This window comes from Mycoplana sp. ABR4_002 (assembly GCF_056159645.1).
The window spans coordinates 4,235,001-4,291,501 of record NZ_JBSWVO010000001.1 but is presented as its reverse complement, the minus strand read 5'-3'; the positions used below and the strand labels follow the sequence as shown (position 1 = coordinate 4,291,501).

Sequence of the window (56,501 nt, the reverse complement as noted above, 5' to 3'; positions counted from 1 at the left end):
GCGGTGGCGAGCTTGGTGCCGGTCGCGGTCCACAGGTCGACGACGTTCTGGCCGGTGTCACTGCCACTGCGGTAGAACTTGATCGCGGTGATTTCGCCGGCCACGTTCGACTGGAACTTGACGCCGACCTCGAGCTGGGAGCCGTCGTTGTAGCTCGTCGGCGTCGGCGTGCTGGCGGGATTGAACAGGCTGTAGGTGGTCGGCGTCGACGTCACGGCGATGCTGAAGGTCTCGGTGGCGGCAAGGCCGCCGAGATCGGTCGCCGTCACCCGCACGCTGTGCGTGGCCGCCGCCGTCGGCGTGCCGCTGAAGGTGCGCGTGCTGGCGTTGAAGCTCAGCCAGCCGGGCAGCGGCGAGCCGTCGGCCAGCGTCGCGCTGTAGGTCAGCGTGTCGCCGCTGTCGACGTCGGTGAAGGTGTTGGCCGGCAGCACCAGCGAGAAGGCCGAGCCGACGCTGGCGTTCTGGTTGGCGGTCTGGGTCGTCAGAACCGGCGCGTCGTTGGCGCCGTGGATGGTGACGGTCAGCGTCGCCGAGGCGGTGGCGCCGGCGGTGTCGCGCATGGTGTAGCTGAAGCTGTCGGTCAGCGTGTTGGTCGACAGCCGCAGCGCCTGAACGGCGGCACTGTTCTCGTTGATGGTGTAGGTGTAGGTGCCCGAGGCGTTCAGCACCAGGCTGCCATAGCTCCCGGCAAGGGCCGTGCCGAGCGTGCCGGCCGTCGCCCCGAAGCTGACCGCGGTGACGGTCTTGGTGTCGCCGGCATCCGGATCGGTGTCGTTGGTGAGCACGTTGCCGCTGGCGACAGACCCGCCAGAGCCGTTCGCCACCCCGCCCCTCTCGGTGGCGTCGCCGCTATCGGCCACCGCCGTCGGCGGCGTGTTGCCCGGCGTCGACGTCACGGCGATGCTGAAGGTCTCGGTGGCGGCAAGGCCGCCGAGATCGGTCGCCGTCACCCGCACGCTGTGCGTGGCCGCCGCCGTCGGCGTGCCGCTGAAGGTGCGCGTGCTGGCGTTGAAGCTCAGCCAGCCGGGCAGCGGCGAGCCGTCGGCCAGCGTCGCGCTGTAGGTCAGCGTGTCGCCGCTGTCGACGTCGGTGAAGGTGTTGGCCGGCAGCACCAGCGAGAAGGCCGAGCCGACGCTGGCGTTCTGGTTGGCGGTCTGGGTCGTCAGAACCGGCGCGTCGTTGGCGCCGTGGATGGTGACGGTCAGCGTCGCCGAGGCGGTGGCGCCGGCGGTGTCGCGCATGGTGTAGCTGAAGCTGTCGGTCAGCGTGTTGGTCGACAGCCGCAGCGCCTGAACGGCGGCACTGTTCTCGTTGATGGTGTAGGTGTAGGTGCCCGAGGCGTTCAGCACCAGGCTGCCATAGCTCCCGGCAAGGGCCGTGCCGAGCGTGCCGGCCGTCGCCCCGAAGCTGACCGCGGTGACGGTCTTGGTGTCGCCGGCATCCGGATCGGTGTCGTTGGTGAGCACGTTGCCGCTGGCGACAGACCCGCCAGAGCCGTTCGCCACCCCGCCCCTCTCGGTGGCGTCGCCGCTGTCGGCCACCGCCGTCGGCGGCGTATTGCCCGACGACCCCGGACTGAAGATCACGTCAACCCAGTAGTTGGCCGCCTGGTAGGTGGCATTCGGGAAAATGCCCGTGCTGGCGTTGCCGCCATAGGCATAGACACCGTTGCCGCCGGAACTGCCGCTCGACAGCGCGGTCAGCGGGCCGTTGGTGACGGCGCCGGTGAAGAAGTTGTTGCTTGCCGTATAGCCACCGGTCGAATGGTACGAGGCGACGTAGGTGGTGTTGGCCGCGATCGCGACGGGTGCGGCAAAGGACACCGTCTGCCAGCCGCTGGCCGAGGTGTTGGTGAAGGTGGCGGTGGCGAGCTTGGTGCCGGTCGCGGTCCACAGGTCGACGACGTTCTGGCCGGTGTCACTGCCACTGCGGTAGAACTTGATCGCGGTGATTTCGCCGGCCACGTTCGACTGGAACTTGACGCCGACCTCGAGCTGGGAGCCGTCGTTGTAGCTCGTCGGCGTCGGCGTGCTGGCGGGATTGAACAGGCTGTAGGTGGTCGGCGTCGACGTCACGGCGATGCTGAAGGTCTCGGTGGCGGCAAGGCCGCCGAGATCGGTCGCCGTCACCCGCACGCTGTGCGTGGCCGCCGCCGTCGGCGTGCCGCTGAAGGTGCGCGTGCTGGCGTTGAAGCTCAGCCAGCCGGGCAGCGGCGAGCCGTCGGCCAGCGTCGCGCTGTAGGTCAGCGTGTCGCCGCTGTCGACGTCGGTGAAGGTGTTGGCCGGCAGCACCAGCGAGAAGGCCGAGCCGACGCTGGCGTTCTGGTTGGCGGTCTGGGTCGTCAGAACCGGCGCGTCGTTGGCGCCGTGGATGGTGACGGTCAGCGTCGCCGAGGCGGTGGCGCCGGCGGTGTCGCGCATGGTGTAGCTGAAGCTGTCGGTCAGCGTGTTGGTCGACAGCCGCAGCGCCTGAACGGCGGCACTGTTCTCGTTGATGGTGTAGGTGTAGGTGCCGGAGGCGTTCAGCACCAGGCTGCCATAGCTCCCGGCAAGGGCCGTGCCGAGCGTGCCGGCCGCCGCCCCGAAGCTGACCGCGGTGACGGTCTTGGTGTCGCCGGCATCCGGATCGGTGTCGTTGGTGAGCACGTTGCCGCTGGCGACAGACCCGCCGGAACCGTTCGCCACCCCGCCCTTCTCGGTGGCGTCGCCGCTATCGGCCACCGCCGTCGGCGGCGTGTTGCCCGGCGTCGACGTCACGGCGATGCTGAAGGTCTCGGTGGCGGTAAGGCCGCCGAGATCGGTCGCCGTCACCCGCACGCTGTGCGTGGCCGCCGCCGTCGGCGTGCCGCTGAAGGTGCGCGTGCTGGCGTTGAAGCTCAGCCAGCCGGGCAGCGGCGAGCCGTCGGCCAGCGTCGCGCTGTAGGTCAGCGTGTCGCCGCTGTCGACGTCGGTGAAGGTGTTGGCCGGCAGCACCAGCGAGAAGGCCGAGCCGACGCTGGCGTTCTGGTTGGCGGTCTGGGTCGTCAGAACCGGCGCGTCGTTGGCGCCGTGGATGGTGACGGTCAGCGTCGCCGAGGCGGTGGCGCCGGCGGTGTCGCGCATGGTGTAGCTGAAGCTGTCGGTCAGCGTGTTGGTCGACAGCCGCAGCGCCTGAACGGCGGCACTGTTCTCGTTGATGGTGTAGGTGTAGGTGCCCGAGGCGTTCAGCACTAGGCTGCCATAGCTCCCGGCAAGGGCCGTGCCGAGCGTGCCGGCCGTCGCCCCGAAGCTGACCGCGGTGACGGTCTTGGTGTCGCCGGCATCCGGATCGGTGTCGTTGGTGAGCACGTTGCCGCTGGCGACAGACCCGCCAGAGCCGTTCGCCACCCCGCCCCTCTCGGTGGCGTCGCCGCTGTCGGCCACCGCCGTCGGCGGCGTGTTGCCCGACGACCCCGGATTGAAGATCACGTCAACCCAGTAGTTGGTCGCCTGGTAGGTGCTGGTCGGGAACTGGCTGGTCCCGCCATAGGCATAGACGCCGTTGCCGCTGGCGGTCGCGGTCAGGGGACCGCTGGTGACATTCGTGGTGAAGTAATTGGCGGTGGTCGAGTAGCGGCCGCCGCTGGTGTGATAGGAGGCCGTGTAGGTCGCGCCAGGCGTCAGCGCCACGGGGCTGGAGAAGTAGGCCGTCTGCCAGCCGCTGGCCGTCTCGTTGGTGAACGTGACCGTCGCCAGCCGGGTGCCGGTGCTCGACCACAGCGAGCCGGTATGGGTGCCCGTGTTCTGGTTGCCCTTGTAGAAGCGGATGCCGCTGACGGTGCCCGCCACCGAGCTCTGGAACCGGACGCCGAGCTCGACGGCGGCGGTGTCGTTGGTGTTGGCCACCGCCGGCGTCGCGGCGCCCGGAAACAGCGAAACATAGCTCGTGCCTCCGACTGTGACCGTGCGCCCTGCGGACGGCGATTCGAGATTGATGCTGTCGTCGACGGCGCGCGAGCGGATCGTATAGGTGCCCGCAACCTGCGGCGACCAGGTATAGGTCCAGTTTTCGTCGCCGATCGCCGGATGCCAGCTCGCGCCGTTGTCGGTCGAGACCTCGACGCCGGCGATCACCCCACCGCCGGCATCGACGGCGGTTCCGGTGATCGTTACGGTCTGCCCGGTGGAAACCGTCCCGGGCACCGTGATGGTGGAGGTCGGCGCGGTCTGGTCGGTCGAGGCGGTGGCGGCGACAAGTCCCGCCTGCAGCGTGCCCGGCTGGATGCCCATATCGGCAAGCAGATTGACCATGGCCTGCTGCACGCGCGGATCGGTCGGGGTGGCCTGAAGGTCGTGATTGTCGCTCAGGCCCCAGGCCCAGTAGACCGTGCCGGCGCCGAACACGAGCGCCCCGCTCGGCGCACGGTAGAGCGTCAGGTTGTGGGTCGACACGCCGTTGCCGGTGGTGTTGCCGTAGTCGAGCAGATAGGTGCTGACGGGGATCGTCGTCGACGACAGCCGCACCAGGCCGGCGGGATCGAAGCCGTTGTCGACCGCCTCGTCCCATTCATAGCCGAGATAGTTTCTGGTCAGCGTCGCCGTCTGCCCGGGCTGGAGGTTGGCGACGCTGGTGTTGCGCCAGAAACGGAGGTTGGCATCGTCGTAGGGAACCGTAATCGACTGCAGGTTGTTGCCAACGTCGTCGACCATGAACAACTGCCCGGTCAGCGAGTTTTCCGGATTTCCGCCGCCGATCGCCGGCGGGCTCAGGCGCGGGTCACGGAAGGTCCCGGTCCACTCGTTCGACGGATCGATGCTGCTGCTGGGCGACCAGGTTTCCTTGTAGGAGATCAGCGTTCGGTAGGGCGTCGCGTCGCTGCTGTAGCTGTTGCCCCAGCGGGTACGCCAGTAGACCTCGTTGCCGCTCCAGAACTGCAGGTTGACGCCGGCGTCGCGCGCGGCCTCGACATTGGCGCGCTGCTGGCCCGACCAGTACTCGTCATGCCCCACGTCCAGGTACATCTTGTGGTTCAGCAACAGATGACCATAACGGTCGACATCGACGCCCGACAGGTAGGAGACGTCGTAGCCGTTCTGTTCGAGCCAATAGATCCCGGCATACTCGGCGCCGAAGAGGTAGTCCTGGGGCCCGGCAAAGGTCCCGACATTGCCGCGCGTCGCGATCGGCCGGTTGTAGCTGACGGCATAGGCGCGCCCGGCGCCCTGCCCCGTCGCCGGGCCGTTGCCGCCGTAGAAGTTCGCCCCGCCCCAGCCGTTATAGGCCTGCCATGTCTGGTCGGCGGTCTGGAAGACAATGTCGCTTGTGCTGTCGTCATCGCGGACGATAAACGGAATGTGGTTTTCCCCGGCCGTCCCGTCCTGGCGCACGAGCTTGGCGATGTAGACGCCGGAGACGGCATCCTCCGGCACGTCCCAGGACGCCGAGACGGCCCAGTTGCCGGCGTCGACCGTGCCGGTCGCCGCGTTGCGCAGGGGCGCGGGCTGCGTCTGTAGGCCGGTGCGCTGCAGCGTGGCCACCTTTCGTGCCCCCATGCCGCCGTAGTAGCCGAGCCGGTAGATATCGATGCGGTAGTTCGTGGAGTTGGTGTTGATCTTGAAGCTGATTGTGTTGCCGTTGTCGACGCTGATGTCGGTAGCAAAGCCTTCGATGTTAGACGATCCGGCGCCGACGATTCCCCACTCGCTCTCCGGATTGCCCTGCTTCTGGTTCTCCAGAACGATCGGATTGATGGCCGTGGCGGCGGCCGCCAGTTCCTGCGACAGCGCCCGCTGCAGCGGGGCCGTCTGCGTGGTGACCGAACCCGAGAGGATGCCGATCCCCTTGGAGGTCGAACCGGTTCCGGTCTCGCCGCCGCCGGGCAACGTCCCGGTCCATACCTCCGATTGACGCCAACTCGCCGTGCCCGTCCAGTCCTCGAGGGGCGATACGTCCCGATCCAGCAGCGGATCGCTGACCGAGGCACCGATGGTCGCTCCGGTCACGACATGGTCCGGTCCCTCGACCGGTCGCGTCCCCGGCAGTTGCCCGTCCGCCCCGATGAGGCCGACGCCTGGCGCCAAATCCAGGATCCGGGTCGGATTGTTGAAGTAACCGCAGCCGCAAACCCCGAACGGCAACCCCAATGCCAGGAAGGAATGGGGCCCGCCCTGGTCCATCGCCGTCTTTGCCGACGGCGTGGCGGCATGGATGACCTTCACGCGCGAGCCGGCCGTCTCCGATGTCGGGAGCGCCTCCAGCGCTTCCGGCCCGCCCGAGGACTTTCCGTCCTCCGGCGCAGCCGGGGCGATATGCGGCGAGTGCCACCTTGGACGATCGGCACCAACCGGCCCAATGTCGCCCGCCAAGGCCGACAGATGCTGTGCCCTCGTCCGAAGCAGTTCCGCAGCCTGCTCCGTCGCGGCGTGCGCGGTGGCGACCAGTTGTGCCAGTGGTGCCCTGACCTGGCCGATGGACTCGATCTGCCGGCGCGCCTCCGCGGTCAGATCCCCGATCTCGGCGTGGTAATGCTGATGGCCGCGGGCCCGATCGACAAAGGGGCCATGCCCAAGCCGGTGGGTGAAATGCCGCGCCGGCGCCGGATGCGGGCTCCCGTCGCGGTCCTGAATGCCGGCGCGTGACCAAGCCTTGCCACCCACGGCCAGCCAGTTGAGTACTGACGAGTCGACCAGAATTGCGCGGAAATCCCACCAACGATCATCGCCATGCATGAGATGACCCTCTGCGAAACTAAAGTGGAGCACGCAGGGCAAACGTCCGATGAGGACCATCCGTACGGATGGTCTCGTGACGGCCTGAGACAGAATAGCGGAAATGGCCGCCAATATAATCTAGCTATTTCGATTGAGACCGAAAGATTGATAGCCGGGCGGTGCCGATCGAAGCCCATCTGCGCTACGGGCAGGATCCGTGCGGAAGCCACTTCTTCTGCAACCGAAACAACAAAATCGGCACGGCCGGACATTTGCCAGCGGACAACGAACCGGGCATTCCCCATATGGGGAATGCTTCCAGCGCCGCTTCGTTGCAAGAAGCCGGCATGGAAGCCATGACCATCGAAATTCCGGTACCGACCGCACCGCCAAAGATCTCTGCGATCGGATCGCCGGGGGCTGTTGCCATCCGGCCATGGACTCCGCAGATGACCTCCCATCGAACTCGCTCACCTTACGTTAATCACTGGGGACAATATGATGAAACTAGCTGCCATCGCAGCGGCAATGCTGCTGTCATCCACCGCGGCATTTGCGGCCGACCTTTCCGCGCCGGAGCAGGCCATCCCGACGGCCTTTGACTGGTCGGGCTTCTATATCGGTGGCCAGCTCGGATATGGTTCCGGCGATATTTCCACCGACCTTGACGACCTGGTCGGCCTTCCGATCGACGTCGGGGTGGACGTGGATGGCTTCGTCGGCGGCGCCTATGCCGGATGGAATTTCCAGCATGACCAGTTCGTCTACGGCGTTGAGACGGACTTCAACTTCTCGGACGTCAACGAAGACTTCGACGTCGAGGCGCTCGGGGCCCCCGCCGGGTCCAGCGCGAGCATCGAATACGACTGGTTCGGCTCGACCCGCGCCCGCTTCGGCATCGCCGCCGACAGGTTCCTCGCCTTTGCAACGGCCGGTGTTTCCTATGCGAAGGCAAAAGCCGAGGCCGAGGATCCGGCGGTCGGCAGCTTCAGCGAGAGCGAAACCTATGTCGGCTGGACCGCCGGTGCCGGCCTCGAATACGCCTTCACCAACAACCTGGTCGGTCGTGCGGAATACCGCTACTACGATTTCGGCTCGAAGGACTGGGGAACCGAAGACGCCTTCGGCACTGCGATCGATTTCGATGCCACGCTGCACACGGGCACCATCGGCATCGCCTACAAGTTCTGATCCTCCCACCGCCAAGGGAGCTCCGCTTCGGCGGGGCTCCCGCGACAGCCAATGTCCACGGTCGACCTGCGCGATCGTGCAGAATTTCCGCCCCTGCGAGCCGGCCTGTTGACCCCATCCGACGGTCAAGGTCGCGCAAGGCCTTTCGCGTCGCAATGGCCTGCCCCGCCGAAGACTGCCAGTCCGGCACGCCAGCCCTACCCCTGATCAGCGAGCAGGCCGGCGACCGCGCGGCGCCACCGCAGCTGGCAACAGGCGCTTGACCCTCAGATCCCGGTCAGGAAGCAGAACCGCTCAAGACGGGAGACCAGGGCCTTCTGGCTCGAAACACCGCATTTCGCCATCGCCGCCTTGAGCTGCTTGCGCGCCGTGTCGACGGCGATGCCACTGTCGCGGGCGTGCTCTTCCAAAGAGCGCCCGGTGGCGACGGCGGCAACCGCGGCGCATTCGGCGCCGGTGATGCCGAACAATACGCCAAAGCGCCGCACCTCCTGCGCACCGATGATCAGGTCTTGCGAGAGCGGCGCGATCATCATCACCACAGTCGGGTTGCCGTGAACCGCCACCGCCGACAGAACCGGGTCTGCCGTCGTCAGACGAACCCCGTATTGGTCAAGGGTCAGCGGGTCGACGGCAAGAAACTCGGCCGACCGCCCCTCCTCGCGCGACATCAGCCGATGGTGGGCCTCCTGCCAGGCGGTCTCGGACGCCCGGTCAACAAAGGACAGCTGTCCATGGCGCAGGCGGAGGAGGCCGCTGCGGACTTGCTCCTCGACAGTGCTGTTGGCGAACAGCAGCCTCCGCCCCTCACCCAGGATCACGACGCCCTTGCCGGAACGGGCCCAAAGCTCGCCAAGCGCCGTACGGTGCATCTGAACTTCCATATTGGCGGTATGGAAGCGCACTGCGTGACGCAACTGCGGCAGCAGCCTGCCGAGCCTGCCGAGCTGTTCCGGATCGAACGGCCTGGAGTCGTCTCGGGGCGCGACACCGAACCCGGCGAAGATCGAATCGGCAGACAGCAACGCAATCGCCTGGTTGCGCATGCCGCTGACGGCAAGAAGTTCGTTGTAGATGGCGCCCGATCGCTTCTCCTCTTCGGTGAGCACATGGTGCTCCAGAAGCAGGGTGTTCACCGGCGTCTTCAAGATGCGCGGGATCCGCGGATCGACGGTGATGTAATCATTGGCGTAGCGGGCGTAGGCGCCTTCATCGACACGCTCGAAATGCATGTCGACCGGTGATGCCCCGGGCTTCTCGATCAGGACCAGATTGACGGCAGCGCCATTGATGTGGTCCGAGAGGCGTCCCAGGCACTCGGCCCACTGCCCGGGATCAAGTGCGGCCTCGAAGAACCCGTCGATGATGGCTTGCTCGTCAGACACGCTTTGCTTCATGAATGAACTATAAATTAGCGAATTAACGCAACGTAAGGCAGGGCGCGGTCTCCGTCCAGCCCAAGACCGTTCGGCTTTCGCAAGAAAGGTCATTGACGCGCCAGTCGTGGTTGAGCATGCCGGCTTGGCCGCAGGTCACGGCCATCTTCATCGTGATGCGCGCGACCATCGTCGTGTCTGACCGGGCGGCGGCAGAGGAAGTCTGCCGCCTGTGGCCGGGCCGGGCTCAGCCGGGACAAGCGCGTGAAGGCGGGCGGCAAGGCCGCCCGCCAACTGGCTCACGCCGACCGATACTCCTTCGACTTGAAGGTGAGATGCGCGACGTTGCGCGGCGCATCCGCGATCTTGCGGATATCGCCCCAGGTCTGCTTGTAGTTCGGCAGGATCAGTTCGTTGGTCCCGGCGTTGACCACATTACCCTGCACGCCGGTCGGATAACCGAACAGCATGAAGGTTTCGCCGCGCCGCGCCGTCGGCGTCGGGTAGACCATGGCCTGGGTGGCGCCGGAGTCGTTGTAGACCTCCACCAGATCGCCCTCCTTGATGCCCGCTTCGGCCATGTCCTCCGGGTTCATCTCGATGAAGGGATAGGGCCAACGATCCATGACGAAATCGTTCTCCTGATCGAGATAGGCGGACTGCCAGACGGTGTTCGCCCGCCCATTGTTGATCAGGAACTTGAACTTCTCCTTCTGTTCCTGCTTGCCGGGGGCCTCGAGGCCGCGCCACTGCGACGCCATGAACTTCGCCTTGCCGTCATCGGTGCCGAACCTGCCGTCTTCGTAGAGGCGCTTGGTGCCGATCAGCTTGCCGTTCTCGTAGCCGACGGGCGGCTCCTGCACGCCGTTGTTGCCCGCTTCGCGCAGCCGCTCATAGGTGACAAACTCGCCGCCCTTGGCCACCTTGTGGAAGCCGTCCAGGAAGGCATCCTCCTCGGTCTGCCAGTCGAAACCCTTGAACTGGTCCGCCAGGGCGGCGTCGCCCATCTCTCGCAGCACGCGCTCCATGTTGTTGGCGATGCGCGCGGCAATCAGGCAGTCCGGCATCGCCTGGCCGGGCGGGTCCATGTACCGTTCGGTCAGCCGCATCCGGCGCTCGCCGTTCATCGACGTCAGGTTCATCTCGCCTGAAGTCGCGGCCGGCAGGACGACGTGGCAGGCCTGGCCGATCTTCGTCGGGATGATGTCGACGTTGACGGCAAAGAGGCCGCCGGCATTGATGGCGTCGACAATCGCCTTGACCATGGCCTCGCGGTCACCGTAGGGCACCGCGCTCATCGCGTCCTTCACCATGTCGGTGCGCTTCTTGTAGACCTGCTTGAACTGGCTTGCGTTCAGCGTGGTCTTGTAGTGGTCGCAGCCCCAGATGTGATGCACACCGCCTCCGCCGTTGATCAGCAACTGGTCGACATAGGGCGCCGGCCGGCCGATGAAGGCGTCGGAGGGCCGGGCATAGCCCTCCTGGTGGCCGCCGAGCCGGACACAGCCACCACCGGGACGGCCGATGTTGCCGGTGGCGAGCGCGATGTTCACCAGCGCGGCGTTGGTGCGATAGTTGTCGTTGCCCCAGATCAGCCCCTTTTCGTAGGGCAGCATGGTGCGCCGGCGTTTGCCATCGGCCTTCGGCTCGGCGATCCATTGCGCCGCCTTCTCGATGTCCGCGGCCGACACGCCGCAGATCTCCGCGGCCTGGTCCAGCGTTGTCCTGTTGGCCGCGACGGCGTCCTCGAAGCCCGTCGTACTGGCATCGACAAAGGCCTGGTCGACCCAGCCCTTGTCGACGATATAGGTGAAGAGCGCGTTGAAGAGCGCAAGATCGGTGCCGGAATTGATCGCGAGATGCAGGACGTTGTCCTTGCCGGCCTCCGCCTCCGCCGCATTGACGGTGACGGTGCGGCGCGGATCGACGAAGACGATGCGTGCCGGCGGATGCTCCTCGCCCGGCAACTGCTCTTCTTTCTTGGCCGCCGAGGTCCCTCGGAGGTTCGGCACCCAGTGGTTGAGGAAGTAATTTGTCTGGGTTTCGAGCGGATTGGCGCCGACGCAGAAGATTGTATCGGCAAGTTCGGCATCCTCGTAGCAGTTGTTGAGTTCGCCCACCCCCATGTCACGGGTGGCGTGGACCTCGGAGTTATACGCCGGGCGGTTGTGGATGCGGATGTTCTTGATCTTCATCGCCTCGAAGTAGAGCTTGCCCGTACCCCAGGTGTTCTCGTAACCGCCGCCGGCGCCGCCGTGGTCATAGGCCGAGACGAACAGCGCATCCTCGCCCTTTTCCTTGACAATCGCCGCCGTGACGCGCGCGACGAGATCGAGCGCATCGTCCCAGCTCGTTGGCTGCATCTGGCCGTAGCGCCAGACGAGAGGGTCCGTGAGCCGCTGCTGCTGCGTGTTGCGCGCCTCCGAGAAGCTCATTTCCGCCATGCGCGCGCCGCGCACCGAGCCGAGGCCGGAATTGACGGCACATTCGTGGTCCGGCTTGATGACGATGTGCACGTCCTGGCCGTCCTGCTTCACCATGTTGTACATGGAGGGCGAATACCATGCGTCGGTTTGCGCAGGCTGCTGTCTCGAGAGGTCGACGCCGAAGACGTTGCCGTCCGGGGCAGAGCCGCCCTGTTTGTTAGCCGGCCAAGTATAGGCGTGGTAGCCACAGCCGACGATGCAGTAGTGGCAGGTGACGTTGTGTTTCGTGGCGTCCGCGGGAATGATCGGCAGACGGTCGATGCGACGCTTGTAAGCCATGATATCGTCCCCTCAGAGCACGTTGGACAGGCGGCCATAGATCAGTTCATCGACGCCCTCGGCGAAGATGTCCCCGTTCTCGGCGACGCGCAGCACATATTGCGGAAGGTTCTCGGTCGACTGCCCCCAGACCTGCTGGCCGCCGCGCTCGGGATCGAACACCGAGTAGTGCCCTGGACAGTTGAAGGTCCTCTCGTCCGCCGAGTAGCTGAGCGGAAAGCCTTGATGCGGACAGACGGTCGAGAAGCCAACGATATCGCCGTCGGGTCCGACCCCGCCCTCGACGCGGGTCCCCAGCTTCAGCAGCACACCGGTCGCCTCGTCGTCCGGATAGGCGACGTCGAGCGGCTCGTTTACCTTCAGGTCGGCGACGTTGGCGAGGCGGTTCGACGGATACAGGACACCGGCAGACGGCAGGGCCGCCTTGGCCTGCGGTGCCGAGCCGGTCGCCGCGACGGTGACGCTGGCGGCGGCCAACGCTCCTCCGCGCAGGAATTGACGACGGCCGACGTCGATGATGGTGCGACAGCTCTTCATTGCAACCCTCCCAGATCTTAAAAGTGCCTGAGAAGGCGGGCGCAAGTGTCATGCCAACCGGTCAACCAACTGAACAAGCGTCACTTTTTTCGGGAGATCAGCAAGAGTCGAACCTGGACGTTCGGGAAGGCGAACATCATCGCACCCGCCGTGTTCGGCTTTCCGAACGTGAGCCGCCCCCGACACCGTAGCGCGTCATTTTTTCCCAGAGCGTCGTTCGCGATATCCCGAGGCTCTTGGCCGCCAGTGCGATCTGCCCGCCGGTGGCCGACAACGCCCTCAGAATCTGGCGCTTCTCCGCGGCGTCGCGCGCATCCGAAAGGGTCTCCGTTTCATCTATCGCCGTCTCGCCCGGAACCTCCGGGAAGATGTCGGCCGGCATCAGCAGCGGGCTGTCCGAAAGGGCCACGGCCCGTTCCAGCCGGTTTCGCAGCTCGCGGGCATTGCCCGGCCAGGCGTGCCCCAGCATCGCCTGCTCGGCGAGTGCGCTGATTCCGCGGACCGGCGTCTCCCTGGCATCGACGATGCCCTCGACGAACATCTGCGCCAGCCACAGGATATCCTGCGGCCGCTCCCTTAGCGGCAACAGGACCAGCGGCAGCGCGGCAAGCCGATGATAAAGGTCCTGGCGGAAGCCGCCCCTGGACGTCGTGGCGATGTCCTGGTGAGTCGCGCAGACGACGCGAGCCTTGAACGGAATAGGGCTTTCGCTCCCGAGGCGGTAAAAGGTGCCGTCCTCCAGAAGACGCAGCAATTTCGCCTGCAGCGGGGTCGGCATGTCGCCGATCTCGTCGAGGAACAGAATTCCCTCGCCCGCCCGTTCGGCATAGCCGCGATGCCGTTGATGGGCGCCGGTGAAGGCCCCCTTTTCGTGACCGAACAGCTCGCTCTCCAGAAGCTCGGCCGGTATCGCCGCGCAGTTCACCGCCATGAACGGGGCAGCGCTGCGCCCGGAGACGCGGTGCAGGAAGCGGGCGCACACTTCCTTGCCCGTGCCGGTATCGCCCTGTATGAGAACGGGCAGGCGGTGATCTGCATATCGGCGCAGGATCGACTCGGCCTGCTGCATCGACGGCGACACGCCGAGCACCGGCTCGCCCGTGGCCGTGCCCGTCAGCCTCGCGCTCGACGAAATGCGGTCGAGAAGCCTGGTCATGTCGAACGGCTTTGTGATGAAATCGACGGCCCCGCTTCGCATCAGGCGCACGGCCTGGTCGATGTCGGCATAGCCGGACATGAACAGAAAGGGCGTCGATCGCATCTGCGCGCTCTTTTCGAAAACGGCTTCGCCACTCATGTCGGGCAGCCTGATGTCGCAGATGACGAGGTCGACCCCGTCGATGCCGCTCGCAAGCTCCCGCAGCGCCTCTTCGCCACGCGTCCACCACTTCACCTTGTGCCCTTCGAGCGAAAGGCTCCGAACCAGCGATTCGCCCATGATTGGGTCATCTTCGAGCAGGCCGATCCGCACTGCGTCATGCTGCATCGTTGATTTCCTCCCTCTTGCCTAGCGGCAGGTGAAGCTCGATCAGGGTGTCGCCGCCGCCTCCCGATTGCACGACGATCTTGCCCTGCGCCTCCTCGACCATCTGCCGCACCATCCACAGCCCAAGGCCGCGCCCGGCCGCGCCGGCCGGGCCGGGATCGGGAGAGGTCAGGATTTTCATCGCCGGGTCCGACAACCCCGGCCCGGTGTCGCTGACCGCCAGCACCAACGTGCCGCCCTTGCCGTCCAGCCGGGCCGACACGGCGATCTTCCCCCCCTCGCCGGCGGCGGCGCTGGCATTCAGCACAAGGTTCAGCATGGCTTGGCGGACGGCCGCCCCCGAAAGCGAGGCGAGCGACGGCGCCTCGGGACATCGCGACCAGTGGAGCTGCTGGCGCCGGCGCGAAATCTCGGGCCCGACCAGCAGGCAGACGTCGTCCAGGTCCTGCAGGCACAGGGGGCCGGACCGCTCCGGACGGTAGGTCGCGAGCGCCGCGCGCACGACATCGCGAATTCCGGTCAGGCCGCGCTCCAGCAGCGAGAGGGTGCTGTCACGAACCGCAGGGTCAGCACCGTGGCGCCGCAGCGTGTCGATGGAATTGAAAAGGCCACCCAGTGGATTGTTGATTTCGTGCGCCATGCCGGAGGCGAGCCGTCCGAGGCTCGCCATCTTCTCCTCCTCGGCAAGGCGCCGGGTCAGCGCGCCACGCTCACGCTCGGCCTCGACCAGCGCGTTGAAGCCGTGAAAGAGGTTGGCGAACTCCCCCTCGCGTCGGGGAAAATCGGCAATCGCGATCGTCTGCGGCGCGCCCCTGGCGCCCGAACGCATGTGGTCGGCCAGCGTCTTGACCGGCTGCACCATGCGCCTTGCGAGCAGATAGCCGATTGCGGCAAAGCTCAACGCCAGGCCCGCGTTCGTCGCCAGCAGCGTGTTCAGGACCTCGCGACGCTCGGCGGTGAGATGTGCTATCTCGAAGGAGGAGTGAATCGCGCCGATGCTCCGGCCCTGATAGACCAGTGGCCGGCGGGCGAAGCCGGTTTTCAAGGCCCAGTCGACCTCGACCCGGCCATTGCCAACATCCCTCTGTACGTATTCCGCCGGCAGGTTCGATAGCGGCGCGACCCGCCCGGGGTCGGTGGAAGCGAGTACGCGGCCGTCCCGACCCGTCACCACCGTCTCGATCGGGGCGACGGCGCCGTACATTGCGCGGGTCCGGTCCAGCACGTCATAGGCTTCCCAGATGTCATCCCTCAGCACGGCCGGAACGAGCGCCGTCGACAGTCCGTCGAGATAGGTGTCGACGACGCTGCGCAGCGCATGCTCCTGCGTCGCATAGAGCCGCGTGAGGACCCGCTCGGAGAGAACGACGCTGATGATGATCATCAGCGTTGCCACCAGTGCCGGCACGCGAATCGTCAGGGGAATGCTGCGCAGCCGGTGAAAAGCGCTCATCCGAGCCTCCGAACCAGCTTCATGTTCTCAGCAATGCTGTCAAAGATCGCATCCGGCGCATCGACGAAGCCGTCGAGCCGCAATCGCTTCAGCACACGGCTCCCCGTGGCGTGCAGGTGCATCTCAAGAAGCGCCTTGCGCAACAACGGCTGAACACCCGGATATTGCGGACGCGCGGGTGCGGCGATCGGCGGAAACCCGTGCCAATCGCTCTTCGTGATGACCTTTGTCTGCGACACGAGGTCCGGCTCGAGCTCGCCCATCACCTCCCAGACATAGCCGTCGACGCTGCCGGAGTTGGCCAGCCCCGAGGCGACGGCGCGGATGACGTTGCGGTGGCCATAGGTATAGAAGAACCGCCGGAAGAAGCTTTCTTCGCTCTCGCCGCGCGCCGCGAGTCCGGCCTTCGTCACCAGATAGCCGGAGTTGGAATCCGGGTCGGAGAACGCATGAATGTCGCCGCGGCAATCCAACAGGCTGCGGGCACCACGATCGGCGCCGACGATCAGATAGGCCTGGTAGAGGGGTTGGCCCCGCCAAAGCGGCACGCCAACGAGCGACAGCTCGTCGTGAAACTTCTTGTAGGGATAACCGCAGATCCATGCAGCGTCGAGACTGCCGGACACCAGCAGGGCGGTCACCTCCTGATAGGTCCGCTGCGTCACCAGCTCGACCGTGTGGCCTGTCGCCGTCGCCAAGTAGATCTGGAGCTCGTCGAGCACCTCGAGGTCGTTCAGCAGGAAGACCGGCGTCAAGCCGAAACGGATCGGCGGCCGATCTGCCCCCCGAGCTGCCACGGCCGGAGCTGCGGTGGACATGAGGCCGGCACCCAGCGCACCGACGAAGGCCCGCCGCGTCAGTGCGTCGATGTCCGTGCGAGCGTGTTCGTCGAGCTTGTCCGTTGTCATGAAACCCTCCCGGTCCGTCTCCCCACGGACCGCGCCCCTCCGACAACACTAGGCCGCACTTTAGGCCGAAGATTTTCAAAGTAAAATGGCAAGGACAAAGAGGCGCGTCTCGTAAGACCGGGCAACACCGCCTTCCTGCCCGTATCGGCCTTCGGGCGACGGGTGGCAGACGCGGCAGGCGGCCGATGGGACTGAGGGTGCGAAAACGATGCTGCTCTCATCGACCATCGAACCTGCCGACGCAGAGGTTAGCGCCAGGCTTCCCTGTGCCCGCAACTCGACCGGCCGCGGCCGGCTCAAAGAAGTCTCGATCACCAAGAGGCTGCCATGCGTCGCCATTCCGCCCCTCCCGGGACTGCCAGTCTAATGGCATCTGGCACGCCGCTGTTGCGCCACCGGCGGTCAGCCCAATGTGCCCGCAAATCGCTCTGGCCATTTCTCGCGTTGAAAGACGGTGCTGATGAAATCGATGAACACACGCGTCTTTGATGGAAGCAGGGTCCGGCTGGCATAGTAAATCGAGATCGGACCGGCATCCGCGTACCAAGCAGGTATCAGGCGGACAAGCTTGCCACTCTCCAGGTAGGGCAAGGCATCCGGCTTCGCGACCAAGGCCACGCCAAGTCCCAGGACCGCTGCCGAGCGCATCGCGGCCGGGTCGTTGACGACGATCCTTTCCTTCAACGCCGCTGGGTGCTCGTCACCTGCAACGTCTCGCATCTGCCATTGTCGAATTCGGCCTGTCCGCATCGAGCGCATGACGATCCCGTCCAGCTCTATCAGGCCGGACGGGTCATGCGGCGGAACGCGGTCCCGCATATAGGACGGCGAGGCAACCGCAATGATGTGGGCCGAGGCGAGTGTCTTCGCAATGATGCCCGGCGTCAGCTCGAAGCCGCCACCGATCGCCGCGTCGTACCCCTCGGCGATCAGGTCCACCTGCCGATTCTCGAAGTTCCATTCCGGTCTGACCAAGGGATAGCGGTGCATGAATTCGGGTAAGGTTGGAAGAATGTACTCAACGCCGAATGTGGGGCTCATGCTGAGTCTGAGCACGCCTGCCGGTTCGACCTGTTCATTGGACGTCTCGGCAATCGCGCCCTGAAGGTTCTCCAGATGGTCACGGATCGAAAGAAGAAAGCGCTCGCCCGCCTCCGTCAGTGTCAGGCTCCGCGTACTGCGCTGGAAGAGCCGGAGCTTCAGGTTGGCTTCGAGCGTGGCGACGTTTCTGCTGACCGCCGCGGGAGTCAAACCCAGTCTGCGTGCCGCCGAAGAAAAGCTGCCAAGTTCCGCGCTGCGGACGAAGGATTCCAGGTTAGCCAGCGTTTCCATGCGCTTCTTTCAATGAACGCTTGAAATTAATAACAGCCCATTACGGCTAATCATAGCAAAATAGGAAGGCGATATTCACTCCATCGAAACCGAGCAATGGAGTCATCGCAATGCCCAGCCATCTGAAGCTCACCGGGAAGACCGCTCTCATCACGGGAGGTTCCCGCTCCATCGGCGCCGCCATCGCAAAGCGCCTGGCGACAGACGGAGCCGCCGTCGCCATCACCTACAGCTCATCGCCGGGAAAGGCCGCCGCGGTCGTGAAGGAAATCGAAAGCGCAGGCGGTCGCGCCATCGCCATCCATGCCGATTCCGGGAACCCAGAAGCCGTGCGCGCTGCGGTGGCCAAGACCGAGGAGACCTTCGGCTCGCTCGACATCCTCGTCAACAATGCCGGGATCGCACTTGGTGGTCCGATCGAGGACATCAGCTTCGAAGACTACCAGCGCATGATCGCGGTCAACGTCACCGGTGTGTTCGTCGGCACGCAGGAAGCCGCACGCCGCATGAAATCGGGCGGGCGCATCATTCAAATCGGTTCTTCGATGATCCGCTATGCAGCCTTTCCAACCGCGTCTCTCTACACGCTGACCAAGGGGGCCGTTGCCGGCTTCAATCGCAGCTTGGTCCGCGATCTCGGCCCCAAGGGCATCACCGTGAATACCGTGCACCCCGGCCCGACCGACACCGACATGAACCCGGACGGGGGTCCCGTCTCGAAGATCGTCGGCCCCGGCATGGCGATCGGCCGCTACGGCAAGGACTACGAGGTTGCCAGTGTCGTGGCTTATCTCGCCAGCCCCGAGGCTGCGTTCGTAACCGGTGCTGACATCGTCGCCGATGGCGGCTTTACCGCCTAGGCATCAATCCAGACTGGAGACCCCCATGTCTATCGGCATCATTGGAGCCGGCGAGATCGGCTCCGCGTTCGCCCGCGCGCTTGCGCGAGCCGGGATCGCCGCAACGATCGCGAACAGCCGTCGTCCAGACACGCTTCGCGACCTTGCACGGGAACTGGCGCCACACCTCACCGCAGCCACCATCCAGGAAGCGGCCGGGGCCGATCTCGTGCTGGTTGCTGTACCGTGGTCGAAGCTGCCGCAGGCGCTCAGGAGCCTCCCCGATTGGGCGGGCCGAATCGTGATCGACGCCAACAATCCGATCGAGCGTCCACTCTTCAAGCCGGCGGAACTCAATGGCCGCCTGTCGACGGAAGTCTTCACCGGCCTGGTGCCGGGCGCACGTGTCGTCAAGGCGTTCAATCATCTCCCGCCGCATCTGCTCTCGGGTGATCCGCACGCTGAGGGTGGAAGCCGCGTCCTCTTCTACTCGGGGGACGACGCGAAGTCGAAGGCCGAAGTAGGCGCGCTGATCGCCAGGCTGGGCTTCGCCGGCATCGATCTCGGACCGGTCGCGGTCGGTGGAAAGCTCGTGCAGTTTCCGGGTGGTCCGCTTCCGGGGCTCGACCTCGTGAAGTTCTGACGCGCGGAGTTTTGCCGGGAAGAACCCCTGCTTCGGCCATCGGCGCATCCGCGCCGGCCTGGGGACCAAGGTCCGCCACCGGGACATTGTCCTGTTCCTGACCGGAAAAGGTACTCTTCTGCAGTGTATTTTGCGTTCCGTGGCGGTTATTGTTCCTCTCGATGCGGCCCTGTCGGAGTTCCGGTCGTGCGTTGCTATTCCTTCGGGCCATTCGTGCTGTTTCCGGAGCGCCAGTCGCTGATGCGGGCGGACAGGGTCGTTCGTATCGGCAGCCGCGCCCTGGAGATCCTCGCCGCTCTGGTCGAACGCCCCGGCGACGTGTTGAGCAAGACGGAACTGGTGTCGCGCGCCTGGCCCGACACCTTCGTCGAGGAAAGCAATCTGCGGGTGACCATTGCAGCGCTTCGCCGGGCCCTTGGCGACACTCTGGGCGATACGCGGTTCATAGCAACGGTGAGCGGACGGGGCTATCGGTTCGTCGCGCCCGTGCAAGCGACGTGGGAGGGCAAGGCCCCGGCCGCAGCGAGCGCGCACGGTGCCCGCCCGCACAATCTGCCGGCTTCGTCGACCCGCCTGCTGGGAAGGCGCACTTCAAGGGATGTGGTCCTGCGCGCCCTCGAGGTTTCGCCTCTTGTGACAATCGTCGGTCCCGGCGGCATCGGCAAAACCAGGTTGGCCCTTGCTGTCGCCGGCCAGCTCGCATCCGCCTACGACGACGGTGTCTGGTTCGTGGATCTCGCGACGGTGAACGATGCCGGCCTCGTCTCGACGTCAATAGCCGCCGCGATCGGTCTGAGGGTGCATTCGGCGGATGTCGCCACCGCGTTGGCCGCCTTTGCGGCCGACAGAGAGTTCATGCTCGTCCTCGACAACTGCGAGCATCTCATCGACGCGGTGGCCGCTTGCGCCGAAGCGCTGCTGGCTGCGGCGCCAAGGATGCGGATCCTCGCCACAAGCCGAGAACCGACCCGGGTTCCGGCGGAAAAGGTCTATCGCCTGCCGCCCCTCAGGACACCGCCGAGGACGGCCGGACTTTCCCCGGCTCGGGCGCTGGCCTTTCCGGCCGTCCAACTCTTCGTCGAGCGCGCCGCCGGTCGTTTGGGCGAGTTCGTGCTGACCGAAGAGAACGCCCCGGTCGTGGCGGAAATCTGTCGCAGACTGGACGGTCTGGCCCTTGCGATCGAGCTTGCCGCGCCTCGACTGGAATCCTTCAACGCATCCGAACTCCTTGTACTTCTCAGCGATCAATCTCAGGTGTTGTGCGGCAGCCGGTCCGGTGACAGCCGCCACCGGACCCTGGCCGCGACGCTGGACTGGAGCTACCGACTTCTCGCCGAGCCCGAGCGCGCACTGTTGCGCTGCCTGTCGGTGTTCGCCGGTGCCTTCACCCTGGAATCGGCCTGCGCCATTGCAGTTCAGAAAGGACAGGCCCGCGGCGAATGCATTCGCGCTGTCGCGGACCTCGTTGCCAAGTCGCTTGTCGCGACCGAAAGGGGCGTGCTCGGAACGCATTACAGGCTGCTCGATACCACCCGCAGATACGCCCTGCAAAAGCTCGCCGAAAGCGGAGAAGCCGAGCGTCTGCGCCAACGTCATGCCGAGCATCTGCTCGAACTGTCCGAGCGCGCCGAGACCGAATGGAAAACCCGCCCGACGGCCCAGTGGTTGGCGGAGTACGGCGGCAAGATCGACGACGTCCGCGGCGCCTTGGCCTGGGCGCTTTCCAGCGACCGCAGCAGAACCGTCGGCGTCGCGCTTACCGTTGCCGCGATCCCGTTCTGGGAGCATCTCTCGCTCGTGGAGGAATGCCGCGCCCGGGTCGAATGCGCCCTCGTCGACAGCCTTGCCCCGTTTCGCGACATGCGCGACGACATGAAGCTGAACTTTGCGCTTGGCACTGCCCTGCTCCACACGCGCGGCCCGCTCCCGGACGTCCAGGATGCCTGGCAGACGGCCCTGAACTGCGCCGAAACGCTCAACGACACCGACTACCAGCTTCGGTGCCTCTGGGGCTTGTGCGACTACTTCACCTGGACCGGCGAGCATCAGTCGGCGCTGGCGATGGCGGGCAGGATAGCGAAGCTGGCCACCGAGCGCGGCGATCTCGCCGCACGCACCAATGTCGGTCGGCAGACGGGCACCGCCCTGCGCTATCTGGGCGAACTGGCCGAGGCTCGGCACCACCTCGAATGCATGATCGTCCGCTACGACCCGCCCGTTGCGCGTTCGGACATTGCGCGGTTCCAGCTGGACCCGCGATCGGCCGCGCGGGGAACCCTTGCCAACGTCCTCTGGCTGCAGGGGCAGCCCGACACCGCGCTCGCTATGGCGCAACGGCAGCTGGAGGAGGCGCGGGCGGCGGAACACGCGCTGGCACTCTGCAACGCTCTGGTCCACACGACCTGCCCGCTCGCGCTGCTGACCGGCGACCTTGCAGCCGCAGAGCGCATGCTGGCCGCAATCGACGCTCATGTGGCTGCCCATGCCATGACGATCTGGAACGCCATGGTCCGTTGTCTGCGCGGGGACTGGCTCCTGCAGAACGGCGATGCATCGGGGCTGACCTTGTTGCGCGGCGCTCTCGACGAGCTTCTGGCGGCCGGCTTCCGCATGCGCTCTCCATTCTATGCCGGCGTCTATGCCGAGGGGCTGGGAGATCAGGGGGACGTCGGCGCGGGGCTGGCGGCGATCGAGGAGGCCGTCACGCTTTCGACCTCGACCGGCGAGATGTGGTGCATGCCGGAACTGCTGCGCATCAAGGCGGACCTGCTGTGCAAGGAAGAGGCGGGCCGGAGGACGGAGGCCATCGAGGGGCTTTTCTCCGAGGCCCTCGCCATGGCGCGCCGCCAGGGCGCTCTGTCATGGGAGTTGCGCGCTGCAACGGCATTGGCCGGGCATTGGCATCGGTCCGGCCAAGAGGCGCGGGCCGGCGAAATTCTGGCGCCGATTTACCGTCGCTTCGGCGAAGGCTTTGCCACCCGTGATCTGGTGAAGGCCCGCTCGTTGCTTGATGCCGTGGCAGGCCGGGGCGACCGATCGGCGCACCAGGCGCGTCGCTAGCGCGTCAGGGACCGGGTGCGGCCGTCGAGCATGAGCAGGATCGGGGCGATCGCTGCCACCCCGGCAAAGATCACGAAGGTCTCGGCATAGCGTGTTCCCCCGGCGGCCATGACATGGAGGGACGCCGGCCCGAGGCCGGCGCCGATCGTCAAGGCCATGTAGTTGATACCGTAGAGCTTGCCGAAGCTGCGCATTCCGAAGCGTTTCGACAGAAGGTAGCCGATCGCGTCGCCTTCCGCCCCCGTGGCGAGGCCGAAGAAGACGGCGCTGACATAGACCGGAACCTGGCCTTCGGTATTCGACAGGATCAGGTGGCCGACAACGGGCGACAGGAAGGCGAGGCTGGTCAAGGGAACCGCGGGAAACCTGTCGAGCAAGGCCCCGAAACCGAGGCGCATGACAATGAAGGTCAACCCTACGAGGCTCATGACAAAGGCGGCATTGGCCGGATCGGCCCCCCGGTCCGCCAGCACCACGGGGAGGGAAATGGATCCGGCCGCCGCTGCGAAGTAATTGAGCAGGAAGGCGCCCAGCAGCAGCCAGAAGCTTGTGGTCGCCGCCGCCTCGCGGACGGTCTGACCGGCAATCCCGACGCGGTCGCGCCCCTGCAGCATCGGCGGATCGCGGATAGCCAAGAGCGCGACTGGAAGCGTGACCGCCATCGCCGCCAGCCCGGCCGCCACGAAGGCGAAGCGCCAGCCCCACCCGGATATCAGGAATGCCAACGCCGGAGGAACGGTTGCAATCCCCACCCCCACGAAGGAGAGCATGGTGCCGAGGGCAAGGCCGCGCCGTGCGGAGAACCATCCGACGACCACATGCGTATACGGCACGCCGGTCTGGGCAGCCCCCAGCAGGCTCGCCACGACGACCGCCACGGCGAAGCTTGGCAAACTCCACGACAGGGCCCCGACGCCGATCAGGCCGATCGCCATGGACACGGACGATACGATCAGCACACGGCGCGGACCGAAACGATCCGTGAGCGCGCCCACGACAGGCGACATCAAGCCGTTTACGACCGCTATCGGCGCGACGACGGCGGCCACCAGGGTGCGATCCCATCGGGTGTCCTCGGCAATGGGCACAATGAAGACGCTGAAGCCGTAGATCAGCACGATGCCGATGCTGAAATACATCCCCGCACCCGAACCGAGCACGATTGCAATCCGTCTGGTCCGACCCACCGTCGCGTCCATGGCCAAGCAATGCCCTTGTTGGCGCCACGCACAGAGGCGGGCGGCGTGCCGGGGATCTCACTGCGCATCCCCGCCGCATCAAGTCGCGCGGGTTCACCATATTTCACCGATCTTAACGACGCTCACAACCGCGGACGCGGTAGAATCTCGCCAGTCACCACGCGATCGACAGGATGAAACGATGTCCCATCAGCAAAAGACAGGCATCCCGCCGGAAGACCCGGATCGCCGCACCGTTCTGCGCGCCGCCGGCGGCGTTGCGGTCGGCGGACTTGCCGCCGCTCTTGCAGGCAGGGCGCCGGCCTCGGCCCAGGAAACGCCGACGGCGGCGCGCAATCAAAATTCGCTGGCTGCGCGGCTCCAAGGGGTACAGCATTTCGGCCTCACCGTACAGAACATGGAGCGCGCGTATGAATTCTACACGGACGTTCTCGGCGGGACCGAGGTATTCCGACACGGCGACTTCCAGGGCGATTCCGTTCAGAACACGCTGCTTGCCGACCAGGAAATCCTGGCCATCCAGCTCGGCGTCAACCCGCGGACAATCGGCGTGCCCGACCTGCGGGGCGGCGCCCAGCGCCTCGACGTTCGGTTCATCCAGTTCGACAATGTCGTGATCGAACTCCTGCAATACCGCGACGCCGACCAGCCGATGGGCGGCCCCAACGCCTTCGCGGAGCCGCTCGAGCACATGAGCCCCGCATTCCCGCGCATGATGCACATCTGCTTCCACGTGCGCGACGATGTCGATTTCAACCAGTTCATCGCCGATCTCGAAGCGGAGTCCCTGCGACGCGGCATGACGCAGGTGCGGGCAAATCGCATCATCCGCGTTTCCACCGAGGAGGAGCGCAGGGCGGCGCCCCTGAGCGCGAACACCAACAAGGTGACGGTTTCGCCATCGGACGGGTGGGAACTGATCTACTGCAAGGGGCCGGAGGGCGAACAGCTCGAATTCGTCAAGGCGCTAGGCCCCGTCAAGAAGCGCTTTGCCGATGCTCGGGAGGCCCACTTGCGCCTTGCCGGCGCCGGATAGCCGAGAGCCGGTCAACGGCGAGCGGACGCCGGCGGACGGTCCGGGCGCCCCCTTTTTGCGGACAAGGAGAACCGACATGATCACCAAGCTGCGGCTGCAAACGTCAGCCATCCTGCTCGCGGGGTTGATCTTTCCTGCTGGCGCGACGGAAGCGCAGGACGGCCCGGGCCACGGCTACGCGAACGTCCCCGGCGGCGCCTACTCCATCGTTGCCGAGGTGCGAGCCAAACCGGGCAGGGAGGCCGAGCTCCGTGCGATCACGCTTCCCCTCGTCGATCTGGTTCGCGGCGATCCCGCGAACCTCGTCTACTTTCTACAGGAGAACCGAGCGGTTCCCGGTCACTTTGTCTTCTACGAGATCTTCGCCAATGAGGCGGACTTCGAAGCGCACAACGCCATGCCCTATGTGCAGGAGTGGTTTGCCAAGTTGCCGGATCTCGCCGATGGCGGCGTGAAGGTGACGCGAATGGAAATTCTCGTACCACCCGGAAACTAGTTGCACCTTGGAACGTGAACGACGACAGCGCTGCGCTTGCGGGGCGCTCCGCTGGGCGCGCTAGACCAACGTCGGAAAAGGATCTCTGCGATGAGACTGAAGGGAAAGACTGCATTGGTCACGGGTGCGGCCGGCGGAATCGGCCATGCCGTCGCGAACCTGTTCGACAAGGAGGGCGCCGCCGTCGTCGCCGCCGACATCAGGCAGCCCGACAGGCCCTATCCCGGGGCCATCGAGGCCATGCCGCTCGATGTCACCAACGAGGAGCAATGGGCAGCGGTCGTCGCAGCCATCGTCGGCAAGCACGGCCGTCTTGACGTGCTGGTCAACAATGCCGGCATCATTGCCTACGAACCGCTGGACAAGCTGGAGATGAAGAACTGGCTGAAGATGATCGCGGTCGACCAGACCGGCGTCTTCCTCGGGATGCGGGAGGCGGTGCGCGTCATGCGGAAGCAGCAGGCAGGCACGATCGTCAACATCTCGTCGATCTGGGGCAGCGCGGCGGTCGCGGGGGCCCATGCCTACCATGCCGCCAAGGGCGCGGTCCGCAACATGTCGAAGAATGCGGCAATGACCTATGTGGCCGACGGTATTCGCGTCAACTCGGTTCATCCCGGCTTCATCGCAACGCCGCTGACCGATGCCCAGGCGCCGGATCTGAACGCCGCCGTGATCGATTCCACGCCGATGAAGCGCGCCGGCCTGCCGGACGAGGTGGCCTATGGCTGCCTGTATCTTGCGTCCGACGAGGCCAGCTACGTCACCGGCATCGAGCTGAACATCGACGGCGGCTACCTCGCCCGCTAGGTGGCCCGGCTCACGTCGGCATGGCGAGCAGGACCGAGGCGGGCATGTTCGTTCGGTTGACGAGCGCCCGCGCTTCGCCGGGCGCCAGCCGGCAGCTGTCGAGCGGACGGAGCGTGACGGCCTCGGTCGGCGTCTCGACCGTCACCTCGCCCGAAACGACGATATAGATTTTCTCGACCGGCGCGGATGCGAGCGAGGTATGACCGCCCGGCAGGAGATGCGACAGGCCGATCCAGATCGCATCGGTGTTCGTCGCCTCCTTGCCCTGCAGCCGCAGGCAATGCATGTCGTAATGCTCCGCCGCCTGGTAGGGCCTCGCCTCGTTGTAGCGCGTAATCTGCATGTCAAGGCCTCAGCAGCACGCGGTCGGATGTGCCGCGCAGAACCGAGGCATAGGCCTTGGCCGCATCGGCAAGCCCGTAGACCGTGGCCGGGTTGATCGGGAACGGCTTCAGCTTGCCCTCCTCGAACTTCGGCTTGAGCTTGTCGAAAATCCGCGCGCCCTCGACCGAGGACAGCGCCAGCGTGTCTATGCCGATATACTTGTGGCGGCCTCGGAAGAAGTTGAAGATGTCGAAGGGCACCGCCCGGTCGAAGGTGGAGATGAAGATCTGCCGGGCTTGCTTGGCCATGGCGTTGTTGGCGATTTCGAAGTAGGGGCTGCCGACCGTGTTGAAGACGATGTCGGCGCCGTGCCCGCCAGTCTTCTCCCTGACGATCGCGGCGACGTCGTCGCTCGCGCTGTTGAGCATCTCGACGGGGGCGTTGGCGTGCGCCATCAGCGGCTGCTCGTTGTATTCCACGGCGAAGACGCGGGCGCCGGCCATGGTGGCAAGCTGGATCGCCGCCTGGCCGACCTTGCCATTGCCGCCGCAGACGAGCACGACGTCGGTCGGCTGCACGCCGCCCGCTTCGCGAAGGCCCTCATAGGCGGTGATGAACGGAACGCCGATCGATCCCGCCTCCTCCATGGAGAAGTTGGCGGGCTTGGCCCGCACCGCCTTCTGGTCGAGCACCATCCATTTCGCATGGCTGCCGTCCTGGGTGATGCCGAGCTCGCCGCCGCCGCCCCAGATCTCGAGGCCGACCATCGCCGACGGCCCCTCGCGCACGACGCCGCCGAAGTCGCGCCCCGGCGTGCGTGGCCAGACGGCATGCGGCATGTGCCCGAGCGAGGCCTTGACGTCGCTCGGGTTGACGCCCGCCGCGACGATTTCGACCAGCACCTGGCCCGGTCCGGGCTTGGGGATCGCCACATCGACGAGATCGATCTTCAAGTTGTCGAGATCCGGCGATGTCTCGCTGACCCGGAGCGCCTTGGCCAGCTTGCTGTCGACTTGGATGTTCATGTCTGCTCTCCCGTGGAGTTGAAGGGAATGTCAGCTGGGTAGGTCCAGCATCGCGCGGGCCTGCGAGGGCCCGGCAATCCGGCCACCCAGCTTTTCGATGAGGTCGCGTGCGCGCTCGACGAGTTCGCCGTTGCCTTTGGCGAGTACGCCCTTGGCGATGTAGGAGTTGTCCTCCAGGCCCACGCGCACATGGCCGCCGAGCAGGTAGGACTGCACGGCCATGGGGAAGGACATCCGGCCGACGCCGAAGCCGGTCCAGACCGCGTCGGAAGGCAGCATGCGCACGGCCGTCGCCATGACGTCGGTGGTCGAAGGAAAGCCGTACCTGACGCCGGTAACGATGGTGAACAGCGGCGGCGACCGCAACACGCCAGCCTTCAGCAGATCCTGCGCCAGCTGGATATGGCCGGTGTCGAACACCTCGAGTTCCGGTTTCGACCCGGCCTCGTAGATCATCTCGGCCATGATCCTGACGTTGGCGGGTGTGTTGATGACCACCTCCGCGCCGAAGGTCATGGTGTTGAGGTCGAGCGTCGCGATGTCGGGCTTCAACGCGGTAATGTGCTCGACGCGTCTCTCCGGCCGCATCAGGGTCGTGCGCGGGCCGGCGACCGCCGGGTCGTCGTCGCTGGGATGATAACGCCCGCCTGGCCCGGTGGTGAGGTTGAGGATCAGCGCGTCGTTCTTTGCGCGGATACGCTCGACCACCTCCCGATAGTAGCCAAGCTCCATCGAGGGGCTTCCCGTCTCGGGGTCGCGCACATGGATGTGGGCGATTGCCGCGCCCGCCTCCGCCGCCTCCAGGCAGGACTCGGCGATCTCCTCCGGGGTGACCGGCAGGCCGGGGTGGTTTTCCCGGGTCGTCAGGTTGCCGGTGACCGCGCAGGTGATGATGACGTCCTGCTGCATCAAAGATGCCTCCCCCCGTCGACGACGATCCGGTCGCCGGTCGAAAATTTCAGATGTGTCGCGCAGGCGAGAATCGCCTGGGCAACATCGACTGGTGCGGTGATGCGCTTCAGGGGCGTCGTCACCGCAACCTTGTCGTTGAACTCCTTGCCGCGGCCCGGCACGAACTGCGTGTCGACCGCGCCGGGCGAGACCGACAGCACGCGGACCTGCGGCGCCAGCGCCCGTGCCAGCGCCTTGGTCATGACGTCGAGCCCCGCCTTGGCGCCGCAATAGGCGACATTGGAGCCGACGCCGGTGAAGGCCGCGATCGAGGAGACGCTGACGATGAGGCCGTCCCCGCTCGCCCGTAGCGCCGGCGCGAAGGCGCGGATCGTCGAGAAGACTCCGCGCCAGTTGTTGACGAAGATCTGGTCGATCAACTCGTCGGTGAGCGCATCGAGGTCCTGGTGCGGAACCGGTCGAGTGACGCCGGCGCTGTTGACGAGCATGTCGACCCCGCCCATGGCGCCGAGCACCCGGTCGCGGAAGGCCAGGATGCTGGCGCTGTCTTCGATCGAGAGACCGGCAACGATGTGGCCGTCGCCGGCGAGCGTGTCGAGAACCGCCCGCGCCTCCGCCTCGGACGAGCGGTATCCGACCACGACACGCGCCCCCTCCGCTGCAAGCAGCCGGCAGGTTTCGCGGCCGATGCCGCCCGAGCCGCCCGTCACCACGGCCACCTTGCCGGCAAGCGGCAGGCCCTTCGCCTGCATCGCCGTCATGACTTCGACCCCGAGATGGGCGGCGCCGGATAGGTCGGATCACCGACCGTCAGCCGGAACTGGTAGGCGCAGGTGTAGAAGGGGGCCGCAACGCCCGGATAGTCCGGATGTGGTTCGCGGTGTTCGATGAAGTCGCCGACGATCTGTTGCTTGGCACCGAAGACGACGTCGTCGGCGAGCGCCTCGGGCGTGTCGGAGAAGATCTGGGTGATCAGTGTCTTGTGGCCGGGCGCCGAGACGATGAAATGAATGTGGGCCGGGCGCATCGGCCGCCGGCGCTGGGCGCGCAACAGTTCGCCCACCGGTCCGTCGGTCGGCACTGGATAGCCTGCCGGCTTGACCGAGACGAAGTGAAAGCTGCCGTCCGCATCCGTGTGGAAGACACCGCGCAGGTTGAAATCGTCCTGGCCGGGATCCTGGTTCTCGTACAGGCCTACGGGCGACGCCTGCCAGACGTCGAGCTTGGCGCCGGCGATCGGCGTGCCGTCGACCTCCGTCACGGTGCCGTTGAAGAAGAGCTTGGGACCCGGTGTCTCGGAACGAGCGATGCAGTCGCCGCAGGCGCAGTCCGGCGCCTTGCCACGATAGAACGGGCCGAGCAGCGCGGACAGGGTCTCGCCCTGCATGCCGTCATTGTTGATGAGGTCAATCAGGGTCGAGGCGCCGAGAACGTCGGCGGCGAGCACGACCTCGTTGTTGATCTCGTTCGTGTGATGACCGAGGGCGGCGACCCATTGCAGCGCCGCTTCGAACTCGGCTTCGGTTGGCCGGGTCTCGAGGATGAAGGCGTGGAGATGGCGCGTCGCCGAAGCCATGATGGTCTTGAGGCGGGCATTGTCCGTGCCTTCCATCGCCCGCAGAACCATGGGTGTCACGTCTTCGACGGTGGATATCAGCACGGGTTCGACCTTGGAGTGTTGCATGATCTTCCTCCTTTCCTCAGGCCGCCGGCGCCCGTTCGGCGGCGAGATGAGAGTACTTCTCCGTCAGAAGGGAGCCGTGATAGTAGGTCTGGGCGAAGGCTTCGGTCTCGCGCATGCGGTCGAGCCAGCGGGCGATGGCGGGCGCCGCGGTCCACATCCGGCCGAGATTGATGTCGTCCATGCGCACAATGACCGGCAGGATGGCGATGTCGGCAAGCGACAGCGCGGAGCCGAGGATGAAGGGGCCGCCGCCGTCGTCGAGCCAGGTGGCCAGGCGATCGACGCCACGCTGCAGCCGCGCCAGCGCCTCGTCCATCTCGGCCTTCGGAAAGCCGGTCCGGCCCATCTTCAGCAGGAACTCACGCCGCAGCGGCTTGCTGTCGCAGACCGCCAGGAACTCCGCCTCGCTCATGGCCTGGTAATGCGGCAGGAATGCGAGGTTGTAGGACGGCACGCGCACCGCTGGTGTCGGGACCTCGTCGATGTAGCGCATGCAGGCCCGCATCGCGGCGATCCTCAGCGGATCGGCCGGTCGAAGCGGTGCAACCTCGGGATGGATGTCCTCCAGATATTCCAGGATGACGGAGGAATCGACCACAGCATGGCCGTCGTGGACGAGCGCGGGCACGAGCCCGTTCGGGTTGATCGCCAGATATTCCGGGTGCAGTTGGTCGCCCTTGAACAGGTCGAGCTTGTGCTCGGTGAAGGCGATTCCCTTGGCATGCAGCGTATAGCGCACGCGCTGGCTGCAGGTCGATTGCGGAGCGTTGTACAGCACGTATTCGGACATGGCTTCCTCCTCCTGCGGCATTCGCAGGCCAGTGTCGGGATCGGGTTCGGTACGGATGGTCAGTCCCAGTTCAACACGCGCGGCAGCCTGCCGCTTCGCGCGAGCGAGCCGACTATTCCGAGCGGAAAGAAGAACAGTCCCAGCGCCATCACCAGGCCTGTGCCCAGAAGGTTGAGTTCCGACGCCCCCATGGTGGCGACAAACAATTCGTTGAGCGCGACGATCAGCACGGCACCGATGACGGGGCCGGCGATGGTGCCCTTGCCGCCGAGGATGGACATCAGCACAAGGTTGGCGGACACGAGGATGATCAGGAAGATGTTCGGGCGCAGGTAGGTCAGGTACTCGCCCCAGACCGCGCCGGTCATGCCGACGAAGAAGGCCGACAGGGCGAAGGCCATCACCTTGTAGAAGCGGGTGTCGATGCCGGCGCTTTCCGCCTTGATTTCGTCCTTTGAAATGGCGCGCAAGCCAAGGCCGAATTTCGAATGCTTGATGCGATAGCTGGCCCAGACGGTGAGCGCGGCGATGGCCAGCATGGCGTAGTAGTACGGCACCTTCGACCATTGCGCCGAAAGACCGTTGGCCGGCAACGTCACGCCATTGGCGCCGCCGACGAAGTGCCAGTTGTCGAACAGAATGCGCGCGATCATCAAGAGCGCGATCGAGGAAATGATGAAGCTCGGGCCGCGCACGGTCAGCGTAATCCGTCCGACCAGATAGCCGAAGAGCGCTGCGACGAGGCCGGCGAGCGGCGCGGTCACGATCGTCGAGACGCCGTAGCGGGCCAGGATCATGCCGGAGAAATAGCCGCCGATCGCAAAGAAGACCGCATGGCCGAGCGAGACGTAGCCGGTGAACCCGCCAAGGATGTTCCAGCCTGATGCCATCGCGACGTAGGAGGCGGTGAAGAGCACCAAATGAAGAACGTAGTTGTAGTTGCCGGTGAACTGGAGCAGCGGCAGCGCGCACAGCGCCGCCAGGAGCGCCAGCGGAAGCCAGGTCGCCCGTCTCGGATCCGCCTTGCGGGCCAGCTTTTCGTTGTGCAGGCGTCGTGCTTCGAGGACGGCGCCGGCATCGGCTTGCTGAAGGGTCACGGCCATCATGCCATCTCCGGTTTTTCGCCGAACAGCCCTTGGGGCCGGATCAGCAGAATGATGAAAAGAGCGAGAAAGAAGGTCATCGTCGACCAGGTCGCGCCGACCCATGTGCCGACGAAGGCGGCAATGACGGAGAGCAGCAATGCGGCAATGACCGTGCCGAGGATGCTGCCCATGCCGCCAAGAACGACGACGGACATCAGCATGGCGATCCATTCCCAATGCTTGGCGGGGAAGAAGGAGAAGACGAAGCTGATGAGCGAGCCCGCCGCCCCCGCCAGGCCAATGCCGATGGCAAAGGCGACGAGGCCGACGAGGTTGACGTTGACGCCGAGCAGCTCCGCCGCTTCGCGGTTCTGTGCCGTGGCGCGAATGGCATATCCGAGCCGCGAATACTTCAGGAACAGCGCCAGCGCGCCGATGATGAGGATCGAGATCAGTCCGGCATAGAGCTGGCCCTTCGGCAGAAAGATGTCGCCGAGGAAGAAGGCTTCGGTTGCATAGTCGGGCGAGGTGACGCGCTGAGTATTGGTGAACAGGGCGCCCAGAACGCCTTCGACGATCATTGCCAGCGCGAAGGTGAGCAGCACCGTCATCTCGGAATACCGAGCGCTGCGTGCCTCGCGGGCGAACAGCAGGCGGTAGAGCAGGATGCCGATTGCGGCCATGATCGCCGTCGCGACCGGAAGCAGTGCGATCGGATCGGCGCCGGTCAGCTTGAAGCCCCAATAGGCGACATAGGCGCCGGCGATGATCAGCGAGGGATGCGCCAGGTTAACGATCCGCATGACGCCGAAGACAAGCGCCAGGCCGGAGCCCATGAGCGCAATGACGCCGCCGAGCGCGAGGCCAAGGATGAGGACTTGAATGATCTCTGCCATCGTCGCTCCTTCAGGCGGCCTTTCTGCCGCCGAGATAGAGTTCCTGAATACGCGGGTCGGAAAGGACCTCCGAAGCCGGGCCTTCGAACAGCGTTCGTCCGAGGTCGAGCACGACGCCCCAGTCGGAATTTCGAAGCCCCATCAGCGCGTTCTGCTCGACCAGCAGCACGGTGACGCCCTCGGCAGACATCATCTTCATGATGTCGAACATCTCCTGGACCACCTTCGGCGCGAGGCCGAGCGAGGGCTCGTCGAGCATGACGATCGCGGGCTTGATGATGAGGGTACGAGCCATGGCGAGCGTCTGCTGCTGGCCACCCGACATGGTGCCGGCGTGCTGGCCGGCCCGTTCCTTCAGTATCGGAAAGCGCTCTAGGATGCCGTCGATGCGGCGCTCCAGTTCTTTCTGATCGTCGAGGATGAAACCGCCCATGCGCAGGTTTTCGCGCACGCTCATCTTGGGAAAGAGTGCCCGCTCCTGCGGCACGAAGCAGATGCCTTCCCGCAGGATCTGGTCCGGGCGCAGGCCGTTGAGGCGCTTGCCCTTGAAGACGACGTCGCCCTTGCGGATCTTCAGCATGCCGCAGATCGCCTTGAGCAAGGTCGACTTTCCGGCGCCGTTCGGACCGATGATGCAGTGGACCTTGCCGGGCTCGACCGTGAGGTGCGCGCCGTCAAGGATGGCGGGGCCATCGCCATAGCCGGCGGTGATGTTGGCAACCTGGAGAAGCTCGCTCATCAGGCCGCCTCCGCTTCCAGGACGCCGCCGAGATAGGCGTCGAGAACCTGAGGATCGCGGCGCACGACATCGGGCGTGTCCGAACAGATTACCCGTCCCTGCGCCATGACGACGACCTTGTGCGACAGGCGCATGATGAGATCCATGTTGTGCTCGACGATCAGCACGGTGAGGCCCTTCTCGTTGAGTGCGCGGATGTGACCGACGATCTCTTCCATCAGCGACGGATTGACCCCGCCGGCGGGCTCGTCGAGAAGGATGATCTTGGGGTCGGACATCAGCAGGGCCGCCAGGTCCATCAGCTTCTTCTGGCCGTAGGAAAGATTGTGTCCGTCCTCGTAGGCGATGCGGGTGATGCCGAGGAAATCGAGGATGGCCATGGCCTTGTCCTTTTCCTCGGCACTCATCGCCGGACGCAGGAGATCGCGCCAGCCCGAGACGCGCGATTGAACGATGACGTTCTCGATGACCGTCATCTCGGCGAGGTTGCGAGAGACCTGAAAGGTGCGGCTGAGCCCGCGCGCGGTCACCTTGTGTGGTCTGAACTGGTCGATGCGCTCGCCGTCCAGCCAGACCTCGCCGGAGGTCAGCGAAAGGGTGCGGCTGATGCAGTTGAACGCGGTCGTCTTCCCCGCGCCGTTCGGGCCAATCAAGGCTGTGATCGAACCCTTCTCGACCGAAAAGCTCGCTCCGTCGACGGCCCTGATGCCACCGAAGTGCTTGCAAAGATTCCTGACTTCGAGCATGCGCCCGGCCTCCGCTTGTTGATGCCATGAGCAGGGGCAGGCGGCGCCGGCCGCCTGTCCGTCGTCACCCGGACTAGAAGCCTGCCTTCGGGTATCTGAGCGTGGAGACGCCTTCGAACTCGTCCTTGGGGTAGACGAACTTGAGGGTGCCGTCCTGCCACTGGGTCATGATGTGCGACTTGTCCTGAGCAAGTCCGCGCTGGTCCCAGCTGAAACGGCCGAGCACGGTGCGCACCGGATCGTCCTTGGTGCGGGCATGCAGCCACTCGCCCATCTTCGCATTGTCGGTCGTGCCGGACCCCGCGATCGCCTGCTCGATACCCTGGCAGACGGCGAAGGGAATGGCGCTGTCCTCGTCCGGCTCCACGCCGTATTCGGCCGCAAAGGCCTTGACGAAATCGTCGTTGCTGAACGGCTTGCCACCGATCGTGCTCGCGAAAGGCGCGTCCTTGTGCCAGTTGGTGTGGATCATCACGCCGTCGGCCGCGGACTGACCGACCCCCTCGACGAACTCGCTCTGCGCGCCCTGGCTCAGATAGACGAATTTCGGGTTGGCGCCGACAGTCTTCAGGCTGCGGGTCAGTTGCACGGCCTCTTCCGCAGAGGCGGTCAGGCCGATGACCATCTCCGCGCCGGAGCGCTTGATGGAGTTGGCGAGGTTGAGCCAGTCGTTGAAGCCCTCCTCGGGCCACTTTTCCTGCATCACCACGTCGATCCCCGCGTCGGCAAGATAGCCGGGCGCGAGATCGGCGACCTCTTTGCCGGTCGCAGGATCATTGACCTTGGCGCCGACGAGGCCGGCCTCGATCGCATTGGCGAAGAAGTCGTCGGCCGACACGATGGCGACCGACGTCGGCGCCGCATCCGCGGGGATGTACTCGCGCATCACCGCCGTCACGTCCTTGCCGGTGTATTCGGCGGCGCTGACCTGAAAATAGAACAGGTTGCGATAACCCTGCTCATAAATGCGCAGCGCCCCCCCTGAGGGCACGGCGTGCACCATGTTGTACTTCGACAGGATTGCCGCGACGGGGAAGGTCAGACGGCTGGAAAACGTGCCGTAGACAGCTTCGACCTTGTCGACGTTGATGAAGCGCTCGTACTGGTTGATCGCGGTTGCCGGGTCGGAGCGGTTGTCGCTGACGATCAGTTCGACCTCCCTGCCGAGGATGCCGCCTGCCTCGTTGATCAGCTTGGCGCACAGCGCGTAGCCGCGCTCGTGCTTCTCGCCGCTGACCGAAAGGCCTCCGGTGATCGGCAGCGAGGCGCCGATCCGGATCGTCTCGGCATAGGCAGCGGTCGTGGCAAGGGCGAGCGCCGTGGCCGTCGTCAGGATTCTCGTCAGCAGCATTGATGTTCCTCCCATCAAGTGACGTGCAAATCTGTATGCAATCGATTGCATTCGTTGCCAAAAAATCGACGTCGGACCAGACCGACGTGTTTTGCAAGCAAGGCAGGCGCTCCTCTTCGCCGGCGTCGCAAAGCGCCGCGCCTTCCGGCGCCGTCACGCACAATCATGCAATCGATTGCGTCAATATCTATCATGACAGAAACCACCTGTCAATCGATCGTGCAATCGATTGCTTCCCGACCTCATCGCGCGTAAATGGAAGGGTGCGGTCCGAGGGACGAGAGATGAAGAAGAAGAGAATCACCTTGAAGGACATAGCCCGCGAGACGGGCGTTCATGTATCGACGGTCTCTCGGGCGCTCGACCCGGTGGAGCGCAAGGCGATCACCGAGGAGGTCGCCGCGCGCGTCCAGGCGGCGGCCGAAAAGCTCGGCTATCGCCCCAACCGCATCGCCGCCGGTCTGCGCACCAACCGGACGATGACGGTGGGCGTCATGATCCCCGACATCACCAACCTGATTTTCCCGCCCATCCTGCGTGGCATCGAGAGCGTGCTCGAACCGCTCGGCTACGCCTCGATCATCGTCAACACCGACAGCGAGCGCGAGCGCGAGGTGCGGCTTCTCGACGTGCTCCGCGACCGCGGCGTCGATGGCCTGATCCATGCCGCCGTGTTGCGCAGCGATCCTTCGATCGCACGCGCGGCCGAGGACGGCGTACCGGTCGTGACGCTGAACCGCAAGGTCGAGCGCTCCGGGATTCCCTACGTTATCAACGACGAGGACGGCGGCATCTGCGAGATGCTGCGGCATCTGCGCCAGCTCGGCCACCGGCGCATCGCCCATATGGCCGGCCCCCAGGACCTCTCGACCGGCCAGCTTCGACTCGCCGCCTTCCGCGCCGCGGCTTCGGCCCAGGCGCTCGAAGTAGAGGAGCGCCTGATCGTGACTGCGACCCGGTTCGACGAGCGCGACGGCGCGCGCTGCATGGCAACGCTGCTGGACACGAGTCTTCCGTTTACCGCCGTTCTCTGCGCCAACGACCGCCTGGCGCTCGGGGCGATCGAGGCGCTGCGCCAGCGCGGCATCGACTGCCCGCGGCAGATCTCCGTCACCGGCTTCAACGACATGCCGATGCTCGACCTCATCCGGCCGCGGCTGACGACCGTGCGCATCGAGCAGTACGGCGCCGGCCAGGTAGCCGCCCGGACGCTGCTGCGCCTGCTTAATCCCGGCGATTCGGAGCAGGCGCCTGTCGAGACGATTTTGCCGGTAGAGCTTGTCGTGCGCGACAGCACGGCCCGGGCGCCGTCGTGACGCGACTGGCACGGCACGGCATCCCGCAGCCGTCCCGGTTGCCCTTCCGCCTGCAATGGAAGGCCCGGCGAGGGCTGTCAGTTGAGGCGCAGCCCGGTGACGTCGTCGAACAGATGGGTGCTCGCCGGATCGGCGCGGACATGCACCTGTTCGCCAACCGCGACTTCGGAATCGCGCGGGAACTCGACGGTGAGCATCCGGCTTTGGCCGACCTCGAGGTAGCCGTAGGTCTGGCTGCCGAGCCGCTCGACGACCGCAAGCTCCCCGCTGAACCAGGCATTCTCGGACGAACAGCGCTGAAGGTCTTCGGGGCGGATGCCGAGCGTCGCGGCATCGAGGCCCGCGTTGACGGACCCCGGCGCAAGCGTCGAGATCTGTCGGCCGGCTATCGACACCGCGATCTGGCCGTCTGGTGCAACTGACACCTGCGCCGGCAGCGTGTTCATCGTGGGACTGCCGATGAAGCGGGCGACGAACAGGCTTGCGGGCCTGTGGTACAGCTCGAGCGGCGGACCGACCTGCTCGATCCTGCCGGCGTTCAGGACAACGATGCGGTCGGCAAGCGTCATTGCCTCCACCTGGTCGTGCGTGACGTAGACGGTGGTCGCCTTCATTCGGTTGTGCAGCTTGGCGATCTCGAGGCGCATCTCAACGCGCAGCGCCGCGTCAAGGTTTGAAAGCGGCTCGTCGAACAGGAAGGCGGAAGGCTCGCGCACGATGGCGCGTCCCATCGCGACACGCTGGCGCTGCCCCCCGGACAATTGGGCCGGGCGACGCTCCAGGAACTGGGCGATCTTGAGAGTATCGGCCGCAAGCTTCACCCTGTTGCTGATCGCCGCCTCGCTCGTGCCGCGCATCTTGAGGCCGAAGGCCATGTTCTCACGCACGCTCATGTGCGGATAGAGCGCGTAGTCCTGGAAGACCATGGCGATGTCGCGCTCCGACGGCGGCAGCGCATTGACGACCTTCCCACCGATGTCGAGGACGCCGCCGGAGATATCCTCAAGCCCGGCAATCATGCGCAGCAGCGTGGACTTGCCGCACCCCGAAGGCCCCACAAGGACGAGGAACTCGCCGCTCCTGATGTCGATGTCGATATCGTGGATGACCGCAAGCTCGCCATAGGTCTTGCGGATCTTCTTCAATGCGATTGCCGTCACGGTTTCTCCTCCCGGAGGGCATTTGGGCCCTTGACCAACATTATCGATATCATTATCAATAATGATAAGAAGAGAGATTGGCAACTCCGTGGATCGCGCGATGACCTATTTTTCGACAAGACCAAACGGTCGCCTGGCTGCGCAGAGGCCGCCGAAATCAGCGGCCGCCTTCAACGCGCTGAAGCGGGACATCATGCTCGGCATTCTGCCGGCGGGGGCGGCGCTCACCGAGCTGGATCTGGCCGCGCATTTCGAATGCAGTCAGGGCACCGTGCGCGAGGCGTTGCTGCAGTTGCAGGAGGAAGGACTGGTCCTGCGCCAGGGGCACAAGGGCACGCAGGTCTCCGAATGCACCGAGGACGAGGCCGTCGAGATGTTTCGCGTCCGCCAGCAGATCGAGTGCAGCGGCATCCTGCGCGTCGTGCAGGCGCCGAGCCGGACGCTGCTGTCCGACCTGAGAGAACTGCTCGACGAAATGATGGGCGCGGCCAGGCGTGACGACGAACTCGAGCTCGCCTCGGCCGACCGGGATTTCCATCGGCGGATCTTTCTGGATGCGCGCCTGCCGGCGCTCGACCCCATCCTGCATCGCTGCCTCGTGCACAATCACCGCTTCAAGATTTCACGCAGCATTGCCCCGCGCGATCTCGTCGCCACCGCCCAGCGTCACGGCGCCATCATCGAGGCGATCGAAAGCCGCGATCCGGTGAGGGCCGACAACGCGCTCCGCCATCACATTGCCACCATCGTCGACTTCGGCCCCAGCGTCTTTCCGGATGTTGCCCAATGACGGCCCAGCCCGCCTTCAGCGCCGTGCTCTCGCCCGAGATGGCCGGTCTCATGGCCCGGCTGGCGGCCGACGGTCCACAGCAGGACCCGACGCTGTTGGCGCCGGAAGCGGGGCGGGCGCTGTCGGCGGAGAGCAATCGCCGGTGGAACCTGGACCTACCTGAAATGGCGGTGGTCGCCGACGTCTGGATCGAGGCCGACGCGGTGCTCGGCTCCGCACGCTGCCGAATGCGGGTGCTGGTTCCCCAGGAGAGGGGCGCAGGGGCGATACTCTACGTCCATGGCGGCGGCTTCGCCTTCTGCAGCCCGGAAACGCACGAGCGCTGCGCGCGGCTTCTTGCGATTGAATCGAAATTGCCGGTGCTGCTGCCAGACTATCGACTTGCACCCGAAAATCGCTATCCGGCGGGCCTGAAGGACGTGGTTGCATGCATGCGCACCGCCGCAACCGCCGGAGAGTCGCTGGGCGTGGAGAAGGGACCGCTGCTGCTGGCCGGAGACTCGGCGGGTGCAAACCTGGCCCTTGCCGCGCTCCTTCATGAGCAGGGCGGGGGCGAACACGCGGCAGCGAGCGGCGCCCTGCTCTTCTATGGCAACTACGCCATGGACTTCTCGACTCCGTCTTACCAGGCGTTTTCGAACGGCCCCGGCCTGACGCGCGCCAGGATGCAGCGCTACTGGGCCTGGTACGCCGCCCCCGGCGCCGACATCTCCGAAGACCCGCTCGCCTGTCCGCTTGCCGCGGACGATGCCGCGCTGTCGGCGCTGCCGCCGCTGTACCTGATGGCTGGCGGGGTCGATCCGCTTCTCAGCGACACGCTGCTCCTTCATCAACGGCTGAAGGCGCTGGGTCGCAAGGAGGCCGCGACGGTCGTGCCGGGCGTCACCCATGGCTTTCTGCAAAACACGATCGATCTTGCCGCAGCTCGGGAGGCGCTGGCTGCTGCAGGTTTGGCAGCGAGGGAAATGACCGCCGCAAGGGCGTAGCCCAAATTTCAAGGAGGAGAGAATGGCAATGTTCAAGTCGATCACTGTTGGTGCCGCGCTGGCCGCGACGCTGTTTGCGAGTACGGCCTCGGCCGAAACGGTTCGCTTCTGGTACCATTTCGACAATCCGGAAAATCCCATGGCCGACCTGGTGGCCAAGTTCGAAACCGCCAACCCGGGCATCAAGATCGAGGCGGAAAACGTTCCCTGGAACAGCTATTACGACACGCTCTACACCGCGCTGGTCGGCGGCAATGCGCCGGACGCGGCGATGGTGAAGCTGTTCGCCCAGCCGCGGCTGGCCGAAATGGGAGCGCTCGAGCCTATTGGTGACAAGATCGATGCCTGGCCGGGCAAGGCCGACCTGCTCGACAACCTGCTGGAGCTCAACAAGGGGCCTGACGGGCAGCAGTACTACCTGCCGATCCAGTACGTGGTGCTCTATCTCTACTACCGCGCCGATCTGTTCGAGCAGGCCGGGCTGCAGCCGCCGAAAACCTGCGAAGAGTTCCGAGAGGCGGCCATCAAGCTGACCAGTGCGCCGACCACCTACGGCTTCGGCCTGCGCGGCGGCAAGGGTGGCTGGGACCAGTGGGGCGCATTTGTCCTCTCACAGGGCGCGGAGCTGAAGCCCGGCGGCCTGACAAACGAACAGGCGATCGCGGCCAACCAATGGCTGGTCGACCTGTTCCAGAAGGACAAGGTCATCCCGCCGTCCGCGCCGAACGACGGCTTCCAGGAAATCACCGGCGCCTTCAAGGCCGGAACGACTGCCATGACGATCCACCACATCGGCTCCTCCAACGACATGGTCAAGGCGTTGGGCGAGAAGGTTTCCGCCGTGCCCGTGCCGGAATGCGGCGGCAACCACTGGACCTCGTATGGCGATGAGTCGCTCGCGATCTTCTCATCCTCGGAGGTGAAGGATGCGGCCTGGAAGTGGATCTCGTTCCTCGCGGAAGGCGAGAACAACGTCGCCTTCAACAAGGCGACCGGCCAGATGACCGTAACCAAGAGCGGTTCGGAGGACTGGAACCTGCACGAGCGCCGCTTCGTCTACGCGACCGTTCAGTCGCTGCCCTTCGCCCATGTCCTGCCGCAGACCCCGGCAACGTCGGAGTTCGTCAACACGGCCTGGCAGACGGCCATGCAACAGGCACTGACGGGACAGATCACCTCCCAGCAGATGATGGAGCAGTTGGAAGCACTGTTTGCCCAATAAGGCGCGCCTCCTCCCCGCGCAACTCCCATCCGCTCGCGAAGGGCGGGTGGGAGCTCCCTTCCCGCCGAGCAGGCAAGGAACCGAAGGCCGATGACCGTGATCACCTCGTCCGCGACCCCCGATGTCACCATTCCCACACCCTGGGGCACGCGACTGATGCCCTACATGCTGCTGGCGCCGGCGGTTCTGGTGACGGTGTTCATCGTCTTCATGCCGATGGTCCAGGCGGTCGTCACGAGCTTCTACGATCTGGTGCTCTGGAAGCCGAATGCGAGCCGTTTCGTCGGCTTCGGCAATTACGTGAAGCTGTTCGCCGATCCAGTGTTCTGGACAGCACTGTGGAACACGGTGATCTGGATCGGCCTGACGGTACCGTTGCAGATGGGGCTTGGGCTGCTGACGGCGCTGCTGCTCAATCGCGAGTTTCCCTGGCGCGGCCTCGCTCGCGCACTTATCATCATTCCCTGGGCGTTGCCGAGCGTCGTGATCGCGCTGATGTGGCGCTGGATCTACGACCCGAACACCGGCGTGCTCAACGACATCCTGATCTATCTCTCGATTGTCCGGAGCGCCGTCCCGTGGCTCGCGGATCCGAACCTCGCGCTCTACGCCATCATCGCAACGCTAACCTGGCAGGGCTTTCCGTTCTTCGCCGTGATGATTCTCGCCGGATTGCAGGGCATCCCGAAGAGCCAGTACGAGGCAGCGTCGATCGACGGCGCCAGTTCCTGGCGGCAGTTCCTGCACATCACCCTTCCGGGTATCGCCCCCGTTCTGGCAACGGCCGGACTGCTGCGCGTGATCTGGGTCGCCAACTCCATGGACGTCATCTTCGTCATGACCGGCGGCGGACCGGGCTATTCCACCCATACCCTGCCTCTCTATGCCTTTGTACGAGCGAGGCAAAACCTGGATTTCGGCTACGGCACCGCAATCGCCGTGACCTTCACCATCATGCTCGGCGCAATTGTCGCCGTCTATCTGGCCCGCACCATGCGCGAGGTTGAGCGATGAACAAGCCAAGCACCGCACGCCGCATCCTGACGACCGACCTGCCGGTCCTCGTGATCGTCCTTTTCGCGATGGCGCCGTTCGCCTGGATGGTTCTGACCTCGCTGACACCGACACAGGCGTTGAATGCGACCGGCGTGTCGGTTTCCCCGGCAGGCTGGAGCCTCGACAACTACGCGCGCCTGCTGCGCCAGACTTCCTTCCTTGGCAACATGATGGACAGTCTCATCATCGCCGGCGGCACGGTCATTCTCGGCCTCGCGGTCGCGGTGACGGCGGCCTACGCCTTCTCGCGCTTCCGCTTCGCCGGTCGAAAGCTGCTGATGCTGCAATTTCTGCTGATCAACATGTTCCCCGTGGTGCTGCTGATCCTCCCCCTGTTCGTGCTGATGAAGAATGCCGGCATTCTCGACACGCATTTCGGACTGATCCTCGCAAACGCCACCGTCGCCATCCCCTTCGCGGTGTGGATGTTGACGAGCTATGTCGGGGCGATCCCGAAGAGCCTGGACGAGGCGGCCATGATCGACGGCTGCTCGCGGCTGACGGCGCTGCGCCGAGTCGTGCTGCCGCTGACCATGCCCGGCATCATCTCCACCGGCATCTACATCTTCATCACCGCCTGGAACGAATACCTCTACGCGCTGACGCTCGGTGGCCGAAACGTACGGCCCGTCACGGTGGCGATCCAGACGCTGATTGGCGAATACCAGATCGAGTGGGGCCTGCTTGCTGCCGGCGCCGTCGTCGGGGCCATGCCCGCAACCGTTCTTTTCCTTCTCGTCCAGCGCCGCCTGATCGGCGGTCTTACCCAGGGCGCCGTGAAGGGCTGACATTTCCAGAAAGAGGACTGATCCATGAACCCCGTCGGGTTGATATCCATGCAGTACGCACGTCCCTTCACGGCCGAGCACTTCCCGCTGTTCTCCGAGATGCGCAGGCTCGGCTACGATTTCGTCGAGTTGCTCGTGCCGGAACCCGGCGAACTGCACCTCGCCGACACCAGAAAGGCGCTCGATGAGGCGGGCCTGTCTGTGGTGCTGGCCGCGCGCGTCAACCTGCAACGCAATATTTCGTCCGGCGACCCGGCCGCCCGCCGGGCCGGCATCGACTACCTGAAATATGCCGCCGATTGCGCCGCCGCACTTGGCTGCACGATCGTCGGCGGCCCGCTGACCGGCAATCCGCTCGTCTTTGCTTGCCGGCCGCCGCAACCCGTCCCGGAAGAGGAGCGGCTGGCGCGAAAGGCGCGCTGCGTCGCAGGGCTGAAGGAAGCGGGCGACCACGCGCAACGTCTGGGCGTGGTCCTCGCCGTCGAGCCGCTGAACCGCTTCGAGAGCGACGTGCTTTGCACGACGCGGCAGGCGGTCGAGCTGCTGGACGCGGTTGATCATCCGGCCGTGCAACTGATGCTCGATACATTCCACATGCACATGGAGGAAGCCTCGATCGCCGAGGCAATCCGGCTCGGCGGAAGGCGGGTCGTGCATTTCCAGGCCAATGAGAACCATCGCGGCTTTCCCGGCACCGGCGCCACCGACTGGGTCGAGGTTTTTCGCGCGCTGCACGAGATCGAATACCGAGGGCCCGTTTCGCTGGAGCCTTTCCGGCGCAATGACGACCGCTTCGGCGTTCCTTTCGCCCAATGGCGCCCGCCGCATGAGGACGAGTCCGAAAGGCTCGCCGCAAGCGCCGAGTTCATCAAGTCCCACATCCTGCTGACGGAATACCGCCGATGACACTGAAGATTGGTTGGATCGGGTGCGGCGTCCACGCCACCCAGATGCTCTTGCCCCAACTCGTTCGGCACGATGTCGAACTCGTCGCGCTTTGCGATATCGACGGCAATCGGCTTGCCTCGGCCGGGCGCCAGTTCGGCGTCTCGAAGCTCGTCACGGATGCGGAGGACCTGATCCGCACGGCCGGCATCGACGCGGTCGGGATGGCGGTGGGACCCGACCAGCACCTCGCCTTCGGCAAGATGGCACTGCAGCGCGGCCTGCCGGTCTTCATGGAAAAGCCTCCATCCGGCAGCGCCGCCGGCGCGCGTGAACTGCGCGATGTCTCGGAGAAAGCGAAGAAGCCGCTGCTCGTCGGCTTCATGAAGCGCTACTCCGCAGGCAACAAGATCGCTGCAAACATCGTGCGCTCCGGCCGCTTCGGACAGGTGCTGGGTCTGACGGGCTACTACATGACCGCACCCGGCTATTTCGTCGGCAACGTCGACTACACCGGCTTCTTCCTGCATCACTGCGTCCACTACATGGACCTCGTCTCCTTCCTCGTCTCGCCGGTCACGAAGCTGACGGCGCGCAAGGTGGAGAAGGAGCCGGGCAAGGTGCTGTTCCACATCAGCCTCGACTTCGAATGCGGCGCGATCGGAACGATCGCCATGGGCACGATCCAGTCGCGCGGCGCGCCGGTGGAACGGATCGAGCTGATGGGCGACCACCAGCGCATCGAGGTCGATAACGTCATCGAGGTGCGCTGGAACCGCAACCCTCCATTCAAGGTGGATGACCCGCTGGCGACGCTTTCGGACACCGTCGACAGCCTGACGTGGAAGCCGAACTTCACCGCCGCGGCCAACGAGGATCCCAAGGGCTACTTCGCTCTGCTCGCCGACGTGGTCCCCGCCCTAGGGGGCGCGGAGACGCCGGCCCCGTCCATCATCGATGGCGTCATCGCGATGGAGCGCCTCGAGACCCTGCGGCGCGAACTGTCCTTGTAGAAGCGCGGCCGTACGTGTCACGTCACGGAAAATTCGAGAAGTGAGAACGCAGACCATGAAGACCCCCGTCATCCAGTTCGGCACCAGCCGGTTCCTGCAGGCCCATGCCGACCTGTTTTTCTCGGAGGGCACGCCGGTGGTGTCCATCACGGTCGTCCAGACATCGGGCGATCCGGCAAGGACAGGTCGGCTCGCCGCGCTTGCGGCGCCGGAAGGCTATCCGGTCCGGATCCGCGGGCTGCAGGACGGCCGGGTGGTCGACGAGGAGCACCATGTCACGTCGGTGAAGCGCTGCCTGTCGATGACCGGTCAGTATGACGAGGTCCGGCGTGTGTTCGTGGAAGAGGCGGAATTCGTCCTCTCCAACACTGGAGACTCGGGATACGGAGCCAAACCGGAAGACACGCTGGCGGACTTTTCCCCGGCGATGAGCTTCCCGGCCAAGCTCTATCATCTTCTGGCGGCACGCCACGCGCAGGGAGTGTCCCCGCCCACCATCCTCCCGATGGAACTGATCGCCCACAACGGCAAGGTGCTGCGCGGATTGGTTCTGGGGATCGCGCGGGCGAACCAGGCTTCGGCCGACCTGCTGCAATATATCGGCGAGGAGACTGTCTGGGTTTCGAGCCTGGTGGACCGAATTGTGTCTCAGCCGATCGAGCCGGCGGGCGCGGTCGCCGAACCCTACGGGCTATGGGCCATCGAACGCACGCCTGGGCTCGTTGTCCCGTGCGACCATCCGCTCATCCAGCTCGTCGACGATCTGGAGACGATCGAGACGCTGAAGCTGCACATTCTCAACCTCGGCCACACCGCCCTGGTCGACATGTGGGTTCGGGGCGGCGCTCCGGCCGATGCGGTGGTGCGCGAGTTCATTGCCGTTCCGGCCGCAAGAAGCGAACTGGCCGAGATCTACGGCCGCGAGGTGCTGCCCGTCTTTGCCACCCTCGGCCGTGCGAATGAGGCGGCGACCTATCTCGACGCAACAATGGAGCGCTTCGCCAACCCGTTCCTGGATCACAGGCTGTCGGACATTGCGCAGAACCACCGCCAGAAGGTCGAGCGGCGGATCGAGGCATTTATCCAGCTTGCTCGCGAAGCCGGCCATACGGGCCAACTTCCACTGCTATCGGCAATCGTGGCCGCAGCCTAAAACCGAGCGGTTGCGGGGTCCGTGCGACGTGGACCGGCCTCGAGGTCGCCGGTGGCGTTGAACAAATCGCAGCAAGAACGGTCCGAACCCGAAGCGCTTTGCAAGCGCTCCGGCCTTGCTATCCGCCTCCTTGCAGATAGCTGATCACCGCATCGGTGATCATGGCCTTGTGCCGCTGGAAGGTGGCGGGTTCGGAAAGGTCGCGGCGAAAGATCGTGCCGAAAGTGTGCGCGTTGGAGACGCGAAAGAAGCAGAAGGCGCTGATCAGCATGTGCAGATCGATCGGATCGACCTCGCGACGGAAGCTGCCATCCGCCTTCCCGCGCTCCAGAATCGTGGCGAGCGTGCGGATGATGGAGACGTTGAGATCCTTGATCTCGACCGATCGTCGCATGTGCGCGGCCTGGTGAATGTTCTCGATGCTGACAAGCCTGACAAATTCCGGGTTGTGCTCGTCATGCTCGAAGGTGCTGGCGATCAGAATGCGTAACGCCTCGACCGGCGGCATGTCCGCAAGCTCGAGGTCGGCCTCCAGCGAGCGAATCTTGCGATAGGCTTTCTCCAGCACCGCAAGGTAGAGGTCCTCCTTGCTGCCGAAATAGTAATAGATCATCCGTTTGGAGGTGCGGGTGCGTTCGGCGATCGCGTCGACGCGGGCTCCCGACAGTCCATGGGCAGCGAACTCTTCCGTTGCGACGGCAAGGATATTTTCCCGCGTCTTTTCCGGATCGTTCTTCCGTGCCGTCTGTTGCCTCTTGTCCATTATTCCCCGCGTCCGGACGTTGCTCGCCCCCAGTGCCAGACAGCAAGGGGGATCCCGGAACGTTGATAAGCGGCTCTGCCACCGGATTCAATCATCTCCGTTTGACACTAACCAGTTCGTACATTATTTGTGAGAGGAGGAACCGAGAAGGCCCGGGCGAAGGCGTCGCGCAAACCGACCCTTCGAAGTGCCGACGGAGTTGGGATGGAACCGTCGAACGAGCCTATTCGCGCCGCATTGGTCGGCACGTCGATACAGGCGTCCCTGACGCCCGCGATGCATATGGAAGAGGGCCGCCGCCAAGGGCTGGACTACCGCTACGAGCTTTTGGATCTGGCCCTACTCGGCGGTGGCGTGGAACTCCTGCCGAGCGTCATTGTCCGGGCTGCCGGCGAGGGCCTCGTCGGCTTGAACGTCACGCATCCCTGCAAACAGGCCGTCATTGCCCATCTCGACACCCTGTCCGAGGATGCGACCGCGCTCGGCGCCGTCAATGCGGTCGTTATCGGCGAGGGGCGCCTCCATGGACACAACACCGATTGGTGGGGCTTTGCCGAGGCGTTCCGGCTGAAGCTGCCGGACGCAGCCCTTGACCGCGTCGTGCAACTGGGGGCCGGTGGCGCGGGGGCCGCGACCGCCTATGCCATTCTTGTGCTCGGCGCCGGCAGGCTTGCGATCTTCGATCCCGATCGGCAACGGGCCCGTTCCTTGGTCGACGCGATGCGGTTGCGCTTTCCGCAGGCGGACATCCGCGTGGGCGTCGATATCAAGGCGGAAATGGGTGACGCATCCGGGCTCGTCCATGCCACGCCCACCGGGATGGCGCACTACCCGGGCCTGCCCCTCGATCCTGATCTGCTGGATCGGCGGCACTGGGTGGCAGAGATTGTCTACTTCCCGCTCGAAACGGCGCTGATCACCGAGGCCAGGCAACGTGGCTGCCGTGTCGCGGACGGCGGCGGCATGGCCGTCTATCAGGCGGTCGCGGCCTATCAACTGTTCACTGGCCGTAAGGCCGATGCCGGCCGGATGCTTCGGCACTTCCAGTCGTTGACCGGCGGCACGCAGCCGGAGGCGGTCACATGAAGACCTCCATTGCCACGGTCTCGATCAGCGGCGAACTGCCGGAAAAGCTCGCGGCGATCGCCGCTGCCGGTTTCGACGGCGTGGAAATCTTCGAAAACGACTTTCTCGCCTTCGATGGCAGTCCAGCCGATGTCGGCCGCATGGTTCGCGATCACGGGCTCGAGATTTCCCTGTTTCAGCCTTTCCGCGATTTCGAAGGCATGCCGGAGCCATTCCGTAGCCGGACCTTCGACCGCGCCGAGCGCAAGTTCGACATCATGCAGGAGCTTGGGACCGATCTCCTGCTCGTGTGCTCCAACATATCGACGGTATCTCTCGGCGGGATCGACCGTGCCGCCGACGATTTCCGCGCGCTTGGCGAGCGTGCGGCCCGGCGTGGCCTGCGGGTCGGCTACGAGGCGCTCGCCTGGGGCCGGCATGTTTCCGATCACCGCGACGCCTGGGAGATCGTGCGCCGGGCGGATCATCCCAACATTGGCCTGATCTTGGACAGCTTTCATACGCTGGCGCGCAAGATCGACGTCAACACCATACGCGCGATCCCGGCCGATCGAATCTTCATCGTTCAGTTGGCGGATGCCCCGCTGATCGACATGGACCCGCTCTACTGGAGCCGCCACTTCCGCAACATGCCGGGCGAGGGGGACCTTGCCGTCAGGGAGTTTGCCGCCGCGGTGGTTTCGGCCGGCTATGACGGCTATTTCTCGCTGGAGATCTTCAATGATCAGTTTCGCGGCGGCTCCGCCAGAGCGATCGCGGCGGACGGATACCGCTCGCTCGCCTATCTCGGCGACACCGTGCGACGGCGAGCCGACGTGGACGGCTTCGATGCCCCGGCCATGCCGGCGCGCGCAGCGGTCAAGGAGGTCGGGTTCATCGAGTTTGCGGCCGACGCGGACGATGCGGACAAGCTTGCCAGCGTCTTCCGCACCCTCGGTTTCCGGCGCGAGGCTCGCCATCGCTCGAAGCGGGTGGATCTTTTCGCTCAAGGCGACATTCGTGTGCTGATCAATGTCGAGGATGTCGGTTTTGCCTCGGCTGCTGCCGCCGTTCACGGCACGTCGGCCTACGCCATGGCCTTGGTGGTCGATGATGCGCGGGCCGCTCTGGCACGCGGCCTGGCGCTAGGTGCCGAGCCGTTCGAGCAACCGACCCTGCCCGGGGAGTTGAACATTCCGGCGATCCGCGGTGTCGGCGGGGGCCTTGTCTATCTCCTCGACGAGGTGTCGGATCTGGCCCATATCTGGGCGAGCGACTTCGTGCCCGTCGATGATGACCGCACGCTCGCACCGGCAGGGCTTGCGGTGGTGGATCACATCGCGCAGACAGTCGCCTATGACGAGCTGCTGACCTGGCTGCTGTTCTACACGTCGATTTTCGATGCGGAGAAGACACCGATGGTCGACATCATCGACCCGGCCGGAATCGTGCACAGCCAGGTCGTCGAGAACGCGTCCGGCTCGCTGCGCGTCACGCTGAACGGCGCGGAAAACCGTCGTACCCTGGCAGGCCACTTCATCGCGGAGAATTTCGGTTCCGGCGTCCAGCACCTGGCCTTTGCCACGGACGACATCTTCGCGACCGCGCGGGCGCTGCGCGAAAACGGATTTGCAGCTCTCCCCATCTCGCCCAACTACTACGGCGACGTCGAGGCCCGTTTTGGCCTCGATCCCGAGCTGACCGAGCGCCTGAAGACGGAGAACATACTTTACGACCGCGACGACTATGGGGAGTATTTTCAGCTCTACAGCCCCGGCTTCGGCGAGGGCTTCTTCTTCGAGATCGTCGAGCGACGCGGCTATCGCGGCTATGGTGCGGCCAATGCGATCTTTCGCATCGCTGCATTGAAGAAGGGGCTCCGTCCGGCAGGCATGCCGAGGATTCCGGCATGAGCACGATTGCGGAGCCACTGCTGACTTTGATCGAAGGGTCAGCCGATCCGGCCTGTGCCTATGACGTGGTCGATGCCGCTCTCGACGTGTCGACGCAGCATCCTGCGAGCGCCTTCGATGTCGCGATCCATGGCAAGCTCGAAGAGGTGCCGGTGATCGTCGACGACCGGCTTTCCGCGGAAGCTGCGGGCGATGAGATGGTAGCGCAGGAAGCGATCGAAGGTCGTGGCCAACGTATCCATGAGAACCGCCGAGCCACAGGCCGAGGCCAGCGCCTGATGGAACCCCCAGTCGTAGCGAACCCAATCGGACGTGCACCCGACAGCCCCCGCCAGAAGTTGGCGCTCAACGGCCGCGAGCTTGTGATGGGCGGCGACGACACGTGCCTCCCACTCCAGGTCGCCGGCGGCAAAGGACAGGGAAATCGCGTGGCTTTCGAGAAGCAGGCGCAGGTCGCCGAGATCGCGAAGTTCCCCGACGGACACCGGCGCGACCATGAAACCGCGCTGCCCTTCGGCCACGACCAGGCTTTCGGAGGCAAGGCGGGAGAGGGTCTCACGCAGCGTGGAAACACTGACGCCGTAGCGGTCCCGCAAGTCATCGAGCTTGAGCTTCTGGCGCGGCGCAAGCGTGCCGGCAACAATATCCTGCCGGATCAGCCGGAATGCCATGTCGCCGACGGTCTCGGCAGGTTGGGTGTCCTGAGCTGTCATGGAACTTCCAGAGCAATCATATCTGACAATACAGGAAGTCTACGATGAAACACGTTTGACATGAGGAAATTAGCGTATGATGGTTTTGAAAGATCCGCGAGAAAAATGACCGCATGGCATAAACGAACCATTCCGTACAGAGCTTCCGGGAGGGAGGCTCGTTGAATCGCAGCCGGCTCCGGTCGGCGGCCAAAGGGAGGAACAACGATGACTTTTGAGATCAGCCGCCGCCGTTTTCTCGGCGCATCCGTAGCCGCAACGGCAGCGCTTACCATGCCGGCACTTGCCCAGGACAAGCCGGTGCTCAAGTTCTCCGCGGTATTCTCGGAGCAGGACATCCGCGCGGACATGATGAAGTCCTTCAAGGACAGCATCAAGGACAGTTTCACGCTGGAACCGTTCTACGGCGGGACGCTCTTCAAGCAGGGGACGGAGCTGGTCGCCCTGCAACGCGGCAACTTGCAGATGGGCAATATTGCGCCACAGGACGTCTCCAATCAGATTCCGGAATGGTCGGTGCTGACTTCGGCCTATCTCTTCCGCGATGCCGCCCACCTCAACGCGTTTTTCAGCAGCGAACTCGGGGCCGAGTTCAAGAAGATGGCTGCCGACCAGCTTGGCGTGTACATCCTCGGGCCGACCTATTTCGGCGCGCGGCAAGTCGGCCTTAAGCCGGACAAGAAGATCATGACGCCGGCGGACATGGCCGGCATCAAGCTGCGCATGCCGGGCGGCGACGCCTGGCAATTCCTCGGCTCGGCACTTGGCGCGAACCCCACGCCCATGGCCTATGCCGAGGTCTATACCGGCCTTCAGACCGGGGCGATCGACGGCCAGGACAATCCGCTTCCGAACGTCAAGAACATGAAGTTCTACGAGGTCATGTCTCAGATTGTCCTCACCTCCCACCTGATCGGCTACGATCTGCTGACGATATCGAGCAAGGTCTGGAACGATATGTCGCCGGAGCAGCAGGCCGCGTTCCAGGCCGCGGCCGACAAGGCCATGGCTTGGAGCCAGGAACAGCATTTGGCGCAGGAAAAGGCCCTGGTCGATGAGTTCAAGGCTGCGGGCCTTGATATCTACGAGCCGGACGTCACCGCATTCCGCGCCTTTGCCCAGGAGAAATACCTGAACTCCGACCTCGCCAAGTCCTGGCCGCAGGGCATACTCGACAAGGTGGCGGCACTCTAGGACTGTGGATGCTGCAGGAGAAGCGGCCGGGCGGCTGGCCCGGCCGCTCGGTGAGGCAAGGAGGAGGCACCGTGCCGCAAAGACTGGTTGCCCTTGGCGCGTGGCTGCGCGCGCGCGCGGAAAACGCCCTGGCGCTCATGCTGCTGGCCATGTTTGGCGTGTTCCTGCTGCAAATTCTGTTCCGCTATGTGCTCAATCTTGCCATCGGCTGGACGCACGAGGTCAGCGTTGCCCTCTGGATCTGGATCGTACTGTTCGGATCGGCCTTCGTGGTACGCGAGAGCGAGGAAATTCGCTTCGACTTCTTCTGGGCAAACGCGTCGAACCGCGCCCGCCGCATCATGACCGTCATTTTTGCAAGCGCGCTTGTGATCGCCTTCGGGGTCTCGCTGCCGGCCGTCGTCGACTACATCCTGTTCATGAAGGTCGAGAAGACGGCCTACCTGAAGATCCGCTTCGACTATCTCTATTCGATCTACATTGTGTTCGCGGCGGCCATGATCGTTCGCTACCTCTGGCTCGGTTGGCAGGCGGCCTTCGGCGCCGCCCCGGAGGCCTTCGACCCGACCAAGGCGGGTTCCGGCGTATGAATCTGGCAAGTCCATTCTCCGTCGCCATCGCTGTCATCACCGCGCTCGCGCTGCTAGGGCTTCCGATCGGCCTCTCGATGATCGCCGGGTCGACCCTCTACCTGTTCATGGTGGGGGCCGACATGGGCACCGTGGCGGAACAGTTCCTGAACGGCATGTATTCCAACTACATCATCCTCGCCGTGCCGCTGTTCGTGCTTGCCGCCGAGTTCATGAACATCGGCTCCATGACCGAACGCCTGCTGACGTTCTGCAACCTGCTCGTCGGCCGCTTTCGTGGCGGCCTGGCACAGGTCAACATCGTGCAGAGCATTGTCTTTGCCGGAATGTCCGGATCGGCGATCGCGGATGCGGCGGGTAGCGGCCGCATGATGCAGAACATGATGACGCGCGAAGGCCGCTATACGCCCAGTTTCGCCGCCGCGCTGACGGCGGTGACGGCAGTCATCGGTCCGATCTTCCCTCCATCGATCCCGATGGTGATCTATGCGCTCGTGTCCGATGCATCGATCGGCTACCTCTTCATCGCCGGCATGGCACCCGGCCTGCTGATGGCCGTCCTGCAGATGGTGCAGGTGTCAATAACGGCCCGTCGAAGAAACTTTCCGGTCGAGGCCCCCGTCCCGCTTCGCGAGATGCCGATGATCACCTGGCGGGCGTTTCCGGCCCTGATGATGCCAGTGGTGCTGCTCGGCTGCATCTATTCCGGGATCACGACGCCGACCGAGGCCGCAGCGCTCGCCGCCGCCTACGCGCTGGTCGTCTCGGCGGTGCTCTACCGCAGTATTTCACCCGCAGCCCTGTATGGTGCCCTGAAGGTCAGCGGCAAGACCACCGCGTCGATCGGCCTGCTGATCGGCGGCGCCCTTGTCTTCAACTATGTGGTGACGATCGAGAACATCCCCGACACCCTGAGGGCGTTGCTCACCCACTGGCAGCTGTCGCCGATCGCCTTTCTGCTCCTGGTCAATGTGATCCTGCTCTTGCTCGGCTGCGTGCTGGAAGGCACCGCCATCCTGCTCATCATCGTCCCCGTCTTCATCCCGACCGCGCAGGCGCTCGGCATCGACATGGTGCATTTCGGGGTCATGGTGGTCGTCAACATCATGCTGGGACTGGTCACGCCGCCCTATGGCCTGCTCTTGTTCATCATGACCAAGATCTCCGGGGCTCCGATCCGCGACATCATCGGCGACACACTGCCGTTCCTCGGCTGGATGGTGCTGTCCCTTGCAATCATCACCTTCTTCCCCGACTTCGTGCTGTGGCTGCCGCGTCTCATAGGCTACCAGGGATGAGCGATATGCGAAAAACCGAACCTAGACCCCTCTACGTCCTCAACGGCCCGAACCTCAACCGGCTCGGCAAACGCGAGCCCGAGATCTACGGCCACACCACCCTTGCCGAGATCGAGGCCTGGTGCCGGGAAGCCGCCGGCGACCGTCCTGTCGAGTTCCGCCAGACCAACAGTGAGGAGCGCCTGATCGAATGGGTGCATGAAGCGATCGACAAGGACGCCGCCGGCATCGTCATCAACCCGGCCGCGTTCACCTTCACCTCGCTCGCGCTGCTCGATGCATTGAAGATGTTTCTTGGACCGATCATCGAGTTCCATATCAGCAACATCCACCGGCGCGAGCCGATCTATCATCGCTCCTATGTCTCGATGCATGCCACCGCGGTGATGGCCGGGCTGGGAGCTTCCGGATACCCCGCGGCCATTCAGGCGATCGAGAGAATGATTGCCGAGGGAACCTAAGCTTCCAGGATGCAACGGAAGAAGGGCGCGCAAGGCCCGCACTGTCAGGCTTCCAGCGCCGACCACCGGCGCAGAACCCTTGACCTAACCGCGGGAGATGGCGGCGGCAGTCGGACCGGTCTTAGCACCAAGATCTTCCGGGTTTAGGATCTTCGTGGTTGAAATGGGGGGACGAGCCGAGCAGCATTCCGTCTGCGCCCCCAGCACCGCCCTTACCGAGCTCCAGCCACAAGCGATGATCGTCCGCGGTCACGGCAGCCCGATCTCCTTTGAGGAACAAAGTTAACCCAAAAAGCGGGAATATTTCAGGGGAGGAGCAGGTCAGGGATATTCGAGGGAGCAGGTCAGTCGGGTTTCGGTTACCGATGCGGACAAACGCAAAAAGCCCCTGTGTGGGGCTTTTGTGGATTGCGAGGTATTTTTGGTTGCGGGGGCAGGATTTGAACCTGCGGCCTTCAGGTTATGAGCCTGACGAGCTACCGGGCTGCTCCACCCCGCGTTATTGTTGTTCCGGACCGGCTATGGTTGGCGCGTGCGCCTGTTCCAGGTGTCGGGCTTTGGGCCCTTGCGTGTCGAGAAGATTGTTGATTTGCCTTTAGCAGACCTGGCAGCGACCTACTCTCCCGCGTCTTAAGACGAAGTACCATTGGCGCTGGGGCGTTTCACGGCCGTGTTCGGAATGGGAACGGGTGCAGCCACCCCGCCAGAACCACCAGGTCGGCTAAGGGCAAATTGATTGAGAAGCTGGTGAGGTTTTCACCTCGTTTGTCTTGAACACGTCGCCATCCGGGGATGGGCATTGTCAATGAGAACGATCAAGCCGATCGAGCGATTAGTACCGGTAAGCTTCACACATTGCTGCGCTTCCACACCCGGCCTATCAACGTGGTCGTCTTCCACGGCTCTGATAGGGAATACTCGTTTTCAGGTGGGTTTCCCGCTTAGATGCCTTCAGCGGTTATCCCTTCCATATATAGCTACCCTGCTATGCCCTTGGCAGGACAACAGGTCCACCAGAGATATGTCCATCCCGGTCCTCTCGTACTAGGGACAGATCCTGTCAATATTCCTACACCCACGGCAGATAGGGACCGAACTGTCTCACGACGTTCTGAACCCAGCTCACGTACCGCTTTAATTGGCGAACAGCCAAACCCTTGGGACCTGCTCCAGCCCCAGGATGCGATGAGCCGACATCGAGGTGCCAAACAACCCCGTCGATATGGACTCTTGGGGGTCATCAGCCTGTTATCCCCGGCGTACCTTTTATCCGTTGAGCGATGGCCCTTCCACGCGGGACCACCGGATCACTATGACCGACTTTCGTCTCTGCTCGACTTGTCAGTCTCGCAGTCAGGCGGGCTTATGCCATTGCACTCGACGAGCGATTTCCGACCGCTCTGAGCCCACCATCGCGCGCCTCCGTTACTCTTTCGGAGGCGACCGCCCCAGTCAAACTACCCACCATACACTGTCCCGGACCCGGATGACGGGCCGCGGTTAGACATCCATGACGATAAGGGTGGTATTTCAAGGATGGCTCCACAGAAACTGGCGTCCCTGCTTCAAAGCCTACCACCTATCCTACACATGCCGACACGAATGCCAGTGTAAAGCTATAGTAAAGGTGCACGGGGTCTTTCCGTCTGACCGCAGGAACCCCGCATCTTCACGGGGAATTCAATTTCACTGAGTCTGCGTTGGAGACAGCGGGGAAGTCGTTACGCCATTCGTGCAGGTCGGAACTTACCCGACAAGGAATTTCGCTACCTTAGGACCGTTATAGTTACGGCCGCCGTTTACTGGGGCTTCGATTCAAAGCTTGCACCTCTCCTCTTAACCTTCCAGCACCGGGCAGGCGTCAGACCCTATACGTCGTCTTGCGACTTCGCAGAGCCCTGTGTTTTTGATAAACAGTCGCTACCCCCTGGTCTGTGCCACCCCTCTCCACTTGCGTAAAAAGGGGTCACGCTTCTTCCGAAGTTACGCGTGCAATTTGCCGAGTTCCTTCAACGCAGTTCTCTCAAGCGCCTTGGTATACTCTACCTGACCACCTGTGTCGGTTTCGGGTACGGTCTATAATGGTGGAGCTATTTCCTGGAACCGCTCCGCCGCCCAGCCAATCCAATAAGGCTGAACGACTTGTGCAATCCGTCACTACCACCAGGCCCACGAATATTAACGTGGTTCCCATCGACTACGCGTGTCCGCCTCGTCTTAGGGGCCGGCTAACCCTGCTCAGATTAACTTTAAGCAGGAACCCTTGGTCTTTCGGCGAGCGGGTCTCTCACCCGCTTTATCGTTACTCATGTCAACATTCGCACTTCCGATACCTCCAGGACCCCTCACGGGTATCCCTTCGCAGGCTTACGGAACGCTCCGCTACCACGTGCATTGCTGCACATCCTCAGCTTCGGTGCATGGCTTTAGCCCCGTTACATTTTCGGCGCAAAGACCCTTATTTAGACCAGTGAGCTGTTACGCTTTCTTTAAATGATGGCTGCTTCTAAGCCAACATCCTGGTTGTTTTGGGATCCTCACATCCTTTCCCACTTAGCCATGACTTGGGGACCTTAGCTGGAGGTCAGGGTTGTTGCCCTCTTCACGACGGACGTTAGCACCCGCCGTGTGTCTGCCGACTAGTACTCCCCGGTATTCGGAGTTTGGTTAGGATCAGTAAGACGGTGAGTCCCCATAGCCCATCCAGTGCTCTACCCCCGGGGGTATTCGGTCGACGCTCTACCTAAATAGATTTCGCGGAGAACCAGCTATTTCCGAGTTTGA

Annotated in this window: 46 protein-coding genes, 1 tRNA gene and 2 rRNA genes (1 of these 49 only partly in view); 22 read left to right on the top strand and 27 right to left on the bottom strand. The window is 64.5% G+C overall.

From position 1 onward, the window contains the following. Together ACXAGF_RS20345 and ACXAGF_RS20340 are read right to left on the bottom strand one after the other, a co-directional pair. A partial coding sequence (locus tag ACXAGF_RS20345; RefSeq protein ID WP_475019176.1) for a DUF4082 domain-containing protein occupies window positions 1-6,686 on the bottom strand: 6,686 nt, incomplete at its 3' end. Window positions 6,687-6,870: 184 nt separating this feature from the next. Further along, complete coding sequence (locus ACXAGF_RS20340; RefSeq protein WP_475019175.1) at window positions 6,871-7,098, bottom strand: hypothetical protein; 228 nt, start codon at window positions 7,096-7,098, stop codon at window positions 6,871-6,873. 71 nt (window positions 7,099-7,169) lie between these two features. On the opposite strand from ACXAGF_RS20340, the gene ACXAGF_RS20335 reads away from it, so the two are divergent. Continuing rightward, window positions 7,170-7,859 (top strand): outer membrane protein, encoded by a 690-nt coding sequence (locus ACXAGF_RS20335; protein WP_475019174.1) that lies wholly within the window; start codon window positions 7,170-7,172, stop codon window positions 7,857-7,859. Between the two features lie 266 nt (window positions 7,860-8,125). On the opposite strand, the gene ACXAGF_RS20330 is transcribed toward ACXAGF_RS20335, so the two are convergent. The 7 genes from ACXAGF_RS20330 to ACXAGF_RS20300 form a co-directional block, all read right to left on the bottom strand. After that, on the bottom strand, window positions 8,126-9,349 hold the full coding sequence (locus ACXAGF_RS20330) for a helix-turn-helix transcriptional regulator (protein WP_475019173.1): 1,224 nt from the start codon (window positions 9,347-9,349) through the stop codon (window positions 8,126-8,128). A gap of 185 nt (window positions 9,350-9,534) precedes the next feature. Beyond that, entirely contained in the window at window positions 9,535-12,000 is a 2,466-nt protein-coding gene (locus ACXAGF_RS20325) for an arsenate reductase (azurin) large subunit (protein ID WP_475019172.1), read from the bottom strand. 12 nt (window positions 12,001-12,012) lie between these two features. Beyond that, entirely contained in the window at window positions 12,013-12,537 is a 525-nt protein-coding gene (locus ACXAGF_RS20320) for an arsenate reductase (azurin) small subunit (RefSeq protein ID WP_475019171.1), read from the bottom strand. A 136-nt stretch (window positions 12,538-12,673) separates the two neighbouring features. Then, window positions 12,674-14,023: an arsenic response regulator transcription factor AioR gene (aioR, locus tag ACXAGF_RS20315; RefSeq protein WP_475019170.1), complete on the bottom strand. Its 1,350-nt coding sequence runs from the start codon at window positions 14,021-14,023 to the stop codon at window positions 12,674-12,676. Continuing rightward, window positions 14,013-15,476, bottom strand: coding sequence for a sensor histidine kinase (locus tag ACXAGF_RS20310; RefSeq protein WP_475019169.1), 1,464 nt, complete (start codon window positions 15,474-15,476; stop codon window positions 14,013-14,015). Before ACXAGF_RS20310 ends, aioR begins: the two co-directional genes overlap by 11 nt. Further along, window positions 15,473-16,384 (bottom strand): substrate-binding domain-containing protein, encoded by a 912-nt coding sequence (locus ACXAGF_RS20305; RefSeq protein ID WP_475019167.1) that lies wholly within the window; start codon window positions 16,382-16,384, stop codon window positions 15,473-15,475. Before ACXAGF_RS20305 ends, ACXAGF_RS20310 begins: the two co-directional genes overlap by 4 nt. A gap of 402 nt (window positions 16,385-16,786) precedes the next feature. Then, on the bottom strand, window positions 16,787-17,716 hold the full coding sequence (locus ACXAGF_RS20300) for a LysR substrate-binding domain-containing protein (protein WP_475019166.1): 930 nt from the start codon (window positions 17,714-17,716) through the stop codon (window positions 16,787-16,789). A 110-nt stretch (window positions 17,717-17,826) separates the two neighbouring features. On the opposite strand from ACXAGF_RS20300, the gene ACXAGF_RS20295 reads away from it, so the two are divergent. The 3 genes from ACXAGF_RS20295 to ACXAGF_RS20285 all read left to right on the top strand — a co-directional run bounded on the left by ACXAGF_RS20295 (window position 17,827) and on the right by ACXAGF_RS20285 (window position 22,258). Then, window positions 17,827-18,576, top strand: a complete 750-nt coding sequence (locus ACXAGF_RS20295; RefSeq protein ID WP_475019165.1) for a 3-oxoacyl-ACP reductase family protein — start codon at window positions 17,827-17,829, stop codon at window positions 18,574-18,576. 25 nt (window positions 18,577-18,601) lie between these two features. Continuing rightward, window positions 18,602-19,198 (top strand): NADPH-dependent F420 reductase, encoded by a 597-nt coding sequence (locus ACXAGF_RS20290; RefSeq protein WP_475019164.1) that lies wholly within the window; start codon window positions 18,602-18,604, stop codon window positions 19,196-19,198. A gap of 186 nt (window positions 19,199-19,384) precedes the next feature. Beyond that, entirely contained in the window at window positions 19,385-22,258 is a 2,874-nt protein-coding gene (locus ACXAGF_RS20285; protein WP_475019163.1) for an ATP-binding protein, read from the top strand. Here the strand turns inward: ACXAGF_RS20285 and ACXAGF_RS20280 are convergent. Then, window positions 22,255-23,445, bottom strand: a complete 1,191-nt coding sequence (locus tag ACXAGF_RS20280; RefSeq protein ID WP_475019162.1) for an MFS transporter — start codon at window positions 23,443-23,445, stop codon at window positions 22,255-22,257. The genes ACXAGF_RS20285 and ACXAGF_RS20280 overlap by 4 nt on opposite strands. Window positions 23,446-23,638: 193 nt before the next feature. On the opposite strand from ACXAGF_RS20280, the gene ACXAGF_RS20275 reads away from it, so the two are divergent. The 3 genes from ACXAGF_RS20275 (at window position 23,639) to ACXAGF_RS20265 (ending at window position 25,799) form a co-directional block, all read left to right on the top strand. Continuing rightward, window positions 23,639-24,493 (top strand): VOC family protein, encoded by an 855-nt coding sequence (locus ACXAGF_RS20275; protein WP_475019161.1) that lies wholly within the window; start codon window positions 23,639-23,641, stop codon window positions 24,491-24,493. 76 nt (window positions 24,494-24,569) lie between these two features. After that, the gene (locus ACXAGF_RS20270; RefSeq protein WP_475019160.1) at window positions 24,570-24,989 is read left to right on the top strand and encodes a putative quinol monooxygenase; all 420 of its coding nucleotides are present in this window, start codon (window positions 24,570-24,572) and stop codon (window positions 24,987-24,989) included. A gap of 90 nt (window positions 24,990-25,079) precedes the next feature. Continuing rightward, window positions 25,080-25,799: an SDR family NAD(P)-dependent oxidoreductase gene (locus tag ACXAGF_RS20265; RefSeq protein ID WP_475019159.1), complete on the top strand. Its 720-nt coding sequence runs from the start codon at window positions 25,080-25,082 to the stop codon at window positions 25,797-25,799. A 10-nt stretch (window positions 25,800-25,809) separates the two neighbouring features. Here the strand turns inward: ACXAGF_RS20265 and ACXAGF_RS20260 are convergent, their stop codons facing one another. From ACXAGF_RS20260 to ACXAGF_RS20210, 11 genes are all read right to left on the bottom strand, one after another. Then, window positions 25,810-26,142 carry a cupin domain-containing protein gene (locus ACXAGF_RS20260; protein ID WP_475019158.1) on the bottom strand — a complete coding sequence of 111 codons (333 nt, stop codon included), beginning with the start codon at window positions 26,140-26,142 and terminating at the stop codon, window positions 25,810-25,812. A 1-nt stretch (window position 26,143) separates the two neighbouring features. Beyond that, entirely contained in the window at window positions 26,144-27,148 is a 1,005-nt protein-coding gene (locus tag ACXAGF_RS20255) for a quinone oxidoreductase family protein (RefSeq protein ID WP_475019157.1), read from the bottom strand. A gap of 30 nt (window positions 27,149-27,178) precedes the next feature. After that, on the bottom strand, window positions 27,179-28,057 hold the full coding sequence (locus tag ACXAGF_RS20250; protein WP_475019156.1) for a beta-keto acid cleavage family enzyme: 879 nt from the start codon (window positions 28,055-28,057) through the stop codon (window positions 27,179-27,181). After that, on the bottom strand, window positions 28,057-28,821 hold the full coding sequence (locus ACXAGF_RS20245; RefSeq protein WP_475019155.1) for an SDR family NAD(P)-dependent oxidoreductase: 765 nt from the start codon (window positions 28,819-28,821) through the stop codon (window positions 28,057-28,059). The genes ACXAGF_RS20250 and ACXAGF_RS20245 overlap by 1 nt, the downstream gene beginning before the upstream one ends. Beyond that, complete coding sequence (locus tag ACXAGF_RS20240; RefSeq protein WP_475019154.1) at window positions 28,818-29,744, bottom strand: dioxygenase family protein; 927 nt, start codon at window positions 29,742-29,744, stop codon at window positions 28,818-28,820. Before ACXAGF_RS20240 ends, ACXAGF_RS20245 begins: the two co-directional genes overlap by 4 nt. Window positions 29,745-29,760: 16 nt before the next feature. Next, complete coding sequence (locus tag ACXAGF_RS20235) at window positions 29,761-30,534, bottom strand: glutathione S-transferase family protein (RefSeq protein WP_475019153.1); 774 nt, start codon at window positions 30,532-30,534, stop codon at window positions 29,761-29,763. A 59-nt stretch (window positions 30,535-30,593) separates the two neighbouring features. Further along, window positions 30,594-31,637, bottom strand: a complete 1,044-nt coding sequence (locus tag ACXAGF_RS20230; RefSeq protein ID WP_475019152.1) for a branched-chain amino acid ABC transporter permease — start codon at window positions 31,635-31,637, stop codon at window positions 30,594-30,596. After that, window positions 31,637-32,515 (bottom strand): branched-chain amino acid ABC transporter permease, encoded by an 879-nt coding sequence (locus ACXAGF_RS20225; protein ID WP_475019151.1) that lies wholly within the window; start codon window positions 32,513-32,515, stop codon window positions 31,637-31,639. The genes ACXAGF_RS20230 and ACXAGF_RS20225 overlap by 1 nt, the downstream gene beginning before the upstream one ends. Before the next feature lie 10 nt (window positions 32,516-32,525). Further along, window positions 32,526-33,254, bottom strand: a complete 729-nt coding sequence (locus tag ACXAGF_RS20220) for an ABC transporter ATP-binding protein (protein WP_475019150.1) — start codon at window positions 33,252-33,254, stop codon at window positions 32,526-32,528. Next, on the bottom strand, window positions 33,254-34,000 hold the full coding sequence (locus ACXAGF_RS20215; RefSeq protein ID WP_475019149.1) for an ABC transporter ATP-binding protein: 747 nt from the start codon (window positions 33,998-34,000) through the stop codon (window positions 33,254-33,256). Before ACXAGF_RS20215 ends, ACXAGF_RS20220 begins: the two co-directional genes overlap by 1 nt. A gap of 73 nt (window positions 34,001-34,073) precedes the next feature. Next, window positions 34,074-35,351, bottom strand: coding sequence for an amino acid ABC transporter substrate-binding protein (locus ACXAGF_RS20210; protein WP_475019148.1), 1,278 nt, complete (start codon window positions 35,349-35,351; stop codon window positions 34,074-34,076). Window positions 35,352-35,635: 284 nt separating this feature from the next. Between ACXAGF_RS20210 and ACXAGF_RS20205 the strand changes: the two genes are divergently transcribed. Beyond that, window positions 35,636-36,667: a LacI family DNA-binding transcriptional regulator gene (locus ACXAGF_RS20205; RefSeq protein ID WP_475019147.1), complete on the top strand. Its 1,032-nt coding sequence runs from the start codon at window positions 35,636-35,638 to the stop codon at window positions 36,665-36,667. 77 nt (window positions 36,668-36,744) lie between these two features. Here ACXAGF_RS20205 and ACXAGF_RS20200 read toward each other — a convergent pair whose 3' ends face one another. After that, window positions 36,745-37,827, bottom strand: a complete 1,083-nt coding sequence (locus tag ACXAGF_RS20200) for an ABC transporter ATP-binding protein (RefSeq protein WP_475019146.1) — start codon at window positions 37,825-37,827, stop codon at window positions 36,745-36,747. 100 nt (window positions 37,828-37,927) lie between these two features. Between ACXAGF_RS20200 and ACXAGF_RS20195 the strand changes: the two genes are divergently transcribed. From ACXAGF_RS20195 to ACXAGF_RS20160, 8 genes are all read left to right on the top strand, one after another. Next, window positions 37,928-38,617: a GntR family transcriptional regulator gene (locus ACXAGF_RS20195; protein ID WP_475019145.1), complete on the top strand. Its 690-nt coding sequence runs from the start codon at window positions 37,928-37,930 to the stop codon at window positions 38,615-38,617. Then, entirely contained in the window at window positions 38,614-39,603 is a 990-nt protein-coding gene (locus ACXAGF_RS20190) for an alpha/beta hydrolase fold domain-containing protein (RefSeq protein ID WP_475019144.1), read from the top strand. Before ACXAGF_RS20195 ends, ACXAGF_RS20190 begins: the two co-directional genes overlap by 4 nt. Window positions 39,604-39,625: 22 nt before the next feature. Next, window positions 39,626-40,825: an ABC transporter substrate-binding protein gene (locus ACXAGF_RS20185; RefSeq protein ID WP_475019143.1), complete on the top strand. Its 1,200-nt coding sequence runs from the start codon at window positions 39,626-39,628 to the stop codon at window positions 40,823-40,825. Window positions 40,826-40,915: 90 nt separating this feature from the next. Further along, on the top strand, window positions 40,916-41,839 hold the full coding sequence (locus ACXAGF_RS20180) for a carbohydrate ABC transporter permease (RefSeq protein ID WP_475019142.1): 924 nt from the start codon (window positions 40,916-40,918) through the stop codon (window positions 41,837-41,839). Next, window positions 41,836-42,669, top strand: a complete 834-nt coding sequence (locus ACXAGF_RS20175; protein WP_475019141.1) for a carbohydrate ABC transporter permease — start codon at window positions 41,836-41,838, stop codon at window positions 42,667-42,669. Before ACXAGF_RS20180 ends, ACXAGF_RS20175 begins: the two co-directional genes overlap by 4 nt. 24 nt (window positions 42,670-42,693) lie before the next feature. Further along, on the top strand, window positions 42,694-43,575 hold the full coding sequence (locus tag ACXAGF_RS20170) for a sugar phosphate isomerase/epimerase family protein (protein ID WP_475019140.1): 882 nt from the start codon (window positions 42,694-42,696) through the stop codon (window positions 43,573-43,575). Continuing rightward, entirely contained in the window at window positions 43,572-44,567 is a 996-nt protein-coding gene (locus tag ACXAGF_RS20165; protein ID WP_475019139.1) for a Gfo/Idh/MocA family protein, read from the top strand. The genes ACXAGF_RS20170 and ACXAGF_RS20165 overlap by 4 nt, the downstream gene beginning before the upstream one ends. A gap of 55 nt (window positions 44,568-44,622) precedes the next feature. After that, window positions 44,623-45,720, top strand: coding sequence for a mannitol dehydrogenase family protein (locus tag ACXAGF_RS20160; protein ID WP_475019138.1), 1,098 nt, complete (start codon window positions 44,623-44,625; stop codon window positions 45,718-45,720). Between the two features lie 118 nt (window positions 45,721-45,838). Here the strand turns inward: ACXAGF_RS20160 and ACXAGF_RS20155 are convergent, their stop codons facing one another. Beyond that, on the bottom strand, window positions 45,839-46,483 hold the full coding sequence (locus ACXAGF_RS20155) for a TetR/AcrR family transcriptional regulator (RefSeq protein WP_475019137.1): 645 nt from the start codon (window positions 46,481-46,483) through the stop codon (window positions 45,839-45,841). A 204-nt stretch (window positions 46,484-46,687) separates the two neighbouring features. On the opposite strand from ACXAGF_RS20155, the gene ACXAGF_RS20150 reads away from it, so the two are divergent. Next, a complete protein-coding gene (locus ACXAGF_RS20150; RefSeq protein WP_475019136.1) occupies window positions 46,688-47,569 on the top strand; it encodes a shikimate dehydrogenase in 882 nt (293 codons plus the stop codon). Next, window positions 47,566-49,461 (top strand): bifunctional sugar phosphate isomerase/epimerase/4-hydroxyphenylpyruvate dioxygenase family protein, encoded by a 1,896-nt coding sequence (locus ACXAGF_RS20145; protein WP_475019135.1) that lies wholly within the window; start codon window positions 47,566-47,568, stop codon window positions 49,459-49,461. Before ACXAGF_RS20150 ends, ACXAGF_RS20145 begins: the two co-directional genes overlap by 4 nt. 38 nt (window positions 49,462-49,499) lie before the next feature. On the opposite strand, the gene ACXAGF_RS20140 is transcribed toward ACXAGF_RS20145, so the two are convergent. After that, window positions 49,500-50,174, bottom strand: a complete 675-nt coding sequence (locus ACXAGF_RS20140) for a GntR family transcriptional regulator (protein WP_475019134.1) — start codon at window positions 50,172-50,174, stop codon at window positions 49,500-49,502. A gap of 207 nt (window positions 50,175-50,381) precedes the next feature. Between ACXAGF_RS20140 and ACXAGF_RS20135 the strand changes: the two genes are divergently transcribed. The 4 genes from ACXAGF_RS20135 to ACXAGF_RS20120 all read left to right on the top strand — a co-directional run bounded on the left by ACXAGF_RS20135 (window position 50,382) and on the right by ACXAGF_RS20120 (window position 53,717). Then, entirely contained in the window at window positions 50,382-51,368 is a 987-nt protein-coding gene (locus tag ACXAGF_RS20135; RefSeq protein ID WP_475019133.1) for a substrate-binding domain-containing protein, read from the top strand. 71 nt (window positions 51,369-51,439) lie between these two features. Beyond that, window positions 51,440-51,958, top strand: a complete 519-nt coding sequence (locus tag ACXAGF_RS20130; RefSeq protein WP_475019132.1) for a TRAP transporter small permease — start codon at window positions 51,440-51,442, stop codon at window positions 51,956-51,958. Next, window positions 51,955-53,256: a TRAP transporter large permease gene (locus ACXAGF_RS20125; RefSeq protein ID WP_475019131.1), complete on the top strand. Its 1,302-nt coding sequence runs from the start codon at window positions 51,955-51,957 to the stop codon at window positions 53,254-53,256. The genes ACXAGF_RS20130 and ACXAGF_RS20125 overlap by 4 nt, the downstream gene beginning before the upstream one ends. A 5-nt stretch (window positions 53,257-53,261) precedes the next feature. Beyond that, complete coding sequence (locus tag ACXAGF_RS20120) at window positions 53,262-53,717, top strand: type II 3-dehydroquinate dehydratase (RefSeq protein ID WP_475019130.1); 456 nt, start codon at window positions 53,262-53,264, stop codon at window positions 53,715-53,717. Window positions 53,718-54,139: 422 nt separating this feature from the next. On the opposite strand, the gene ACXAGF_RS20115 is transcribed toward ACXAGF_RS20120, so the two are convergent. From ACXAGF_RS20115 to ACXAGF_RS20105, 3 genes are all read right to left on the bottom strand, one after another. Then, window positions 54,140-54,216 (bottom strand) — tRNA-Met (locus tag ACXAGF_RS20115). 103 nt (window positions 54,217-54,319) lie between these two features. Beyond that, a 5S ribosomal RNA gene (rrf, locus tag ACXAGF_RS20110) occupies window positions 54,320-54,434 on the bottom strand. A 94-nt stretch (window positions 54,435-54,528) separates the two neighbouring features. Then, a 23S ribosomal RNA gene (locus ACXAGF_RS20105) occupies window positions 54,529-56,501 on the bottom strand; it runs 826 nt beyond the window's last position.

Coding starts and splice junctions, on each gene's coding strand:
- ACXAGF_RS20340 (WP_475019175.1), bottom strand. CDS start 7,098: ATGGCAACAGCCCCCGGCGATCCGATCGCAGAGATCTTTGGCGGTGCG.
- ACXAGF_RS20335 (WP_475019174.1), top strand. CDS start 7,170: ATGAAACTAGCTGCCATCGCAGCGGCAATGCTGCTGTCATCCACCGCG.
- ACXAGF_RS20330 (WP_475019173.1), bottom strand. CDS start 9,349: ATGACCTTTCTTGCGAAAGCCGAACGGTCTTGGGCTGGACGGAGACCG.
- ACXAGF_RS20325 (WP_475019172.1), bottom strand. CDS start 12,000: ATGGCTTACAAGCGTCGCATCGACCGTCTGCCGATCATTCCCGCGGAC.
- ACXAGF_RS20320 (WP_475019171.1), bottom strand. CDS start 12,537: ATGAAGAGCTGTCGCACCATCATCGACGTCGGCCGTCGTCAATTCCTG.
- aioR (WP_475019170.1), bottom strand. CDS start 14,023: ATGCAGCATGACGCAGTGCGGATCGGCCTGCTCGAAGATGACCCAATC.
- ACXAGF_RS20310 (WP_475019169.1), bottom strand. CDS start 15,476: ATGAGCGCTTTTCACCGGCTGCGCAGCATTCCCCTGACGATTCGCGTG.
- ACXAGF_RS20305 (WP_475019167.1), bottom strand. CDS start 16,384: ATGACAACGGACAAGCTCGACGAACACGCTCGCACGGACATCGACGCA.
- ACXAGF_RS20300 (WP_475019166.1), bottom strand. CDS start 17,716: ATGGAAACGCTGGCTAACCTGGAATCCTTCGTCCGCAGCGCGGAACTT.
- ACXAGF_RS20295 (WP_475019165.1), top strand. CDS start 17,827: ATGCCCAGCCATCTGAAGCTCACCGGGAAGACCGCTCTCATCACGGGA.
- ACXAGF_RS20290 (WP_475019164.1), top strand. CDS start 18,602: ATGTCTATCGGCATCATTGGAGCCGGCGAGATCGGCTCCGCGTTCGCC.
- ACXAGF_RS20275 (WP_475019161.1), top strand. CDS start 23,639: ATGTCCCATCAGCAAAAGACAGGCATCCCGCCGGAAGACCCGGATCGC.
- ACXAGF_RS20270 (WP_475019160.1), top strand. CDS start 24,570: ATGATCACCAAGCTGCGGCTGCAAACGTCAGCCATCCTGCTCGCGGGG.
- ACXAGF_RS20265 (WP_475019159.1), top strand. CDS start 25,080: ATGAGACTGAAGGGAAAGACTGCATTGGTCACGGGTGCGGCCGGCGGA.
- ACXAGF_RS20260 (WP_475019158.1), bottom strand. CDS start 26,142: ATGCAGATTACGCGCTACAACGAGGCGAGGCCCTACCAGGCGGCGGAG.
- ACXAGF_RS20255 (WP_475019157.1), bottom strand. CDS start 27,148: ATGAACATCCAAGTCGACAGCAAGCTGGCCAAGGCGCTCCGGGTCAGC.
- ACXAGF_RS20250 (WP_475019156.1), bottom strand. CDS start 28,057: ATGCAGCAGGACGTCATCATCACCTGCGCGGTCACCGGCAACCTGACG.
- ACXAGF_RS20245 (WP_475019155.1), bottom strand. CDS start 28,821: ATGACGGCGATGCAGGCGAAGGGCCTGCCGCTTGCCGGCAAGGTGGCC.
- ACXAGF_RS20240 (WP_475019154.1), bottom strand. CDS start 29,744: ATGCAACACTCCAAGGTCGAACCCGTGCTGATATCCACCGTCGAAGAC.
- ACXAGF_RS20235 (WP_475019153.1), bottom strand. CDS start 30,534: ATGTCCGAATACGTGCTGTACAACGCTCCGCAATCGACCTGCAGCCAG.
- ACXAGF_RS20230 (WP_475019152.1), bottom strand. CDS start 31,637: ATGGCCGTGACCCTTCAGCAAGCCGATGCCGGCGCCGTCCTCGAAGCA.
- ACXAGF_RS20225 (WP_475019151.1), bottom strand. CDS start 32,515: ATGGCAGAGATCATTCAAGTCCTCATCCTTGGCCTCGCGCTCGGCGGC.
- ACXAGF_RS20220 (WP_475019150.1), bottom strand. CDS start 33,254: ATGAGCGAGCTTCTCCAGGTTGCCAACATCACCGCCGGCTATGGCGAT.
- ACXAGF_RS20215 (WP_475019149.1), bottom strand. CDS start 34,000: ATGCTCGAAGTCAGGAATCTTTGCAAGCACTTCGGTGGCATCAGGGCC.
- ACXAGF_RS20210 (WP_475019148.1), bottom strand. CDS start 35,351: ATGCTGCTGACGAGAATCCTGACGACGGCCACGGCGCTCGCCCTTGCC.
- ACXAGF_RS20205 (WP_475019147.1), top strand. CDS start 35,636: ATGAAGAAGAAGAGAATCACCTTGAAGGACATAGCCCGCGAGACGGGC.
- ACXAGF_RS20195 (WP_475019145.1), top strand. CDS start 37,928: ATGACCTATTTTTCGACAAGACCAAACGGTCGCCTGGCTGCGCAGAGG.
- ACXAGF_RS20190 (WP_475019144.1), top strand. CDS start 38,614: ATGACGGCCCAGCCCGCCTTCAGCGCCGTGCTCTCGCCCGAGATGGCC.
- ACXAGF_RS20185 (WP_475019143.1), top strand. CDS start 39,626: ATGGCAATGTTCAAGTCGATCACTGTTGGTGCCGCGCTGGCCGCGACG.
- ACXAGF_RS20180 (WP_475019142.1), top strand. CDS start 40,916: ATGACCGTGATCACCTCGTCCGCGACCCCCGATGTCACCATTCCCACA.
- ACXAGF_RS20175 (WP_475019141.1), top strand. CDS start 41,836: ATGAACAAGCCAAGCACCGCACGCCGCATCCTGACGACCGACCTGCCG.
- ACXAGF_RS20170 (WP_475019140.1), top strand. CDS start 42,694: ATGAACCCCGTCGGGTTGATATCCATGCAGTACGCACGTCCCTTCACG.
- ACXAGF_RS20165 (WP_475019139.1), top strand. CDS start 43,572: ATGACACTGAAGATTGGTTGGATCGGGTGCGGCGTCCACGCCACCCAG.
- ACXAGF_RS20160 (WP_475019138.1), top strand. CDS start 44,623: ATGAAGACCCCCGTCATCCAGTTCGGCACCAGCCGGTTCCTGCAGGCC.
- ACXAGF_RS20155 (WP_475019137.1), bottom strand. CDS start 46,483: ATGGACAAGAGGCAACAGACGGCACGGAAGAACGATCCGGAAAAGACG.
- ACXAGF_RS20150 (WP_475019136.1), top strand. CDS start 46,688: ATGGAACCGTCGAACGAGCCTATTCGCGCCGCATTGGTCGGCACGTCG.
- ACXAGF_RS20145 (WP_475019135.1), top strand. CDS start 47,566: ATGAAGACCTCCATTGCCACGGTCTCGATCAGCGGCGAACTGCCGGAA.
- ACXAGF_RS20140 (WP_475019134.1), bottom strand. CDS start 50,174: ATGACAGCTCAGGACACCCAACCTGCCGAGACCGTCGGCGACATGGCA.
- ACXAGF_RS20135 (WP_475019133.1), top strand. CDS start 50,382: ATGACTTTTGAGATCAGCCGCCGCCGTTTTCTCGGCGCATCCGTAGCC.
- ACXAGF_RS20125 (WP_475019131.1), top strand. CDS start 51,955: ATGAATCTGGCAAGTCCATTCTCCGTCGCCATCGCTGTCATCACCGCG.
- ACXAGF_RS20120 (WP_475019130.1), top strand. CDS start 53,262: ATGCGAAAAACCGAACCTAGACCCCTCTACGTCCTCAACGGCCCGAAC.